Below are 42,281 nucleotides of genomic sequence, written 5' to 3'. Positions count from 1 at the left end.
TGTGCGCCGACCGCGACCTGCCCGACCTCCGGCGCCTGTGCAAGCTGGCGGCGGAGGTGCGGGACGCGGCGCGGGAGGACCTGGCGCGCGCCGAGCCGGTCCTGCGCGCCCTGGACGGGCGGCTGCCCGAGCCGCTGGCGTCCAAGCTGATCGCCGGCACCCTGCGCTGGGACGCGCCCGACGTCGGCTCCGCCCTGGACGCCCTGGCCGACCGTCCCGTCGGCGGCGTGCTGGCGGTGCGGGACGTGGCGCGGGCGCTGGTCCCCGAGCCGCGGTCCGACCGGTGGTACGTCCGGCCCGAGCCGAAGGAGCCCGAACCCGAGCAGGTGCTTCCGCATGCCCTCCGGCTCGCCGCGCGCGGCGACGTCACCGGCGGCCTGTTCGCCTGCGCACTGGCCGAGCGGCACGGGCGGCGCGCCGGCTGGCCGGAGCAGTGGCGCGACCTGCTGCGGAATCTGCGGGCCCACCCGCACCCGGACGTCACGTACGCCGCGCGCGATATCCAGACCGCGTACGAATGAGGTAGGCGAGCACGGCCAGGAACAGCAGCGTCGCGGCCGCCGCGAGCGTCCAGACGATCTCCCCGGCCGAGCGCTGGTCGTCCAGCGGGGGGACGCCCCATGGCCGTCCCAGACGGGTGAACCAGCCCGCGGCGAACGCGTCGTCGGAGCCGGCGAGGTGCAGCGCGAAGGCGGCGTGGAAGGGCAGGGACGCCGCCAGGACCGCCACCGCGCGCAGCGCCCGTCCGGGGTTCGCGACCGCGCGCAGGTAGCAGTACCCGGCCGCCAGGAACACCGCCAGGACCAGCGAGTGGATCGCGTGGTTGCGCAGCGAGGACTCGAACAGCGGCGTGAAATAGAAGCCGTAGAGGGTCGCGGCGAGCAGCGCCGTCGCCGCGACCGGATGCGTGAGCAGCCGCACGGCCCGGCTGTGCGCCGCCGCGTCGACCAGGTCCCGGGGCCGCCCCTCGGGAAGCGCGCGCAGCGCCAGGGCGACGGGTGCGCCGAGCCACAGCATGACCGGCGCCAGCAGGGTCACCGCCATGTGCTGCACCAGGTGGGCGCTGAACAGCACCATGCTGTAGCGGGCCAGCCCGCTGGAGGTGGCGGCCAGCACGATCGTCAGCCCCGCGTACCAGGCGACGACGCGCGCGAGCGGCCAGGCGCCGCCGCGGCCGCGCAACCGCACGACGGCCGCCGCGTACAGGACGCCGCCGAGCACGGCCAGCGTGCCGAGCAGCGGGTCGATCCACCAGTCCAGGGCATAGGCGGACACGCTCGGCGGGCCGGGCAGCGGGAAGCCGAGCCGCAGCTCCACCGGGTCGAGCGTGTCGCCGGCCAGTTCGGGCGGCGGCGTCCGCGACAGGCCGGTGGCCAGCGCCATGGCGGCGGCCATGACGACGATCTCGACGGCGGCGACGCGCAGGAACGTCCCGGTGCCGCGCGACCGCAGCCGCGGGATGCTCGCCCGCCGGTGCCGCCACCCGAACCCGGCCAGCGCCGCCAGCACGGCGATCTTGGCGGCGACCAGCGCGCCGTACCGGGAGCCCGGGTCGAAGCCGCCCAGCCGGATCCAGGCGCTGACCGCGCCGCTCACCGCGACCACGGCGAAGCACACCAGCGCCACGGCGCTGTAGCGGGCGACGGCCTCGGCCGCGAGCCGCCCGTCCCACCGCACCGCCATGGCGAGCGCGACCAGCCCGCCCGCCCACACGGCCGCGGCGAGGACGTGCGCGGCCAGGCTGTGGACGGCCAGGGCGTGGAACGAGGCGTCCGCCGCGTGCCCGGTGAACATCGGCGGCAGCAGCCCGGCCAGCGCCAGCAGCAGCGGGTATCCGGCGGCCTGCGGCGTGCGGGCCAGGGGCGCGGTGACCGCGACGGTGGCGGCGGCCACCGCGACGGCGACCAGGGCGCGCCCCTGCGGCAGGTCCGTCAGGAACGCGGCGAGCAGGTCGCCGGTGACGCGTCCGGCCGGGACGCCGAACAGGTCGCCGGTCGAGAACGCGGCCGCGGCGAGGGTGGCCAGCGTCCAGGCCAGCGCGCACAGCGACGCCGCCCGCAGGCACCGCTCCAGGTGGCCGGACGCGGCGGGCAGCAGCACGGCGGCGAGCAGCAGCCAGCCCGCGGTGAGCGTCCCGGCGGCGTTCATCGCCAGCTCCGACAGCGACAGGGCGCCCTTGGTGAACGCCCCCGCCTGGGTCAGCCCCGGCGCGGCCTGCTCGCTGATCGAGCCGCCGAACCGGACCGTCGCCGCCAGCACCACCAGCGCCGCCGCGACGGCGGCCAACCCGGCCTGCGCGGGCCCGGCCGGTGCGGGTCCCGGCGACGCCATCAGGACGGCCCGGCCGTTTCCATGGGAATGCGCGCTGCTCACGCCTTCCCTGTACGCAGCGCGCCCCCTGCCCCGTTCAACGGAGCGGGGCAGGGGGAGGCGCCGTCATTCGGAGAGCTCGTCGGCCACGGCGCGGGACGTCGACTCCAGCTCGTGGGCGAGCTCCTGGAGCTCGGCGCCGCCCGCCATGAGGGCGGTGAGCTCCTCTCGGGTGATCTCGTCCTTGGTGCGGTAGCCGATGCTGCGGCCGCGGTTGAGGATGAGGAAGCGGTCCCCGACCGGGTAGGCGTGGTGCGGGTTGTGGGTGATGAACACCACGCCGAGGCCGCGTTCGCGGGCCTGGACGATGTAGCGCAGCACGACCCCGGCCTGCTTGACGCCCAGCGCGGCGGTCGGCTCGTCCAGGATCAGGACCTTGGCGCCGAAGTAGACGGCGCGGGCGATGGCCACGCACTGGCGTTCACCGCCCGACAGGGTGCCGATGGGCTGGTCGACGTCGCGCAGGTCGATGCCCATGTTCAGCAGCTCTTCCTTGGTGGTGCGGCGCATGAAGTCGACGTCCAGGCGGCTGAACGGGCCGAACCCCTTGCGCTTCTCCGAGCCGAGGAAGAAGTTGCGCCACACCGGCATGAGCGGCACCACGGCCAGGTCCTGGTAGACGGTGGCGATGCCGCGGTCGAGCGCGTCGCGGGGGGAGGCGAACTCCACCGGCTCGCCCTGGACCTCGTAGGTTCCGGCGTCGTGCCGGTGCAGCCCCGCAATGATCTTGATGAGGGTGGACTTGCCCGCGCCGTTGTCGCCGAGCACGCAGGCGACCTCTCCGGCGTGCACCTCCAGGGACACCTCGCGCAGCGCGATGATGTTGCCGTAGTTCTTGCCGACCCCGTCCAGCCGCAGCAGCGGCACCCGTCCGCTCATCGCGCCCGCTCCACTCTGCGCCGCACCACCAGGTTGACCACGGTGGCCACGAGCAGCATCGCGCCGAGGAAGAACTTGAACCAGTCGGGGTTCCACTCGGCGTACACGATGCCCTTGTTGGTCATGCCGAAGATGAACGCGCCGATGGCGGCGCCGACCGCCGAGCCGTACCCGCCGGTCAGCAGGCACCCGCCGATCACCGCGCAGATGATGTAGAAGAACTCGTTGCCCACGCCCTCCCCGGACTGCACGGTGGCGAACGCGAACACCAGGTGCATACCCGACAGCCAGGAGCAGAACGCCACCCCCATGAACAGCCCGATCTTGACGCGGTCGACCGGCACGCCGACCGCGCGGGCGCTGGCCGGGGCGCCGCCCACCGCGAAGATCCAGTTGCCGATCCGGGTGCGCAGCAGGATCCAGGTGGCGACGGCGACGAGCAGCAGCCACCAGAACACGGTGATGTTGACGTTGACCCCGCCGATGTCGAGGTCGGAGGCGAACACCGCGCGCGCCGAGGAGAAGCCGTCCATGTCGCGGACCGAGTCGCTGGCCACGTTGCCGGTGACCGCCTTGGTCACGCCGAGGTTGCCCCCGGCCAGCATGAAGAACGTCGCCAGCGTGATGATGAAGCTGGGCAGCCCCGTCTTGATGTACAGCAGGCCGTTGAGGTAGCCGAGCGCGAGGGTGACGACCAGGGACAGCGCCACCCCCACCCACAGGTTCAGCGTGAGCTGGTAGCTGACCAGCGCGGCCACCAGCGCCGAGGTCGTCACCATCACCCCGGCGGACAGGTCGAACTCGCCGCCGATCATCAGCAGCGACACCCCGACGGCCATGATCCCGAACGTCGAGCCCGCGTACAGGACGGTGGAGAACGACTCGGCGCGCAGGAACGCGTCGGCGACCAGGGAGAAGAAGACGAACACCGCCACGGCGCCGAGCAGCGCCCCCAGCTCGGGGCGGGCCAGCAGGCGGCGCGCCCACGACCGCCGCGCCAGCCGCTCGTCGGCCGCGGGCGCGGACGGCTCCACGACCACCTGCCCCATCAGCGCGTCCCCCGGTCGGCGTACGCCTCGATCCGGGCGGCGTCGTCCTTGGAGACGATGGCGGGCCCGGTCAGCACGGGGCGCCCGCCGCCCAGCACGTTGCCGTTGGTGCGGTACAGCCACACCTCGTCGACGGCCTCGTACCCCTGCAGGTAGGGCTGCTGGTCGACGGCGAACTGCACCGACCCCGCCTTCATCAGCGCGACCAGGTCCTTGTTGAGGTCGAACGTGGCGACCTTGGCCGTCGAGCCGCTCTCCTTGACCGCGTCGACGGCGGTGGCGGCGACCGCGGCGTTCAGCGTCAGCACGCCGTCGATGCCGCCGTCGGCCTGCAGCTTGGCGGTGATGGACGACTTGACCTGCGGCATGTTGGTGCCCTGGACGAACAGGTCCTGCATCTGCCCGCCGAAGGTCTTGCGCGCCCCGGCGCAGCGGTCCTCCAGCCCGACGTTGCCCTGCTCGTGGATGACGCACAGGGCCCTCTTGGCGCCGATCCTGGCCAGTTCGCGCCCGGCGGCCTCGCCCGCGACCGTCTCGTCCTGCCCGAAGTGCGCGATCGCGCCGTACCGGGCGGACACGTCGGCCCCGGAGTTGATGGAGACCACGGGGATCCCCGCGGCGACGGCCCGGCCCACCACGTCCTTGAGCGCGTCCGGCTTGGCGAAGGTGACGATGATGCCGTCCACCTTCTTGTCGATCGCGGACTGGACGAGCTGGGCCTGCTTGCCGCCGTCCGGGTCGGCCGAGTAGAGGAACTTGGCGCCGTGCTTGGCGGCGGCCGCCCGCGCGCCCTTCTGCACGATGTCCCAGAACGCGTCGCCCGGACCGGAGTGGGTGATCATCGCGATGGTGAGCCGCGGCCCGCCCGCGGCGGCCTTCTCCTCGGCCTTCTTGCCGCCCGACTGGCTGCAGGCGCCCAGCGCCAGTGATGCCGCGGCGCCCAGGGCCACCAGGGCCATGGTCCGTGTGCGCTTCATCGGCGTCTCCGTTCTCCCCGAGTGGTGGGTGGGATGGGTTGCCCGAGTCGGTGTCCTCCGGACTCCGATGATCGCGAGATGTTAACGCTCCCGCCTCGCGGCCGCCGTCACATTCCCCTGCCCCCGGCGGGGACGGCGGCGCCTGCCGCCCTGCCGCTCGGCGGCGCGCCTCATCGCCGCACCTCCGCCACCTCCACGATCCGGTTCTCCCGCCGGGCCAGCTCGCACGCCTCGGCAAGGTAGAACGCCTCCAGCGCCTCCTCGGGCGGGCAGGGGTTGCCGTGCCGTCCGGCGACGAGGCCGACGAAGGCGCGCAGCTCGGCGTCGTAGGCGTCGGCGAAGCGGTCCAGGAAGCCGGTGTAGGGGCGCCGCGGGGGCGGGCCGCCGGGCAGCCCGGTGGCGGGGGTGCGCTCGTCCAGGCCGGCCACGATGCTGTCCTTGGAGCCGAACAGCTCCAGCCGCACGTCGTAGCCCGCGGCGTTGTAGCGGGTGGCGGCCAGCAGGCACAGCGTGCCGTCGTCGAGGGTCAGCAGGGCCGCGCCGGTGTCGACGTCGCCGTGGCGGCGGAACACCTCGTCGCCCCGGTTGGCGCCGACGGCGGCCACCGTGACGACCTCCCGGCCGGTGACGTACCGGATCGCGTCCAGGTCGTGGATGACGCAGTCGCGGAACAGGCCGCCGGAGCCCGGCACGTACGACGGCGGCGGCGGAGCGGGGTCGAAGCTGCAGGAGCGGACGGTGTGCAGCCAGCCGAGCCGCCCGCCGGCGACGGCCTCGCGCGCGGCGACGTACCCGGTGTCGAAGCGGCGCTGGAAGCCGACCTGCACGGGCACGCCCGCGGCGGCCGCGGACCGCACTGCTTGGAACGTTCCATCAAGATCCGGGGCGAGGGGCTTCTCGCAGAACACCGGCACCCCGGCCGCCACGCCGCGGGCGACCAGGGCCGCGTGCGCCTCGGTGGCCGCGGCGACCACCAGCCCGTCCAGGCCGGCCTCGAACAGCTCCCCCACCGAGTCCGCGGCCCGCACGCCCAGGCCGGCGGCCAGGCTCCGCGCCCGGGCCGCGTCGGCGTCGGCCACCACCAGCGAGTCGACCTCGGGCATCTCCCGCAGCGCGGCGGCGTGGCGCGCCCCGATGCGCCCCGCGCCGGCAAGTCCGATCCTCATGCGACCTCCCGGTCGGCGGTTGGGTGGGCCCCGAGTGTGCTGGAGCGTTCCATGAGCGTCAACGCCCCGGACCGCCGGCCGCGCCGTATAAAGGTGTCCGAAAAGTCGGCACCGGTGTTCTAACAAGCGCTAGGTTTTCAGTATGCGGGTCCTCGTCACCGGCGCGTCCGGGTTCGTCGGCTCCCACACCGTCGCCGCGCTGCTGGCCGCGGGCCACCGCCCGCGCGCGCTCGTGCGCGACCCGGGGCGCGCCGCCGAGGTCCTGGCGGCGCTGGACGTGCCGGCCGACCGCGTCGAGCTGGTCCCCGGCGACATGCTCGACGCCGCCTCGGTCGCCGCGGCGCTGGACGGCTGCGACGCCGCGGTCCACGCGGCCGCCGCGGTCGGCGTCGCCGGCCCGCCGTCCGACCTGGTCGAGACGAACGTGGCCGGCACCCGCAACGTCGTCGGCGGCGCCGTGGCGCGCGGCCTGGACCCGGTGGTGTACGTGTCGACCGTCGCGGTGTTCGTCCCGCCGCCCGGGCCCGTCATCACGGCCGACGGCCCGCTGGCCGCGCCCCGCACCGGCTACGGCCGCTCCAAGGTCGCCGCCGAACGCTACGTCCGCGAGCTGCAGGACGCGGGCGCGCCCGTCACCACCGTCTACCCGGGCGGGGTGTGCGGCCCGCACCAGCCCAGGCTGGACTCGCTCATGGCGGGCCTGGCCGGCGCGCTCGGCCTGCTGTGGCCGGTCCCGCCGGGCGGCGTGTCCGTGCTCGACGTGCGCGACCTGGCCGCGGCGCTGGCCCGCGCCGTCACCCCCGGCCGGGGGCCGCGCCGCTGGATGCTCGGCGGCCACTACCTCACCTGGCCGCAGCTGGCCGACCTGTGCGACGACCTCACCGGCGTGCGCTGCCGCCGCCTGCCGGTGCCGGCCGCGGCCATGCTCGGCCTCGGGTCCGCGCTGGACGCGGTCAGGCGCGTGCGCCCCGTCGGCTACCCGCTGACCAGGGACGCCGCCGAGTTCATGGTCACGCTCGTGCCGACCGACGACCGGCCCGCCCTCGACGCCCTCGGCCTCGCCCTCCGCCCGCCCCGCGAGACGGTCGCCGACGCGCTGGCCTGGCTGGCCGCCGCCGGCCACCTGCCCGCCCGCCGCGCCGGGCGGCTCGCCCCCCGAAAGGAGCAGCCGATGACCGGTCTGACCCGCCGCACCGTCCAGCGCGTCTCGGGCGCGCCCTGGTTCGCCAGGGTCGGCCCCAAGGTCGTCCCGCCGCTGGACAGGGCGCTGCACCGGCTGACCGGCGGCCGGTTCCTGCTCGGCCAGGCCGTGGTGCCCAGCCTGGTGCTGACCACCACCGGCGCGGTGAGCGGCCTCCCCCGCCGGGCGCCGCTGGCCTGCCTGCCCGAACCGGACGGCTCGTGGATCGTCGTCGGCTCCAACTTCGGCCGCGACAAGCACCCGGCCTGGAGCGGCAACCTGTTGAAGAACCCCGAGGCCGAGGTCAGCTTCCGCGGCCGCACCGTCCCCGTCACCGCGCGCCTGCTCGACGACGCCGAGCGCGCCGAGATCTGGCCCCGGCTGCTGGAGGTCTGGCCCGTCTACGACCGGTACGCCGGCCGCGTCACCCGGCAGTTGCGCGTCTTCCGGCTCACCCCGCGCGGGTAGCGCGGCGCCCGCGCCGCAAGAAGGCCGGCGCGGGCGCCCGCGGGGCCGCCGTCACGCGGCGACGGCGGCGCCGTCGGCGGCGGGCTCCAGGGCCAGCTCCAGGACCTCGCGGACGTCGCTGACGGCGAACACCGTCAGCTCCTCCAGCACCTCGGCCGGGACGTCCTCCAGGTCCGGCTCGTTGCGCTTGGGCACGATGGCGGTGGTGATGCCCTGCCGGTGGGCCGCCAGCAGCTTCTGCTTCAGCCCGCCGATGGGCAGCACCCGCCCGGTCAGCGACACCTCGCCGGTCATCGCCACGTCCGGCCGCACCGGGCGGCCCGACAGCAGCGACGCCAGGGCGGTGGTCATCGTGATGCCCGCGCTCGGCCCGTCCTTGGGGATCGCGCCGGCCGGCACGTGGATGTGCACGCCGCGGTCCTTCAGGTCGCCGACCGGCAGCTCCAGCTCGGCGCCGCGCGAGCGCAGGTAGCTCAGCGCGATCCGCGCCGACTCCTTCATCACCTCGCCCAGCTGGCCGGTCAGCGTCACGCCGGTGTCGCCGGTCTCCGGATCGGCCAGCGACGCCTCGATGTACAGCACGTCGCCGCCGGTGCCGGTGACCGCCAGCCCGGTGGCCACGCCGGGCACCGCGGTGCGCTGCTCGGAGCGGCTCAGCTCCACCTCGGGGGTGTGCCGGGGCCGTCCCAGATACCGCTTCAGGTCGTCGGCGCCCACCGCGACCGGCAGCGTCTCGCGGCCCAGCGCCGCGTTCGCGGCGATCTTGCGGAGCACCCGGGCGATCGCGCGGTCCAGCGACCGCACGCCCGCCTCCCGGGTGTACTCGGTCGCCAGCCGCCGCAGCGCCGCGTCGTCGAAGGCCACCTCGGACGCCTCCAGCCCGGCCTTGTCCAGCTGCCTGGGCAGCAGGTGGTCGCGGGCGATGACCACCTTCTCGTGCTCGGTGTAGCCGTCGAGCCGCACCAGCTCCATGCGGTCCAGCAGCGGCCCGGGGATGGCCTCCACGACGTTGGCGGTGGCCAGGAACAGCACGTCGCTCAGGTCGAGCTCGACCTCCAGGTAGTGGTCGCGGAAGGTGTGGTTCTGCTCGGGGTCCAGCACCTCCAGCAGCGCCGCGGTCGGATCGCCCCGGTAGTCGGCGCCGAGCTTGTCGACCTCGTCCAGCAGCACCACCGGGTTCATCGACCCCGCCTCGCGGACGGCGCGCACGATGCGGCCCGGCAGGGCGCCGACGTAGGTGCGCCGGTGCCCGCGGATCTCCGCCTCGTCGCGCACGCCGCCCAGCGCGACCCGCACGAACTTGCGGCCCATGGCGCGCGCGATCGACTCGCCCAGCGAGGTCTTGCCGACCCCGGGCGGGCCGGTCAGCGCCAGCACCGCGCCGCTGCGCCGCCCGCCGACGACGCCGAGTCCGCGGTCGGCGCGCCGCTTGCGCACCGCGAGGTACTCCACGATGCGGTCCTTGACGTCGTCCAGGCCCGCGTGGTCCTCGTCCAGCACGGCGCGGGCGCCCGCGATGTCGTAGGCGTCCTCGGTGCGGGTGTTCCACGGGATGTCCAGCACCGTGTCCAGCCAGGTGCGGATCCAGCCGCCCTCCGGGGAGGCGTCGGAGGTCCGCTCCAGCCGCTCGACCTCCTTCAGCGCCGCCTCCCGCACCTTCTCCGGCAGGTCGGCGGCCTCGATGCGGGCGCGGTAGTCGTCCTGCTCGCCCGCGGGCTCGCCGTTCAGCTCGGCCAGCTCCTTGCGGATGGCCTCCAGCTGCTGGCGCAGCAGGAACTCGCGCTGCGTCTTCTCCATGCCCTCCTGGACGTCCTTGCGGATCGTCTCCGCCACGTCCAGCTCGGCCAGGTGGTCGCGCGCCCAGCCGATCACCAGGGTGAGCCGCTCCACCACGTCGGTGGTCTCCAGCAGCTCGATCTTCTGCTCCTGCGTCAGGTAGGGCGCGTAGCCCGCGTTGTCGGCCAGCGCCGACGGGTCGTCGATGCGCTGCACCACGTCCACGACCTGCCAGGCGCCCCGCTTCTGCAGGATCGCGCTCACCAGGCCCTTGTACTCCTTGGCCAGCTCCTGCGCGCGCCCGGTGGCGGGCGGCTCCTCGATGCGGACGCCCTCCACCCACAGCGCCGCGCCCGGCCCGGTCGTCCCGGTGCCGATGCGCACCCGCGCCGCGCCGCGCACCACCGCACCCGGCCCGCCGCCGGGGAGCCGCCCCTCCTGCTCCACCACGCCCAGCGTCCCGACCGCCGCGTACCGCCCCTCGAGCCGGGGCACCAGCAGCACCCGCGGCTTGGGCGCGGACCGCATCCCCGGCCCCGTCGTGCGCGCCGCGGCCCGCGCCGCCTCGACCGCCGCCCGCACCTCCCCCTCCGACAGGTCGAGGGGGACGACCATGCCGGGCAGAACGGCCCCGTCGTCCAGGGGCAGCACCGGCAGCGTCAGGGTCTCGCTCATGCTCCGCTCCAAAGTCCTTTACGGCGGCGGCTCCCGCTCCCCGGGAACCGCCCTGCGGACCCAACAAGGTTGAGTCACTCCCACTCAAGAAAACGGAGCAGGATTTTGTTTCCTCGGCAACGTTCGCTCTGAGCGATCGCCTTCCGGCGCCCCGTCGCCGGGCCCGCCGGCACAGATCTTCCCGGGGCGGCGTTTACAGGGTCATGACCTGGGGGTACGTACCGCAACGAGATCGTGACAGCGAGTGAAGGTCAACCCTCCGGGCCGGTAAAGGCCCGACCCGGCGGATCGAGGAGGGGTCACATGCCGCACACGGCGAGGGTCAGCGCGCCCCTTCCGCCCGCCCCGTCGCACGACCTCGTCCGGACGGCCGAGGACCGTCCCGGCGCGTCGGCCCGCACCCGGCATCGCCCCCTTGCGCGTTCGGGTGCCCGCGGTGCCTGCGCCCGGCGGCACGCCTCGGGTTCTCGGCCGCTCCGGGCCGGAGGCGGGCCTGCCGCCGCAGGAGCGCGGTGCGGCGGCAGGCTCCCCGACGACGGGCGCCCGGCTCCCGGGCCGGGCGTCCCTCCGGGCGCCGGTGCCGTACGCCCCCGCGGCACCGGCGCCCCCGTCCGCTCCGACCGTCCCCTGGGCGCGTCGCGCGACCGAGCGTGCGGCCGTTCCCCGCACGGCCGTACGGCCGTCCCCGAAGGGAGGTGAGTGGCACAGGCAAGCGATCAGCAGGACGGTCCGGCACCCCTGTCCCGACCCCGTTCCCGGACCGTCCGCACAGATGAACCGAATACCGCTGCGGTACCAGGCCCGCGGAGATCGCCCGTCTCCGCGGGCCGTCCCGTGTCGCGGGCCGTCCGGCGCCGCGGACCGTCCGGCGCCGGAGGCCGTCCGGTGTCACAGGGCGCGGCGCCAGTACTGGCCGTGGATGCGCGTGCCGAACCGCTCGGCGGGCTCCTCCTCCAGCTCCAGCTCGAACCCGGCGCGCTCGTAGATGCGGTGGGCGGCCTTCTGCAGGGCCGTGGTCCACAGCATGATCTCGCGGTAGCCCGCGGCGGCGGCGAAGCGCAGGCACTCGTCCACCAGGGCCGTGCCGATGCCCATCCCGCGGGCGCTCGGCTCGACGTGCAGCAGCCGCAGCTGGGCCGTGCGGTCGTCGCGGCGCACGCAGAACACGCCGCCGACCGGCTCGCCGTCGCTCTCGGCGATCCAGGCGTTCTCCCGTTCGGGGTCGTGGCCGTCGACGTAGTCGGCCACGACCCTGGCGACCAGCGCCTCGTAGGTGCGGTCCCAGCCGCACTCGGCGTCGTAGAGGGCGCCGTTGCGCTGCACCACCCAGCCCAGGTCGCCGGGGCGCAGCGGGCGCAGCGTGAAGGTGCGCCCGGGGGCGACGCCGTCGAGGACGCCGCGGATGGTCCGCATGGCCGCCACGAGCCGCCGCCGCTCGCCGTCGGGCAGCCGCTCCAGCAGGTCGCGGATCTCGGCGCCGGACCGCTCGTCGAGCATGGCGAACACCTCGCGGCCCCGCTCGGTGAGCCGGACGGTCTGGCGGCGCGCGTCCTGCGCGGACCGTTCGCGCAGCACCAGGCCGTCGCTCTCGAAGCGGGCCAGCATGCGGCTCAGGTAGCCGGCGTCCAGGTCGAGGGTGCGGCGCAGCTCCAGCACCTCGGTGGCGTCCCGCTGCGCCAGCTCGAAGATCACCCTGGCCTCGGTCAGCGAGTACGGGGTGTGCACCAGCCCCTCGCCGAGCACCCCGATGACGCGGGTGTAGAAGCGGTTGAACGAGCGGACCGTCGACACGTCCTCCGCCGGAACGGCCATACACCACCTCCAAAACGTTTGACTCAGTCAAACATATCGGCGGGGTGCGGGTCCAGGCGGAGGACGGCCGCGGGCGCCGCGGCGCCGACCCGGCGATCGGACCGCGGCGCTCAGGTTCCGTTGACCGGGTTTCGGTGGTCAGGCACCGGCGGCCGGCTGCTCGGCGGTGCGCGCGACCTCCCGCGCCTGCCGGACGATCCGCCGCTCGATGAAGAAGGCCAGGAAGGGCACCAGCCCCGCGGACACCATGACCACCATCTGCTTGAGCGGCCACTGCGCCCGGCGCCACAGGTCGTAGGCCATCGCCAGGTAGACGATGTACAGGGCGCCGTGGATCGGCGAGATGATCGCCGACGGGGTGGCGTTGCCGCCGATGTAGCGGATCGGCATGCCGACGAAGACGACCATCAGCAGCATCACGCCGACGACGATCGCCAGGATGCGGTACCGGTTGATGGCCGCTTCCACGAATCACACCTCTCTAGCGGGTCCTGGTCTCCAGCGGGTTCCGGCAGCACGGCACCGCCGCGGGCGCCGCGCTCGGGCGCGCCCGCGGCGGACGGCTCCGGTGCGGGTCAGTCGGGGCGGCCCGCCTGCGCGTTCAGCCGCGCCAGGTAGCGGTTGTAGGCCGCCAGCTCCGGATCCTCTTCCTCCTGCCGGCGGATGATCTCCTGCTTCACCTCGGCCTCGACGGGATCCTCGATGACCTTCGGCGCGCGGGACGCGGGATCGCCGTTGAGCTCGTCGCGGATCATCTTGACCCACATGACGACCACGAAGCAGGCGAAGATCGGCCATTCGAAGGTGTAGGCCCAGCTGCGGTCGTTGCCCGACTGGGCGCGCTCGAACTGCCACCACCCGAAGCCGAGGAAGGCCACGAACAGCACGATCGCCAGGGCGTGCAGCCCAAGCCATCCGGGGGTGAGAAACCTTCGCACGGCACCGAGCCTACCTCCGGGTCCGCCGAGGCCGTGACCACCCCCGGGCGTCGATGTTTCCTCAGGTCGGCGGTCCGGCGTGGACGGCGCGGGGCCGCAGCGGGCCGCCCCCGCTGAGCGACGGCTTCGTGGCGGGCTGGATCAGGTGGACGCCCCCGGACAGCATGGACCCCGCCGACCCGTTCTTCCGCGCCGTGCTGCCCCGGCTGTTCGAGATGGACGCGGCGGGCCGCCTGCTCGACCCCGGCGGCCGGCGCGCCGACGGCCGCGTCAACGGACTCGTCCGCATGGCCGCCGCCGGGCAGGTCGACCGGTCGCTGCTGCTCGACGGATGCGTGCGCCGCCTCCTGCGCGGCGGCACCGCCCAGGAGCTGCGCTGGTGCGGCGTGCTGCACGGGGCGCTGGAGCCGACCGCCGCCGAGAGCACCGCACGCGTGCGCGACTACCTGCGGCTGCTGCCCGCCGCCCCCGCGCGCGTCGCCGAACTGGCGCTGGAGCGCCTCCGCCGCGTCGACGCGGCGGAGGCGCTGCCGGAGGCCGCGTTCGTCGAGGCCGCCGAGGCGCTGCTATCGCGTCCGGAGAAGAAGCTGGTCCGGGCCGCGCTGACGGTCGCGTTCGGGCAGGAGGCCCTCGACCTGCAGGAACGCGCCGCGAAGATGGCCGCCAAGCACGCGGGCAGGGCCGGGAAGGAGGCGCGCGAGACCGTCCGGCGGGAGGCCGGCGCCCTGCACGTCCAGGCCCGCGACCTGCTCGCGGAGGCCGTCGGGCCGGTGGGGCCGCCCGACCCGCAGGCGCCCGTCCCGCCGCTGGAGGGGCAGGCGCCTGCGCCGCCTGTGCCTCCGGCGGCGCGGCTCGCCGCGCGTCCTCTGGCCCCGCCGATCACGTCCCTCGCCGAGCTGGCCGACGCGGCCGAGGACGGGCTCGGCCTCGACGCGCCCATGGCCGACGGCGAGCGGTTCCTGGCGGCCGTGGTCGAGCTGGCCTGCCGCAAGCCGCAGGAGACCCGCGACGCGCCGCGCAAGGTGGTCTACGACGCGGCGCCGTGGCTGGAGTACGACCACCCCTCCGCCGCCTTCCACGCGGCGGCGTGGGTCTGCGTCGCCATCCGGCCGCTGGCGCCGCCCCGCCAGAAGGTCCCCGGCCATTCCCGGTCGGCTCGCGGCGACCTCGACCGCCACCCGGCCCCCGGCCGCGTGCTGCCGCGGCGCGCTGCCGAGTCTCCGCCGTACTGGCCGCCGCCCTGCCCGGCCTCCTCCCGCCACCGGGCCGGCGCGCGCCCGCCGGCCTGCCCGACCTGCTCGCCCTCGCCGCGGGGACCGCCGAGACGACCGGCGCGAAAGCCGGCATCCCCGGCCTGGCGGAGCCGGCCGGACGCGGCGGCGGCAGCCGCCTGGTCCGCGAGTCGGTCCGCCTCCACCGCCTCCTGACCGCGCCGTGACCCGCGTCCCGCGGGGGTGCGCGGAGGCGGGACGATGGAATGGTGGGTGGAATGGTGCCGGTGTTCGTTCACGGCGGGTTCGTCCACGGCGTGTTCGTCCACGGCGGTAGGCACCGCGGCGGGGCCGCGGCGCGCGGAGAGGAGAAGGGCCGATGACGCCGACTCTGGCGTTCGGCACGGTCGAGACCGTCCTCGGCACGCTGCTGGTCGGCGTGACCGAGGCGGGGGTCGTGCGGCTGCGGTGGCACGACTCGCCCGCCGAGCGCGCCCGTACGGCGGCCGCGGTCGGCCTGCCCGTGGTGGACGACCCCGCCCGCACCGCGCCGGTGGTGGAGCGGCTCGCCGCGTACTTCGCCGGGAAGCGCGTGCCGTTCGACCTGCCGGTCGACTGGCGGCTGACGTCGCGGCTGCAGCGGCAGGTGCTCGCCACGCTGTACGAGTCGGTGCCGTACGGCTCGGTGGTGACCTACGGCGAACTCGGCGAGCGCAGCGGCGCCGGGGTGCCGGCGCAGGCCATCGGGCAGGTGATGGGCGGCAACCCGATCCCGATCATCGTGCCGTGCCACCGCGTGGTCGCGGCGGGCGGCCTGGGCGGCTACAGCGGCGGCTCCGGCGTCGAGGTCAAGCGCTGGCTGCTCACCCTCGAGGGCGCCCTTCCGGCCACGCTGGACTGGGATCTGGAACGGGGGCCCTGACGGCCCGCCGCGCCTGCCGGCCGCGCCGCGTCGTGCGGCGCGGCGGCCGGTAGGGGCCGGTCGGCCGCGGCCGCCGCGCCGCCGGAGGCCGCCGGGGCATGCCGGTCAGCCGGGCAGGTTGGCCTCGATCGCGGCGATGATCTCGTCGGACTCGGGTTCGACCTGGGGGGCGAACCGCGCGACGACGCCGCCGTCCGGCGCGACCAGGAACTTCTCGAAGTTCCAGCGGATGTCGCCGGTGTGGCCCCCGGCGTCGGCGAAGCCGACGAGGCCCTGGTAGAGGGGGTGCCGCCCTTCGCCGTTGACCTCGACCTTCTCGGTGAGCGGGAAGGTGACGCCGTAGGTCGCCGAGCAGAACTCGGCGATCTCCTCCGGCGTGCCCGGCTCCTGGCCCATGAACTGGTTGCAGGGCACGCCGAGCACGGTGAAGCCGCGGTCGGCGTATCGCTTCTGGAGTCGCTCCAACCCGGCGTACTGGGGAGTCAGGCCGCACTTGGAGGCGACGTTGACGATGAGCACGGCCTTGCCCCGGTACTGCCGGAGGTCCGCGGAGCCTCCCCGCAGACCGCCGATCTCCACGTCGTAGACGGACATGGGCCGATCTTAGGAGACGGCCCTCCGCCCCGCCCGCGACCTGCCGGCGGTCGCGGCGGAACGGCGACATTCGGGGGCGGAGCCCTGGCGGCGCGCCGGGTTACCGCCGCGTCGAGCCCGCCCCGTGTTCGCTAACCCTGCCCGAGGTTGATGGAGGTCACGAACGCCCCCAGCTGGTTGCCGGCGTTCCCCAGCTGCGCGAGCGCGTTGTTGACGACACCTGCCGCGTCCTGCGGCGAGCTGAGCAGGTAGAAGATGACGAAGGCGATGGCCCCGTAGCGGAGGTACTTCTTCAACATCCCGATGCCGTCCCTCTAGTAGCGCAGCGACACAATGACCCGAACCAATTGTGCCCGTCTGCGTCTGCCCGCAAAGCGGGAGTTTACTGTGACGGCCCGGGAGTCGGATGATCCCCCGCGACGGAAGAATCCCGTGTCCTTCCGGCGTTCCGCGGGGCCTCGCGCCCCGCCGCAGGTCAGGGGATCGCGCTGACGAACGTCGAGAACGACTCGGCGGCGCTGCCGAGTCCGCCCAGGCTCTGGTTGACCAGGCCGGCCGCCGCCTCGGGCCGGCTGACGATGTACCAGATGACGAAGGCGAGCCCCGCCATCTTGAACCACTTCTTGTTCACGTCCCCCACCTTCTGTGTCGCTGGCTCCACGCTCAGTGATTCCCGGCGGCGGCACCGGGCGGCCCAAGGCGGCGGAAAGACCACGTCAAGCGCGGTCGGCGGGCAGGCCGTGACGCATCAGGTACTCGGTGTAGAGGGGACGCAGCGCCTCGGCCATCTCGCCCTCGCCCGCGTGGGTGAACTCCTCCACCAGCGACAGCCCGTGGAGCAGGTCGAACGCGGCGCGGTCCTGCTCGCCGAGGACGGCCGCGGCCGCCGGGATCGCGCGCAGCAGCTCCCACACGAAGCCGACGTCGCGCCGCTGCCTGGCGCGTGCGACCGCCCTGTCGTGCAGCTCCCTGGCCGGCAGTCGTTCCAGGTCGGCGGCGTCGGGCGTGGCATCGGCCATAGCCCGACTCTAATGCGCGGCGCGGCCCGGGAACGTTCCGGGCCGCGCCGCAGAACCCGCCGCCGGACCGTCGGCTCCGTCCGGCCGCGGTGACGAATCTCACGTTCCTCAGTTGGAGATGGCGTCCGAGGGGACGGGCCGGTCCTGCTTGAGGGCGTCGAACAGCTGAGCGGCCTTGGTGCGGTGCCAGGTGATGTAGGCGCCGACCCCGGCGGCCGAGCCGGAGCCGCCGATCGGCACGGTGGTGGTGACGCCGTCGCCGCCGGTGACGCCGCGCATCGCCCACATCATGCGCACCAGGTCGTGCAGGTGGTCGCCGTCGTCCACCACGAAGTTGCTGGTGGCGTTGAGGGCCAGCGGGATGCTGCGGAACGGGTTGAGCAGCACCTCCGGGCTGGCGCTCTTCTTCATCAGGGCGCCGAAGAACTGCCGCTGGCGTTCGACGCGGTCGAGGTCGGCGCGGGCGGAGGCGCGGGTGCGCACGTAGCCGAGCGCCTTGCCGCCGTCGAGCGTCTGGCAGCCCGCCTGCAGGTTCAGGCCCGCCTTGCGGTCGCGCATCGGCTCCTTGATGCACATCTCGACGCCGCCGATCGCGTCGACCACGCCCACGAAGCCGCCGAAGCCGATCTCGGCGTAGTGGTCGATGTGCACGCCGGTGGCCTGCTCGACGGTGCGCACCAGCAGCTTGGGGCCGCCGAAGGCGAACGCGGCGTTGAGCTTGTTGCGGCCGCGGCCGGGGATCTCCACGTAGGAGTCGCGCGGGAGGCTGACGAGGGTGGTGCCGCCGTCGCCGTAGTGCAGCAGCATCATCGAGTCGGTGCGGCGGCCCTGCGCGTCGCCGGTGGCGAACTGCCGCTTCTGCTCGCGCGTCAGCCCCTCCCGGCTGTCGGAGCCGACGATGAGCCAGTTGGTGCCGGGGGTGTCGGCGACACGTCCGGCGTAGTCCTCCAGCACCGACTCCCGGTTGAGCCGCGAGTCGAGGTAGAAGTAGCCGCCGACGACGGTCACCAGCAGCAGCGCCAGCAGCACGGCCAGCACGCGCGGCCAGCGCCGCCTGCGACGGCGTCCCGCGTAGGGGTCCCCTCCGTAGGGGTCCCCGCTGTAAGGATCACCGCCGTAGGGATCCCGCCCGTAGGGGTCTGCGTAGGCGTCCCCGTACGGGTCGTGCTCGTGGTCGTACGGGCGCCCCGCCTGGGAGGATGCGGGCCTGCGTGCCACGCGCGTCCCCTTCCTAATCGTGTCCGGCCCCCGTCTGCCTTCGCGTCGTACCCGTAGACCTTAGACAACCCGGCGTGTCCCGCGCGTCAATCCACCGCATGATTGTGGGCCCGCCGCCGTCACCTCACCCGCCGACATGCGGACCGGCCGGCTCAGCCCTCGGGCCCACGGCGCGCCGTACGGGGTGCGGTCTAGATGTAGGGGCCGTGGCCGCCGCGGCCGACCTCCCGCGGACCGGGAGGCAGGTCCTCGGTGCGCAGCATGCGCACCTCGGCGTCGTCCATTTTGATGCCGGGTTTGGCGTCGGCGGCGGCGGTGATGCGCTGGGCCTGCCGTGCGATGGCGGCGTCCAGGAGGTTGCGGACCATGCGGGCGTTGCCGAAGGAGGCGCCGCGCGGTTCGGCGGCCAGCCGGGCCCGCACCTGCGGCAGGACGCCGTCGGCCAGGGTGAATCCGGCCTGGTCGGCCATCAGCTCGAAGATGGCCAGCAGCTCGTCGACGCTGTAGTCGGGGAAGTGGAGCCGCTTGGGGAAGCGGGAGGCCAGGCCGGGGTTGGAGGCCAGGAACCGCTCCATCTCGGTGCCGTAGCCGGCGACGATGACGACCAGGTCGGAGCGGTGCTCCTCCATCAGCCGCAGCAGTTCGGCGACGGCCTCGTGGCCGAAGTCGCGCTGGTCGCCGCCGGTGCCGGCCAGGGTGTAGGCCTCGTCGATGAACAGCACGCCGCCCAGGGCGCGCTCGACCACGGTGCGCACGCGGTGGGCGGTCTGGCCGATGTACTCGGCGACCAGGTCGGCGCGGGTGGCCTCCACCAGGTGCCCGGACGACAGCAGGCCCAGCTGCGCGTACACCGCCGCGATGAGCCGGGCGATGGTGGTCTTGGCGGTGCCGGGGTTGCCGGTGAACACCATGTGCCGGGTCGGGAACGCGATCGGCACGCCGGCGTCGCGGCGGACCTGCTCGGCGCGCGCCTCGGCCACCAGCGCCGCCACCTCCTGCTTGACCGCCGCCAACCCCACCAGCCGGTCGATCTGGACCAGGGGGTCGTCGGACACGGCCTCGCGGCCGGGCACCAGGGAGTCGGGGACGTCGGCGAGCAGGATCTCGTCGAGCGACTCGTGCTCGTCGACGACGCCGTCCTCCAGCACGCGCCGGCCCTGCATGGCCACGGCCCGGTCGAGCAGGTGGTTCATCAGCCGGGCGTTGACGAGCCCGCGGTCGCGGGGCGCGGCCTGCACCAGCGCCCGCACCTTCTCCAGCACCCCGGCCGCCAGCGCGAACCCCGACTCGGCCGCCTTGCGCGCGAACACCTCCACCAGCTCGTCATCGGTCAGATCCGGGAACCGCACCGTCTTGGGGAAGTACGCCGCCAGCTCCTCATGCGACCGCAGCAACCCGTTCAACTCCGCCTCCGGCCCGGTGAGCACCACCACCAGATCATCCGAATGCGTCTGAACCGCGGTCAGCAGCGCACCCACGAGCTCACGCCCCCGCACCGGCTCCACCTGGGCCAGCGCGTGCGCACCCCGCACCAGCAGCACACCGCCCAGCGCCCGCTCCACGGCCCGCCGCATCTTCAACGCGCTCTCACTGGTGTACTCGCCCAGCAGGTCGGCCCGGTCCACCTCCACCAGATGCCCCGTCGACAGCGCACCCACCTCGGCGAAGATCCGCCCGAGAATCCCCGCGACCTTGCCCTTGCCGGTACCGGGACTGCCCGCGAACACCAGATGCCGGGGCCGGGACGCCACCGCCATCCCCGCCTCCCGCCGCAACCGCGCCGCCTTCGCCTCCGCGACCAGCGCGGCGACCTCCCGCTTGACGGGTTCGATGCCGGCCAGGGCGGCCAGTTCGGCGTGGGGGTCGCGTTCCGCGGCCCGGCCCGGGATGAGCCGCTGCGGCAGGTCCGCCGCGACGACCTCCAGGACGGGCCCCGGCCTGCTTCCGGCCGGGGTCCCGGCCGCGGGCGCCGGGTTCGCCGGGTCGGCGTCGGCGGCGGTGCGCCGGGGAGGCTCGGTCTGGAGGGCGGCGGCCAGGCGGGCCCGGGCGTTGGCGGTGGCCTGGTTGGCCAGGTGTTCGACCAGGCGGGCGCCGCGCAGGTTGAGCAGGGGCGGGGTGGCGGCCAGCAGGGCGCCGGCCCGGGCGGCGACCTCGCGGGCGACCACGGCGGCGCGGCGGGCGGCGGCGCGGCGGGACAGCTCGGTGTAGTCGTCCTCGCGGAAGTCGCGGGTGCGGGCGACCTCGAAGGCGCGGACGAGGGCGGGGTTGGCGTCGAACAGGCGGCGGTCGCCGCCGGGGCGGCACAGCGCGACGACGTCCAGCGCCGGCGACCGGGCCATGAGCCGCCGCAGCTCCTCCGCGGCGGCGGGCCCGCACCGCTCGTAGGAGGCCAGCCGCTCCAGGTCGTCGACGACCAGCAGCAGCCGCGCCTCCAGGCACTCGCGGACGCGGGCCTGCAGCCACAGCACCGCGTCGCTGACGCTCAGCGCGGCGAACACCTGGTCGGAGATCCAGGCGGCCTCGCGGATGGCGCCGCGCTCGGCCAGCACGCGCTCCAGCAGTTCGGCGGCGGTGCCCTTGCCGGTGCCCTCGGGGCCGGCCACCAGCAGGCGGATCGGGCGCTCCCCCGCCGCCCGCGCGGCCAGCGCCTCGCGCAGCGCGCGGGTCAGCTCGGGCTGCCCGACCAGAGCCTCCGTGAGCTCGACGGCCTCGGGGGCGGCGGTCCGGGTTCCTTCGGCGAGGCCGGCGGGGTCCCGCCGGCCGGCCGCGGCGGCGCCGGGCGGGGCCAGGCGGTCCACCAGGTGGTTGGTGACGCGGCGGGACGCGAACAGGCGCCGCAGGTCCACCTGGAAGGCGCGCACCGGGACGCGGCAGCGCGGCATGGTGGCCGTCTCGGGCAGGCCCTGCACGGCGCCGGTGAGGCGGACCGCCATGTCGAGCCAGGCGCGGCACGCGTCGGCCTCGCCGGCGACGAGCCCGCGGGAAAGCCAGGCGCGCAGGGTCAGCTGCCAGGACTCGACGTCGAACTCGCCGCGGAGGGCGCGCAGCCGGTCCTGCAGGCGCTCGTAGCGCGCCGTGCCGACCGCCACGGCCATCTCGGCGGGCACGGTGGTCAGCTCCGCGGCCAGCAGCAGGTTCGCGACGGCGACGTCGGCGGGCTCGGTGTCGCCGAGCTGGGCGGCCAGGCGGCCGTGCGCGGCGTCCAGGCCCGCGCACACCCAGCTCAGGTAGCCGACGGGCCCGGACAGCTCCGGCAGCACGGCCAGGGTCTCGTCGGGCAGGCCGTCCGCCCACGCGGCCTCCAGGCGGTCCTGGGGGACGGTGAGGTCCCGCTCGCGCAGCACCGGGTCGGCCGCGCGCCTGTCGAACAGCTCCACCAGCGCCCGGCGGCGCGGCTCCAGGGGCTCCAGGCCGGCGAACACGTCCAGGCCGTCGCGCGCCAGCCGGTACATGACGGCGCGGCGCTCGGGGTCGTCGCCCGCGGGCTCGGGCAGCCACAGGCCGGGCGGGCGCCACCGGCCGCCCTGGGTGAACCACGCCAGCGGGTCGCGGACCGCGGGCTCGGGGGCGGCCAGGAAGTCCGACAGCAGCTCGTACTCCACGTCGCCCCGCGAGCCGCCCCGTACCGCCGAGGCCCCCAGCAGGAACGTCAGCAGCGACCACTGCTCGGCCCCGGCCACCGAGGTGCGCGGCCCGTAGAAGTCGCTGAGCGGCCGCGCGAGCAGCGCCGCGCGTTCGTCGGCGTTGAAGGCGACGGCGCGTTCCCGCATCTCCTCGTACAGGCCGTCCGGCACCCGCCAGGGACCGTGGGCGTACACGTCCAGGACGGGTTCGTCGGTCAGCAGCAGTTCGAGATGGTCGGGCAACCGGGGCGCGCTCACCTGGGACGCTCCTCCTTTGATCCCACCGCGGCCACGGGGGACGTCTCTGATGAGAACGTCCCCCGTGAGAACACTGATCGGTCACGTCTGGCAAGCACCCTACGCCCGTGGGAAAGGCGGGGCGGCCGCCGTTTGCGCCCTTGACGATGGCGCATAGTGTGGGAATGGCCCCCCTGCCCGCGGGCCCCGCCGTTACGGACGGTGTCGGAGCGCCCTAGGGGACGTCGCCTTATTGGCAGGCGTCGTGCCCTCCGGGATAGTTGACGGATGAGCCGATCTCGCCGCCGGGTCCGGCGGAGGCGCGTCCACCGTGTCCATCGTGCCCATCGAGACGGGGGACCCCGTGCAGCCGCTTGAAGTGACCTCCCGCCCGCACGGCGGGTGCACCGTGGTGCGGCTGCGCGGCGAGCTGGACATCGCCACCGCCGAGGAGCTGCGCCTGCGGGTGCGCCGGGCGCGGCGCGAGCACGGCGACCGGGTCGTGCTGGACCTGGCCGAGCTGGAGTTCGTGGACTCGCACGGCCTCTCGGCGATCCTCGGCTGCTACCGGTCGGCCGCCGAGGCCGGGGGCTGCCTGGTGCTGGTCGCTCCCCGGCCCATCGTGTGGCGGGCCCTGGAGATCACCGGGCTGCACCGCCGACTGGCCATCGCGGACACCGTCGAGGAGGCGGTCGCCGCCGCGGCGGCACCGTCCGGCGACACGGGCGGGTCCCCCGAAGGCGCAGCGGGCGAGAGCGAGGCTCCGGAAGGCGAGGGCACCGGCCCCGCCGGGCGGCCCGCCGCCGCGACGGGCACCTGACCGGCCGTCCCGGCCGGGTCCCGCCGCACGCGGCGGGCGGGGGCTCACAGCGGCAGCGGAGTCGGCCGCTTGGGCGCGCGGCCGTCGCCGCTGGACCGGCCGGTGGCGCGGCGCCCGATCCACGGCAGCAGGTGGGTGCGGGCCCAGCGCAGGTCCTCGCGGTACATGGTGAGGCGGCCCACGGGCGGGACGTCGTCGGGCCACGGCTCGCGCCAGTCCCCCTCCACCGGGACGCCGATCACCTCGGCGACGCGCAGCGCCATGCGCCGGTGCCCCTCGGGGGACAGGTGCAGGCGGTCCTCGTGCCAGGCCCGGGCGTCGCCGAAGACCGGCATGAGCGACCACAGGTCCACCACGGCGCAGCCGCGCCGGTCGGCGATGGCGCGCAGGTGCATGTTGTAGGTGGCGGCCTTGCCGCGCAGCCGGCGGGAGCCGACGCGGTGGTCGCGCGGGTCGAACCCGGTGAAGACGACGACGTCGGCGCCGCAGCCGCGCAGCCGCCGCACGGCGTCGTCGAACTCCACGGCCAGCGCGTCGGGATCGGTGCCGGGCCGGATGATGTCGTTGCCGCCGGCGCAGAACGTCACCAGGTCCGGCCGCATCTCCACGGCCGCCGGCACCTGGTCGGCGACGATCTGCCGCAGCAGCTTGCCGCGCACCGCCAGGTTGGCGTAGCGCAGCCCCGGATTGTGCGCGGCCAGGTGCTCGGCGAGCCGGTCCGCCCAGCCGCGGAAGCGGTCGGGGTCGTCCGGGTACGGGTCCTGGAGCCCCTCGGTGAAGCTGTCGCCGACCGCGACGTACGTCCCGATCCGCCGGGCGGACACCACGTCCTTCGACTGGTCCAAAGCAACCCCCTGATACGGCGCAATCCAACCGATTACGACGACATATCATGCAGGGTGCATATAACCCTACGCGACCGTAGGCCGGCGGGTCCGGCGCCGTACGGCACCGGACCCGCGAACGCAAGGACGCGCCGGTCAGGTCCAGCTGGGCGAGGTGCCCACCGCGCCGCCGCTCGGCGGCACCGGCGGCGTGGACGGCGCCGACGGCGGCATCGGACCGACCGATGCCGAGTGCACCGCCATCGCGTGCTGCACCAGCGTGATCAGCACCTGCTTGGTGGACTGCCGGCTGCGCGCGTCGCACTTGACGATCGGCACGTGCTTGCTGATCGACAGCGCCTCCCGGATGTCCTCCACCGCGTACGGGAACTCCCCGTGGAAGCCGTTGACGCCGACCACGAACGGCAGTCCCAGCTCCTCGAAGTAGTCCACGGCCGCGAAGCAGTCCTCCAGGCGGCGGGTGTCCACCAGCACCACCGCGCCGATCGCACCGCGCACCAGGTCGTCCCACATGAACCAGAACCTGTGCTGGCCGGGCGTGCCGAACAGGTACAGGATCAGCTCGCTGTCCAGGGAGACCCGGCCGAAGTCCATGGCGACCGTGGTCGTGGTCTTGTCGGGCACCGCCGACAGGTCGTCCACCTCGGCGCTGGCCGCCGTCATCACCGCCTCGGTGGTGAGCGGCATGATCTCCGAGACGGACCCGACGAAGGTGGTCTTGCCGACGCCGAAGCCGCCGCCGACGACGATCTTGACGGACGTCAGCTCGCCGTCCGCGCCGGGCGGCGCGGTATCAGAGCTTGCGAAGGCCACTGAGCACCCTTTCGAGTAGGCGGAGGTCCGGCTGGGCGTTGGCGGGGCGCGACTGGTGCAGCCGCAGCAGTCCCTCCAGGGCCATGTCGGCGACGAGCACGCGGGCGACGCCGAGCGGGATGCGCAGCAGCGCCGACACCTCGGCGACCGAGCGCGCCGACCGGCACAAATCCATGATCGCCCGGTATTCGGGCGTCAGGCTGGAGATGTCGCGGGGCGGGTAGGGCGCCGCCGTGACCAGGGCCTCGATGGCCAGGTCGTACCGCGGCTTGGTACGTCCCCCGGTCACGGCGTAGGGGCGCACCAGTGAACTGGCCTCGCCCTCCGCCTGGGCCTCCGGCGCTGGGCGTCCCTGGGCCGGATCGCCCGACCACCGGGGCGGGCCGCCCGGGCCGGGCCCGTAGGGCCTGCCTCGATCCATCTCGCCGACCTCCGTCCGAGTCAGTCGCTGCCACTACGGGGGGACGCCGCCCCCGCACCCCCGGGCTCATTGCTGGTCAATAGCGGGCCGGACCCGCGCCCATCTCCGACACCGACGGCCCGCCGTACGGCGGCTGCTGCTGCCCGTCGCCCGCGGACCGCAGCGCCGGCGTCAGCACCCGGCCCACGCGCTCCACCAGCAACGTCATCTCGTACGCCACCAGGCCCAGGTCGCAGTCGGGCGCCGCCAGCACGGCGAACACCGAGCCGTTGGCGATGGCCATCACGAACAGCAGCCCGCGGTCCATCTCCACGACGGTCTGGTTCACCCCGCCGGCGTCGAAGATCTTCGCCGCGCCCTGAGTGAGGCTCATCAAGCCCGACGCGATGGCCGACAGCTGGTCGGCCCGCTCCGGTGGAAAGCCCGACGAGTACGCCATCGGCAGCCCGTCGGAGGAGACCACGACGGCGTGGGCGACCTTCGGGACGCGATCCGCGAAGTTCGTCACCAACCAGTTGAGATCCTGCCCGCTCACGGGGTGCCTCCTGTCTCTCCGCCATCCTGTGACGGACCCTCACCATGCGTGCCGGCGGATCCGGCCGCGCCGCGAGCCTCATCGCGTCCGCGGCGCACTCCGCGCTGCAGGCTCGCGAAACGATTCCGTACGACATCAGCGGACTGGCTCTGCGCCTGCTCGCGCCGCGCCGCGGCGTTCTGCGGCGTGACCGCGCCGGGCACCCGGTTGCGACCGGGGACCCGCTTGGGCAGCCCCGCCGCGGTGCGGCTGCCCGCGACCGGCTTGCGGGTGGCGGCCTCCGCCACCCGGAAGCCCTCGTCGGCCGGGGACACCCAGCCCTTGGCCGGGTCCCCCGACGCGCTCTCTGTCCGGCGCTGGAACCACTCCGACTGCATCGCATCGAAGATAGGGGAGCGCTCGGAGGGACGCATACCGCCCTGTGGGGCGGACGAGCCCCGCGTAGGCGTCCGGGACGCCGGGGGCGTCGGCGCCGGGGGCGGGGTGGCCTGCCCGAACGGCTCCTCCGGGTAGGAGCCGTCCGGGGCGGAGGATTCGTCCATGGATGCCGGTTCGGGCGACGGCGCGTCCTCCCAGCGGCCGCCGCCGGCGGGCCCGCCCGGGGCGCCGGGCTGCCGCCGGGCCGGCCTGCCCGGCCCGGCGGGTCGCACGGGCGGCATCGGGCCGGTCTCCCACGACACCTGCCGGGGCTGGCCCTGCTCGGGCACGGCCGGCTGCGCCTCCGGCACGACCGGTTCCGAGTTGTGCAGATGCGCGCCGGGCTTGCGGACGGGCAGATCGCCGCCGTAGCCGGGCCGGTCGTCGCCGGCGCGGCCCGGGGGCTCCTCGGCGCCGTAGCCGGGCCGGTCCTCGTCGGCGCCGTACGGGGCGCGGTCGGTGCCGTAGGGGGCGCGGGAGCCCGCCCCGTAGGGGTCGCGGGCGTCGACGCCGTAGGTGTCCTTCGGCTCGTACTCGCCGCCCACCGGCAGCGGGCCGGTGCTGCCGAACGCCTGCTGCGGCTCGGCCGGGCCGGACAGCGGCGGCTGCGGGCCGGTCCCGTCGTTCACGGGGAGCGGTCCGGTGGTGTCGGGCGCGCCGTGCGGGCCGGTTCCGGCCATGGGCTGCGGGCCGGTGCCGCCGACCGTCGGCAGCGGGCCCGTGCCACGCAGCATCGGCTGCCCGCCGGTGCCGCCGTACGGGTCGTCGGCCTCGCCGCGCTGGAACATCCCGCCGCCGGAGCCGCCGGGCCCGGCCATCGCCGACGGCGCCGACACCCCGGCCAGCTGCGGCGACCGCCCCGCCGGGTCGGCGTCGCGGGAGCCGAAGCCGCGGGTGCCCACGCCGCCGCTCTCGCCGGCGCTGATCACCGCGTCCGGCAGCATCACGAACGCGGTGATGCCGCCGCCCTGCGCGGCGCGCAGCTCGACCCGGATGCCGTGCCGGACCGCCAGGCGGCCGACCACGAACAGGCCCATGCGGCGGGCCGCGGAGAAGTCGATGACCGGCGGGTTGGCCAGCCGCCAGTTGGCCTGCTCCAGCTCCTCGGCCGACATGCCCACGCCGTTGTCGTTGATCTGCAGCATGGCGCCGCCGCCGCTGAGCAGCTGCCCCGACACCGTCACCTTGGTGTGCTCGGCGGAGAACGTGGTGGCGTTCTCCACCAGCTCGGCCAGCAGGTGCACCAGGTCGTTGACGACCGGACCGGAGACGGTCATGTCGCCCTGCACGCGCACCGCGACCCGCTCGTACTGCTCGACCTCCGACAGCGAGGCGCGCACCACGTCGATCAGCGGCACCGGGCGGTTCCACCGGCGCACCTGCTCCTGGCCGCCGAGGACCAGCAGGTTCTCGCAGTTGCGGCGCATGCGGGTGGCCAGGTGGTCCAGGCGGAACAGGTTGGCCAGCTGCTCCTCGTCGCGCTCGCTCTGCTCCAGCTCCTCGATCAGCCGCAGCTGGCGTTCGATCAGGGTCTGGCTGCGCCGCGACAGGTTGACGAACATCGCGTTGATGTTGCCGCGCAGCACCGCCTCGTCGGCGGCCAGCCGGACCGCCTCGCGGTGGACCTCGTCGAACGCCCGCGCCACCTGGCCGATCTCGTCCTTGGAGTCGACGTCGATGGGCTCGACCTCGATGCCCTCGGCGGCGGCCTGCGGGTCGCGCAGCCGGTCCACCAGGCCGGGCAGCCGGGTGCCGGCGACCTCCAGCGCGCCCTCCTGCAGGCGGCGCAGCGGCCGCACCATCGACCGGGCCACCACGACGACCACGAGCAGGACGACGGCCAGCAGCAGGGCCAGCAGCACCGCGTCGCGGACGGTGGCGAACTCGGCGTCGGAGCGCAGCTCGTCGACGCGCTTGCTCACGTCGGCGCGCAGCCGCATCTCCACCTGCTGCATCCGGTCGATCCGGACGGTGGAGTCGTTCACCCATTCCTTCGCCTGGCGGGGCCCCAGCGGCTGGATGCTCAGCGACGTGGAGCGGGCCGCCAGGGTCAGCGCCTGGGCCCGGGTGTACTCCGCCTGGTCCAGCTCGGGACCGGTGACGGTGTCATCGAACAGCCGCTGCTCGGCCAGGTTGGCCGAGGCCCGGAAGTCCGCCATGCTCCGGGTCAGGTCCGCACGGGCGTCCTGCACTCCCTGCAGGGTGCCGGCGTCGAACCGGCGGTCCCACAGGGCCGCGGCGATGAGGGCGCGCTCGCGGGAGGCGGCGTCCTTCGCGCGCGCCAGCGACACCAGTGTCAGCATGCTGCGGGCGGTGTCGGGGTCGGACGCGTCGTAGGCGGCGACGACCAGGTGGGACAGGATGTCGTCGTTGAATTCGCTGTACTTGTCGACGACCGGGCCGGGGGCCAGCCGTCCGGCCAGCGACCGCAGCGCGCTCAGCGACTGCACCCGGTTGTCGATGTTGGCAAGGCCGAGACGCAGCTGCGTTCCGGTGATGTTCGCGTCGGCGACGGCCTGGCGGTACTGACGCGCCGCCGCGTCGACCGCCGATTGGCGCTGCCGCAGGGTGTCATCGTCCACGGCCCGCGCACCGCCCGCGGCGCGCTCGGCCATGGCATCGCGCTCGTTCTCCAATGCCTGGGACAGAACGCTCAGACGACTACCGATAGTAGCCAGATCACTGCTGCGCCGATACTCCCCCGCGTTCTCCACGGAGGAGAGGACACGGCCACCGGCCAGCACCGCCGCAACGACCGTCGGGATCGCGATGACGGCGATCAGACGCGTGGTCACGCGCCAGTTGCGCAGTCGCAGCCACCCGCCGGAACCCTTCTTGCGCTGGGGTTCCTTGCCGGTAGTGGGCGCTGCCCGGGGGGACTGCGGGGCGACCTCGGCCCCTTCCGCTGTGCGCACTGCCCTCCGCTACCTCTCAATGGACGACCGCTCGCGGCCCACACGCTCCGAACGCGTTTCAGGGTTTCCGCGCCCCAAGAGCCTCTGCGGGCGAGCGCGGAACATTGCAACACAGAGCTACCACCACAGCCAACCCGAATGATCACACAGGTCATGACTTGTGATGAATGAGCCGTGGATGTCACAGATTGTTTGCAGCTGTTCACATTTGTACGTGTAAAGCGGCATCTTACGACCATGCCCCTCGACGGTGCGCTACGCTCCCCGACCGTTGAAAGATCACATTGATCACCCTCCCCCGCAATCACGGAGCGTTGCCAAATGCATGCACTCCATCGCCGCACCCTGCTGGCCGGCGCCCTCGCCCTGACCGTGGCCGCCTCGGCGGCCGCGTGCGGAGACTCCGAGGAGAAGTCGGCCAACGGCCTGGAGCAGTCCGAGATCACCGTCGGCACCATGCTGGTCGGTGACACCGCCCCGCTGCAGCTGGCCATCAGCCGCGGCCTGTTCAAGGCCGAGGGCCTGACGGTCAAGACCCAGGTGATCAACGGTGGCGCGGAGGCCATCCCGCGCCTCAAGAGCGGCCAGCTCGACATCTCCTTCGGCAACTACGTCTCGTTCTTCAACGCCGCCGCCACCGGGGCGCTGAAAGTCAAGGTCGTCGCCGAGGCGTCGCAGACCGCTCCCAAGACGCACACCCTGCTGGTCGCCAAGGACTCCCCGATCCGCAGCATCGCCGACCTGAAGGGCAAGAAGATCGGCGTCAACACCAAGCGGAACGTGGGTACGCTGCTGGTGCGCTCGGCCGCCAAGCCCGCGGGCGTCGAACTCGACGAGGACAAGAACTTCGTCGAGGTGCCGCCGCCCAACATGGAGGCCGCGCTGAAGTCCGGCAGCGTCGACGCCGTCCAGGCGATCGAGCCGTTCGGCACCCAGATCCAGCAGAAGCTCGGCGCCCGGCTGCTGGCCGACCTGTCCTCCGGGGCCACCGCGGACTTCCCGCTCGCCGGTTACGCCACCACCGAGGAGTTCGCCAACAAGAACCCCAAGACGGTCGCCGCCTTCCAGCGCGCGATCGTCAAGGCGCAGGGCATGGCCGCCGACCGCAAGGTGGTGCAGGACATCCTGCCCAAGTACGCGCGCGGCATCGACGCCAACGTCGCCGCCACGATGGTGTACACCGCCTACCCGACGTCGCTGAACGCGACCCGGCTGCAGCGGGTGGCCGACGTCATGCAGCAGTTCGGGATCGCCAGCCAGCGCATCGACGTCAAGCCGCTGCTGATCTCGGGGGCGACGTCCGGATGATCGCTCCCCGGCGCTTGCTCCTGGGCGCCGCCGGCGTGGTCGGGGCGATCCTCGTCGTCGAGGCGGTCAACCGGCTCGGCCTCGTCGACGGGGACGCCCTGCCCGCCGCTTCGACGATCCTGTCGGAGGCGGGACGGCTGGCCGTCGACGGCGACTTCCTGGTCGACGTCGGCGACACGGTGCGCGCCTGGGCCGGCGGGCTGGCGCTGGCGGTGGCCGTCGCCGTCCCCCTCGGCGTCCTGCTCGGCTCGGTGCCGCTGCTGGGCACCGCCTCCCGCTTCCTGGTGGAGATGTGCCGCCCCATCCCGTCGGTGGCGCTGATACCGCTGGTGCTCATCCTGTTCTCATCGGTCACCCAGCAGAAGATGGCGCTGATCTTCTACGCGTCGCTGTGGCCGATATTGATCAATACGCTGTACGCGCTGCGCGACGTGGACCCGGTCGCCAAGGAGAGCCTGCGCGCGTTCGGTTTCGGCGAGGGATCGGTGCTGTGGCGGGTGTCGCTGCCCAGCGCCGGCCCGTTCATCGCCACCGGCGTGCGCATCGCCGCGTCCGTCGGGCTCGTCGTCGTCATCAGCGCCGAGCTGCTGGCGGGCGGCGGCGAGGGCATCGGCGTGTTCCTGATGGAGAGCCAGTCCGGCGGCGGCAACACCGACGTCATGCTGGCCGGCGCGTGCTGGGCGGGTGTCCTCGGGCTGGCCGCCAACGCGGGCCTGGTCGGCCTGGAGCGGCTCGCCTTCCGCTGGAACACCGCCCGCGTGGAGGGGGTGTCATGACGCGGTTGCTGCGCGGGGCCGCCGAGCGGCTGTGGCTGGTCGTGCTCGCGGTGGTCGCCTGGGAGATCGGCACCCGGGCGGCGCAGGAGGAGTACTTCCCGCCGCCGTCGAAGATCGTCTCGGCGCTGCACGAGATGTGGTTCTCCGGGCCGGCGTCCCGGCTGTTCCTCACCGACAAGGCGGTGGACGACTTCTCCACCAGCCTGGGCCACCTGTTCGCCGGCTGGCTGCTGTCCTGCGTCGTCGGCGTCGCGCTGGGCGTGGCGATCGGCCGCTCCCGCACGCTGAACGACCTGCTGGACCCGCTGCTGCAGTTCCTGCGGGCGGTGCCGCCGCCCACGCTGCTGCCGTTCTTCATCATGGTGTTCCAGCTGGGCGCCACCATGCAGATCATCACGATCGCGTTCAGCGTGGTGTGGCCGGTGCTGCTCAACAGCGCCGACGGCGTGCGCACCGTGGACTCCCTGCAGCTGGAGACCGCGCGGGTGTTCGGGCTGTCGCGGTACCGGCGCCTGGTGACGGTGATCCTGCCGGCCGCCGCGCCGAAGATCTTCGCGGGGCTGCGGGTCAGCCTGGCCTTCGCGCTGATCCTCATGGTGCTGTCGGAGCTGGTGGGCAGCACCGCGGGCATCGGCGCGCAGCTGATCGGCGCGCAGCGCGACTTCGACCTGCCCGCGATGTGGGCGGGCATCGTCATCCTCGGCGTGCTGGGACTGCTGTTCAACGGGGCGTTCGTGCTGCTGGAACGGCGGCTGCTCGCCTGGCACAGCGGTGCCCGCAGGCTGGCCAACTGAAACGACCAGGGGGCGCGGGGGCCGCCCCCGCGAGCACAAGCCTCGCTACCACCAACAGAAGGGTTGTCGTCGTGCTGGAGATAGCCGCCCTCAGCCACACCTATCCCGACGGGCACGTCGCCATCCGCGGCATGGACCTCACCGTGCCCGACGGCGAACTGGTGAGCATCGTCGGCCCGTCCGGCTGCGGCAAGTCCACGCTGCTGCGCTGCATCGCCGGGCTGATCCGCCCCACCGGCGGGAAGGTCGTCCTCAACAACGAGCCGGTCGAGGGCGTCCCCGACGGGCTGGCCGTGGTGTTCCAGGACTACAGCCGTTCGCTGTTCCCCTGGCTGACGGTGCGCGACAACGTGGCGCTGCCGCTGCGCCGCCGCGGCATGTCCAAGGCCGAGCGGCGGGACGCGGCGATGCGGGCGCTGGAGTCGGTGGGGCTCGCCGGCGCGGCCCGCAAGTACCCCTGGCAGCTGTCGGGCGGCATGCAGCAGCGGGTGTCGATCGCCCGCGCGCTGGCCTACCAGCCGTCGCTGCTGCTGATGGACGAGCCGTTCGGCTCGGTCGACGCCCAGACCCGGGAGGACCTGGAGGACCTGGTGCTGCGCGTGCACCGGGCCGAGCGGATGACGATCCTGCTGGTCACCCATGACATCGACGAGAGCGTCTACGTCGGTGACCGGGTGGTCGTACTGGGGCCGTCCCCCACCGGGGTGGTCGCCGACGTGCCGGTGCCGCTGCCGGCCGAGCGCGACCAGATCGAGACGCGGGCGCTGCCGGAGTTCATCAGCACGCGCGCCGCCGTGGGCCGGCTGGTGCGCGGCGACCGCGGCGCGCTCGGGGAGACCGATGTCACTGCGGCCGATTCCGCGAAGGCCGCACCGGGCGCCGTCGGCAGGACAAGGATGGACACCACAAGACGGGCATAGCCGACATCTCGGCGGGGCGCAGGGACGGCTGGGGCGGCTGCGGGGGACCTGACCCTCCGCCGGTCGAGGTCGGACGTCCATCAACGCGAGGACGGAAAGGCGATTCATGGACGCACTTGTCGTCGGAGCGGGCATCGGTGGCCTCACCGCGGCGCTCAGCCTGCACGAGGCCGGAATCCGCACCCGGGTCATCGAGGCGGCGACGGAGCTGCGCCCGGTGAGCGTCGGCATCAACCTGCTGCCGCACGCCGTGCGCGAGCTGACCGAGCTGGGGCTGGGCGAGCGGCTGGACGCCGCCGGCTGCAAGCCCGCCTCGATGGCGCACTTCGACCGGCACGGCGGCCGCATCTGGGCCGAGCCGCGCGGCACCGCCCAGGGGTACCGCTGGCCGCAGTACTCCATCCACCGCGGCGAGCTGCAGATGATCCTGCTCGACGCCGTCCGGGACCGGCTCGGCGCGGACGCCGTGCGCACCGGGACGGTGTTCGAGTCGTTCGAGCAGGACGACGAGGGCGTGCGGGCCCGGCTGCGCGACCGCGCCACCGGCGAGGTCGAGACCGTCCGCTACGACGTGCTGATCGGCGCGGACGGGAACCGCTCGACGGTGCGGGCGCAGCTGCACCCGGACGAGCCCGGGATGCTGTGGAACGGCGTGCGGGTATGGCGCGGCATGACCGAGACCGAGCCGATCCTGGACGGCCGCACCATCGCGGTGGCGGGCAGCAACTCCCGCGCCAAGCTGGTGGTCTACCCGATCTCCGGGCCGCTCCAGCGGCAGGGGCGGGCGCTGCTCAACTGGGTCGCCGAGGTCAAGATCTCCCACGACGGGATCACCGAGGCGCCCGACGTGGAGACCCGGGAGGGCAGCCTGGAGGAGTTCCTGCACGTCTACGCCGACTGGAAGTTCGACTGGCTGGACGTGCCGGCGCTGCTGTCGTCGACGGACCGGATCGTGTCGCACCTGATGATCGACCGGGATCCGCTGCCGTTCTGGAGCCGGGGCCGGGTCACCCTGCTCGGCGACGCCGCCCACCCGATGTACCCGATCGGGTCCAACGGCGGCTCGCAGGCGATCCTGGACGCCCGGGTGCTGGCCTACGAGCTGGCGCAGCGCCCCGGCGACCCGGTCGACGGGCTGGCCGCCTACGACAAGGTGCGCCGCGAGCCGGTGAACGCGATCGTGCTGGCCTGCCGCGACATGCCCGCCGACCGCGTGCTGCACACGGTGAGCGAGCGCGCCCCAGACGGCTTCGAGCGCATCGAGGACGTGCTGAGCGCCGAGGAGCTCGCCGCGATCAGCAACGCCTACCGGCAGACGTCGTTCTCCGACGCGGAGGAGCTGAACAACCGCGAGTCGTTCAGCGTGCGCCGCTGACGTCCCCGGCCGGCCCCCTCCGGCCTCACTCGGCGTCGGCGTAGCAGCCGACGACCGCGATCTCCATGGGGAAGACGACCGGGGTGCGGCCGAACAGCAGGCGCCCGGCCTCCTCGGCGGACGCCCGCACGGCCGCCCCCACCTCCCCGGCCAGCTCCCGGGGCGAGTGCACGATCACCTCGTCGTGCTGGAAGAACACCAGGCGGGGCGGGCCCAGCGCGGCCAGGCGGCGGCGCAGCGTGGCCAGCAGCACCAGCGCCCAGTCGGCGGCGGTGGCCTGGACGACGAAGTTGCGGGTGAAGCGGCCCCGGCTGCGCACCGCCGCGGCCGCGCGCCCGGTGCCCTCGGCGGTCAGGGCGCGCCACTCGGCCGACGGCGGCGGGCAGGTGCGCCCCAGCCGCGACCGGACGAGGTGACCGCGCTCGCCCTCGCGGGCGGCCGCCTCCACGAATGCGAACGCCTCGGGGAACCGGCCCTTCAGCACCGCGAGCAGCTGCCCGGCCTCACCGCCGCCGCCCCCGTACATCGCCGACAGCAGAGCGATCTTGGCCTTGTCGCGGGCGCCGCCGAAGGCGTCGGCGAGGGCGCTGTAGAGGTCGCCCTGGGCGGCGGCGCGGGCGAACGCGCGGTCGCCCGCCAGCGCCGCCAGCACCCGCGGCTCCAGCTGGGCGGCGTCGGCGACCACCAGGACCCAGCCGGGGTCGGCGACCACCGCGCGGCGCAGCACCCGCGGGATCTGCAGGGCGCCGCCGCCCTTGGTGGCCCAGCGGCCCGACACCACGCCGCCGACCACGTACTCGGGCCGGAACCGCCCGCCCGACACCCAGGTGTCCAGCCACGTCCAGCCGTGCGCGGTGTGCAGCCGGGCCAGCTCCTTGTACTCCAGCAGCAGCGGCACCGCCGGATGGTCGACGCCCTTGAGCACGTGCGCGCGGGTGGAGGGGACGGGCAGCCCGGCCGCGGCGAACGCCTTGACCACCTGCGCCGGGGAGTCGGGGTTGACGTGCCGTCCGAACGCCTCGCCGATGCGGTCGGCCAGCTCCTGCAGGCGGCGGGGGCGCATCCCGCCGGACGGGCGGGGCCCGAGCAGCTCGGTGAGCAGGGCGTCGTGCCGCTCGGCCGACCAGGGCAGCCCGTCGTGGCCCATCTCGGCGGCGGCCAGCGCGCCGGCCGACTCGGCCGCCGCCAGCAGCGCGAACCCCTCCAGTCCGGCGATGCGGCGGCGCTGCGCGGCGTGCACCGCCACGATCTGGTCGATGTCGTCGCGGCGGGCGGCCGCACCGGGTGCGCCGCCGGCGCCGGCGTCGTCGAACAGCGGCGGCTGGAGGGCGGTGTCGGGCGGCGCGGGGCCGGCGGGGACGGGCGCGCCGTTCAGCCTGGCCCAGGCCGCCCGCACCGAGCGCGGCTCGCCGTGGCGGCCGTCGTGGCCGAGCAGCAGCGTCTCGACCAGTTCGAGGTCGTGGCAGCGCGCCACCCGCACGCCCGCGCGCAGCAGCCGCGGATACACCCGGGCGGTGGACGGCCACACCCAGCGGGGGGCGGCGGTGCGCTCGCGGTCGGCGATCGCGGCGGCCAGGTCGGCGACGTGCTCGGCCGGCCCGGCGGGCGCGCCGTCGTCGCCGACCGGCCGCAGCGTGCCCCCGCCGTCCTCTCCGCAGGCCACCGCGATCCTCACACCGCCCCAGTGTCGCGGACGGCACCGACAGAACCGGCGCGGGGCCGGCCCGGCGTCAGGCCGGCGAGGCGGCGGGCCGCAGGGGGATCGTCACGTCGTCCTCCACGGGCGGCCGGTCCTCCTGGTCGCCGCAGCCCGTGGCGGCGAAGCAGCGGATCCGCAGCCGCTCCTCGGTGACGTCGATGCGCAGGAAGCTCTTGAAGAAGGGCGGGCTGTCCCAGTCGACCATCTCGGAGCGGAACCGCTGCGGCACCCGGCGCACCGGAAGCCGCGCGAGGCCCGGCCTGCGCCGCTCCCCCTTCGGCACGCCCAGCAGCGCGGCGACGATGCGCGCGCGCCGCGACGGGGCGGCCCCGGGGGACGTCCCCACGCTGTTGTAGGCGCGGGCCGGTTCGATGCCCAGGCGGTAGCGGACGGCCTCGGTGGCCTCCTGCGGGGTGAGCTCGAACAGCTTCGGCATCCGCAGCCACCTGCCGTACAGCTTGCTGTAGCGCGACAGCGAGTCGCCCCGCAGCGGGTAGCAGCGGAAGTCGTCCTCGTCCACCAGGCGGGTGCGGGGGATGGTGTGGGTGGCGTGCATGAACGCGCCGCTGCCGCCCGCCACCACGTACTGGATCGTGCGGTCGCCCACGCGCACCGGGTAGCGCTGGTAGTTGTGGACGTCGCCGCCGATCGCGGCGACGTAGTTGTTGGCCGGGTCGCGGACGATGGCGTCGACCGTCCCGCCGCCTTCGATCCGGCCGGGGGCGCGGCGGTCGTCCACGTACAGGGGCTTGCCGGTGATGAGCAGCTTGGGCTTGGGGCCGGCGGAGATCTCCCGCAGCCACGCCCCCTGGTCGCGGTCGAGGCCGCCGGCGATGCCGGTGTCGATGGCCACGATCCGCAGGGCGGGGGTGTCGATGGCCCAGTACGGGCCGGGCTGCCGTGCGCGCTGCCTGGGGGAGCCCCGGTAGCGGTCCCGGGCCTCGGCCAGCGCCTTGTCGTCCACCGCGCTCGGCTTCCGCCACAGCAGGCGCGGCACCAGCGCCAGGGGGCCGCGCCAGGGTTCGGGCGTGCAGTCGATCGTCAGGTCGCAGAACACCCGGAGGAACCCCTGCAGGCCGTCGTACCAGTCGTGGTTGCCGGGGACGGCGTAGATGGGCCCCGGGTAGCCCTGGTAGGGCCGGAAGAACTTGTCGGGGTAGTCGGCCGCGTCGCCCGCCGGATAGATGACGTCGCTGGCGATGACCATGAAGTCGGTGTCCTCCCCCACGCGCAGCGCGGGCGGCACCACGGCGTACTGGGAGCGGTCGCCCTCACCGGTGTCCCCCAGGAGCAGGAAGGAGAACTCCGCGGCCGAGCGGTGCATGGTGAACGCCGCCCTCGTGCCGCGCGCGGTCAGCGCGGCGACGCAGCGCCGCCGGATGCCGTCGGACGGGTCGCCGAAGAGCTTGGCGATGACGTCGTTGCGCGAGCGCCACAGGACCGTGGGGCGGCGCCAGGAGAACGGCTTGACCCGCTCGGGCAGCAGCTCGTGGTAGCTGCCCGGCTTCCCGCACCGCCACCCCGCGCCTGCCTCGGACGTACGGGAGTTCTCTGGGGTCTGCTCCGCGGCCGCGTCCTCGGCGCGCACACTACACCTCCGGGGGGATGAGGGGACAGCGCAACCCTTTCCGGAGATGATCTGCCCCGTCAAGCGGTTCGGCGGGGCTCACCCGGGGGCTCTTCCTCCCTGGCCGGACGGTGAGCGTTGTGACACGGGGATCAGCGTGGAGCCGGCGTTGTGAACGCGGGCTGCGGTCGAGGCCGCCGAACGGATGCGGTGATCGTCACGCACCTCGGGGCGCGCCGTCGAGCGCGGAGAACGCGGTCGGCGCCGACGCCACCCCCGTGGACGTCGGCGCCTCCACGCCCAGAGCGGCCGCGCCGGTCATGAGTCCCCCCAGAACGGCGAGCTGTCGCCATCTCATGACCGGTCCCGCAGTCGCCCTTAGGTCCCTTATCGGGACGTACTGAACGCTATACGGACGTCCGTAATGAGGGCTTAAACTGACCAGAACTTGCTGCCCAAATCTGGCTGCCCAAATCCGGTGCGGGGCGCCGGCCCGCGGGCTCAGGGGGCCAGGACGCGCAGCGCCCCGGGCAGGACGGTGGCGGTCACCGGGAGCACCCCGGGCAGCTCGCCGTCCGCCCCGTACGGCAGCGTCCGGCCCGGCGTGGTCAGCTCGATCCGCACTTGGCGGCCGCGCAGCACCTCCACCTGCGGGCGGCGCACGTGCAGGCCGTTCTCCAGCTCCCGCATCACGGCGAAGAACAGGGGTTTCGGCGCGCGCTTGATGACGACCACGTCGAGCAGGCCGTCGTCCACGCGGGCGTCGGGGGCGATGTGGCGGCCGAAGCCGTACCAGCCGGAGTTGGCGGCGACCACGGTGTAGCCGGTGCGAAGGTGCTCTCGGCCGTCCACGGTGATCCGGTAGTCGGCCGGCCGCCAGGTGAGGACGGCCCGCAGCGCGCCGACGTAGTACGCGGCCGACCCGCGCAGCACCCGGGTCCTGTTGGCGTTGCGGTTGGCGACGGCGTCCACCCCCGCGTAGACGCTGCCCAGGACGGGGGTGCCGTTGGCGTCGACGGCGTCCACGGCGCGCGGCTCCCCCTCCAGCAGCAGGCGGGCCAGGGCGTCGGGCCGGGAGGGGATGCCGAGCTGGCGGGCGAAGTCGTTGCCGCGCCCGGCGGGGACGATTCCCAGCACCGCCCCCGTCGCGGCCAGGGCGCCGCCCACGCAGCCGACCATGCCGTCCCCGCCCACGCCCAGCACGACGCGGCCGGCGTCGGCGGCGGCGCGCGCGAGCTCGGCCGCGTGCGGCAGCCCGCGGCTGTACTCGACGACGACGTCGGCGCCGGCCTCGCGCAGGAGCCGCGCCACGGGGACGAGCGTGGCCGCGGAGGCGGAGGCGCCCGCGGCGGGGTTGACGATCGCGGTGAACGCGCGGCGGCCTTCCGGAGACGGCATCGCGGCTACTCCTGGGCCGCGGGCGGGAGGAGGACGCCGGGGTTGAGGATCCCCTCCGGGTCGAGCCTGCGTTTGACGGCGCGCAGCACGTCGACGCCCAGCGGCCCGATCTCGCGCTCGTACCAGGCGCGGTGGTCGGTGCCGACGCCGTGGTGGTGGGTGATCGTGCCGCCCGCGGCCAGGATGGCGTCGCAGGCGGCGTGCTTGGCCTTCTCCCAGTGCGCCACCGCGTCGGCGCCCTGCGCGGACACCACCGTGAAGTACAGCGACGCCCCTGACGGGTACACGTGCGAGATGTGGCACATCACCAGCGGCGGTGTGCCCAGGGCGGTCAGGGTGGTGGTGAGCGCGTCCCTGACGGCCGTGTACAGCTGCGGCAGGCCGGACCAGAACGCGGCCGTCTCCAGCGTCTCGGCGAAGGCGCCCGCGTCCAGCAGCGCGTCGCGCAGGTAGGGGGCGCCGAACCGGCCGTGCTCCCATGCTCGGCCGGGCCCGGGGCCCAGGGGTTCGCCGCCCTCGCCCTCCAGCACGGCGCTCACCCGGGCGCGGCGGTCGGCGACCTCCTTCGGCGCGCCTTCGAAGCCGACCACGGCCAGGCATCCGGACGCCTCCGCCAGGCCCTGGCCGATGGCGTCCGGGTCGGCCAGGCCCACCATGGTCTCGGCCTCGTCGGACAGCCGCAGGACGGTCGGCCGCGGGCCGTCCTGGGCGATCCGCCGCAGCGCCGCGCTCCCCTGGGCGAAGGAGGCGAACCGCCAGCCCTCGTAGGCGTGCGCCTCGGGGGCGGGCCGGATCCGCACCGTCACCGAGGTGATCACGCCGAACGCGCCCTCGGAGCCGAGGACGAGCTGGCGCAGGTCCGGGCCGGCCGCGGAGCGGGGTGCCCGCCCCAGCCGCAGCGTGCCCTCGGGCGTGGCCACCGTCAGCGCGACCACCATGTCGTCGAACCGCCCGTACCCGGCCGACGCCTGCCCGCTGGAGCGGGCGGCCGCGAACCCACCGATCGACGCCCATTCATACGACTGCGGGAAGTGGCCCAGGGTGAAGCCGTGCCGGCGCAGCAGCTCCTCGGCCTGGGGCGCGCGCAGGCCCGGTTGCAGCACCGCGGTGCGCGACACCGGGTCGAGGTCGGCGAGGGCGTTCATGCGGCGCAGGTCCAGGGCGACGACGGCGTCGAAGGGGCCGTGCGGGGCCAGGCCGCCCACGACCGAGGTGCCCCCGCCGAACGGCACCACCGCCGTGCGCCGCCGCGCGCACTCCCGCAGGACGGCCAGGACCTCCTCGTGCGAGCCCGGGTACACGACCGCGTCCGGTGCGTCGGAGGTGTCGCCGACCCGGATGCGCAGCAGGTCGGGGGTGGACTTGCCGCGCGTGTGCCTGACGCGCGTCTCCGCGTCGGCGCGGACGTGCTCGGCGCCCCCGACCGCCTCGGCCAGGGCGGCGAGCGCCTCCTCGCCGAGGCGCGGCGCGGGGACCGCGACGTCCTGCAGGCGCGGCGGCGCGCCCTCGGCGGGGCGCACGCCGAGCAGGTCGCGCAGCAGGCGCACGGCGCCGTCCGGCAGGCGCCTCGCTTTCGCCGGGTCTCCCCACCCGCTCCACCGCATGTCCGGGGCGTCCACCGCACCTCCCTGCACCCTCGTCGTGCTTACACTGTGACACATGCCGTCTAATCGTCACAAGCCAACCGACGACGCGGTGCTGGACGCGGCCCGCGACTGCGTGCTGGCGGTCGGGGTGCGCCGCACCACGCTGACCGACATCGCCCGCCGCGCCGGGGTGTCGCGGATGACGATCTACCGGCGCTGGCCGGACGTGCGCACGATCGTCGGCGACCTGATGACCCGCGAGTGGATCGGCGTGGCGGCGGCCGCGCAGCCGCCCGAGGACGGCCGCCCGGCCCGCGAACGGCTCGTCGACGCCCTGGTGGAGGGGGTGCGCGCGTTCCGGGCCCACCCGCTGCTGCGCAAGATCGTGGAGGTCGATCCCGAGCTGCTGCTGCCGTACGTGCTCGACCGGCGCGGCGCCAGCCAGGAGGCCTTCCTGGAGTTCTTCGAGACGGCCCTGCGCGCCGGGCACGCCGACGGCACCATCCGGCGCGCCCATCCGGCCCGGCAGGCGCGCGCGCTGCTGCTGGTCGTCCAGTCGTTCGCGCTGTCGGCGCCGACCATGACCGACGACACCGACCCCGAACTGTCCCTGGACGCGCTGGACGCCGAGCTGCGCCGCATCCTGGACAGGACCCTGGCGCCGTGAACACGTCCCCGTCTGCGCACACATCGCCTGCGAGCACATCGCCTGCGAGCACGTCGCTGTCCGCCGCGCGCAGGGCCCGGGAGCTGGACGAGCTGCCCGGCAGGGTCGTGGACGTGCTGGTGGTGGGGCTGGGCGTGACCGGGGCGGGCGTGGCCCTGGACGCGGCCTCGCGCGGCCTGTCCGTGGCGGCGATCGACGCGCACGACCTGGCGTTCGGCACGTCCCGGTGGAGCTCCAAGCTGGTGCACGGGGGGCTGCGCTATCTGGCCTCCGGGCACGTGGACGTCGCCTACGAGAGCGCCGTCGAACGCGGCATTCTCATGGAGCGCACCGCCCCGCATCTGGTGCGCGCCATGCCGTTCGTGCTGCCGCTGACACCGATGGTGGGGCGGGCCCAGGCCGCCGTGTCCCGCGCCGGGCTGCACGCGGGGGACGCCCTGCGCCTGGCCGCCGGCACCCCGCGCGCCGCCCTGCCCCGCCCCCGCCGCCTGTCGGCCGCCGAGACGTCGCACCTGGCCCCTCCGCTGCGTCCGCACGGGCTGCGCGGAGGGCTGCTGTCGTGGGACGGGCGCCTCGCCGACGACGCGCGCCTGGTCACCGCCATCGCCCGCACGGCGGCGGGGCTGGGCGCGTCCATCCTCACCCGCTGCCGGGCCCTGGCCCTGGGCGGGGACGGGGCGCAGGTGCGCGACGAGCTGTCGGGCCGGGAGTTCACCGTGCGCGCGCGGGCCGTGGTCAACGCCACCGGCGTGTGGGCGGGCGGGCTGGTGGACGGGGTGCGGCTGCGTCCGTCCAGGGGCACGCACCTGGTGCTGCGGGCGGAGGCGCTGCCCGGCCTGACGGCGGGGCTGCACCTGCCCGTGCCCGGGGAGCGCAACCGGTTCGTGCTGGTGGTCCCCCAGGAGGACGGGCGCGTCTACGTGGGCCTGACCGACGAACCCGTCGACGGCCCCGTACCGGACGTGCCCGAGCCCACCGAGGCCGACATCGGGTTCCTGCTCGACATCCTCGGCTCGGCCCTCGACGTCCCCCTGGCGCGCGGCCAGGTGGCGGGGGCGTTCGCCGGGTTGCGCCCGCTGCTGGACGACGGCCGGGGCAGCACCGCCGACATCTCGCGGCGGCATGCCGTGCTGACCTCCCGCGACGGCGTGGTCACCGTCGTGGGCGGCAAGCTGACCACCTACCGGCGGATGGCCGAGGACGCCGTGGACGCGGCCGTCGCGTCCGCTCCCCGCCTGGCCGCCGGCCCGAGCCGCACCGCGCGCCTGCCGCTCGTCGGCGCCGCCCCGCCCGCCCGGCTGGCCGAGCAGG

The 42,281-nt window shown here is 74.5% G+C and carries 37 protein-coding genes; 12 read left to right on the top strand and 25 right to left on the bottom strand.

Going from position 1 to position 42,281, the window contains the following annotated elements:
* Window positions 1–521: hypothetical protein (locus tag ABD879_RS17955; protein WP_345022595.1), on the top strand; the 521-nt coding region annotated here is incomplete at its 5' end.
* Here ABD879_RS17955 and ABD879_RS17950 read toward each other — a convergent pair.
* The 5 genes from ABD879_RS17950 to ABD879_RS17930 form a co-directional block, all read right to left on the bottom strand.
* The gene (locus ABD879_RS17950) at window positions 481–2,373 is read right to left on the bottom strand and encodes a bifunctional copper resistance protein CopD/cytochrome c oxidase assembly protein (protein ID WP_345022594.1); all 1,893 of its coding nucleotides are present in this window, start codon (window positions 2,371–2,373) and stop codon (window positions 481–483) included. The two genes, ABD879_RS17955 and ABD879_RS17950, sit on opposite strands and share 41 nt — an antisense overlap.
* A gap of 63 nt (window positions 2,374–2,436) precedes the next feature.
* Window positions 2,437–3,249 carry an ATP-binding cassette domain-containing protein gene (locus tag ABD879_RS17945; RefSeq protein ID WP_345022593.1) on the bottom strand — a complete coding sequence of 271 codons (813 nt, stop codon included), beginning with the start codon at window positions 3,247–3,249 and terminating at the stop codon, window positions 2,437–2,439.
* On the bottom strand, window positions 3,246–4,298 hold the full coding sequence (locus tag ABD879_RS17940; RefSeq protein ID WP_345022592.1) for an ABC transporter permease: 1,053 nt from the start codon (window positions 4,296–4,298) through the stop codon (window positions 3,246–3,248). The genes ABD879_RS17945 and ABD879_RS17940 overlap by 4 nt, the downstream gene beginning before the upstream one ends.
* Window positions 4,298–5,275 (bottom strand): substrate-binding domain-containing protein, encoded by a 978-nt coding sequence (locus ABD879_RS17935; protein ID WP_345022591.1) that lies wholly within the window; start codon window positions 5,273–5,275, stop codon window positions 4,298–4,300. The genes ABD879_RS17940 and ABD879_RS17935 overlap by 1 nt, the downstream gene beginning before the upstream one ends.
* Window positions 5,276–5,445: 170 nt before the next feature.
* Entirely contained in the window at window positions 5,446–6,441 is a 996-nt protein-coding gene (locus tag ABD879_RS17930) for a Gfo/Idh/MocA family protein (protein WP_345022590.1), read from the bottom strand.
* A 142-nt stretch (window positions 6,442–6,583) separates the two neighbouring features.
* Here ABD879_RS17930 and ABD879_RS17925 point away from each other — a divergent pair, with 142 nt between their 5' ends.
* The gene (locus ABD879_RS17925; RefSeq protein WP_345022589.1) at window positions 6,584–8,089 is read left to right on the top strand and encodes a nitroreductase family deazaflavin-dependent oxidoreductase; all 1,506 of its coding nucleotides are present in this window, start codon (window positions 6,584–6,586) and stop codon (window positions 8,087–8,089) included.
* A gap of 51 nt (window positions 8,090–8,140) precedes the next feature.
* Here ABD879_RS17925 and lon read toward each other — a convergent pair whose 3' ends face one another.
* The 4 genes from lon to ABD879_RS17905 all read right to left on the bottom strand — a co-directional run bounded on the left by lon (window position 8,141) and on the right by ABD879_RS17905 (window position 13,290).
* A complete protein-coding gene (gene lon / locus ABD879_RS17920; RefSeq protein WP_345022588.1) occupies window positions 8,141–10,540 on the bottom strand; it encodes an endopeptidase La in 2,400 nt (799 codons plus the stop codon).
* Between the two features lie 888 nt (window positions 10,541–11,428).
* Window positions 11,429–12,352 carry a bifunctional helix-turn-helix transcriptional regulator/GNAT family N-acetyltransferase gene (locus ABD879_RS17915; protein WP_345022587.1) on the bottom strand — a complete coding sequence of 308 codons (924 nt, stop codon included), beginning with the start codon at window positions 12,350–12,352 and terminating at the stop codon, window positions 11,429–11,431.
* A 138-nt stretch (window positions 12,353–12,490) separates the two neighbouring features.
* A complete protein-coding gene (locus ABD879_RS17910; RefSeq protein ID WP_345022586.1) occupies window positions 12,491–12,820 on the bottom strand; it encodes a DUF3817 domain-containing protein in 330 nt (109 codons plus the stop codon).
* 107 nt (window positions 12,821–12,927) lie between these two features.
* Window positions 12,928–13,290, bottom strand: a complete 363-nt coding sequence (locus ABD879_RS17905) for a hypothetical protein (protein ID WP_345022585.1) — start codon at window positions 13,288–13,290, stop codon at window positions 12,928–12,930.
* 53 nt (window positions 13,291–13,343) lie between these two features.
* On the opposite strand from ABD879_RS17905, the gene ABD879_RS17900 reads away from it, so the two are divergent.
* Both ABD879_RS17900 and ABD879_RS17895 read left to right on the top strand, forming a co-directional pair.
* On the top strand, window positions 13,344–14,717 hold the full coding sequence (locus ABD879_RS17900) for a hypothetical protein (RefSeq protein ID WP_345022583.1): 1,374 nt from the start codon (window positions 13,344–13,346) through the stop codon (window positions 14,715–14,717).
* A 163-nt stretch (window positions 14,718–14,880) separates the two neighbouring features.
* Complete coding sequence (locus ABD879_RS17895; RefSeq protein ID WP_345022582.1) at window positions 14,881–15,423, top strand: methylated-DNA--[protein]-cysteine S-methyltransferase; 543 nt, start codon at window positions 14,881–14,883, stop codon at window positions 15,421–15,423.
* Between the two features lie 105 nt (window positions 15,424–15,528).
* On the opposite strand, the gene ABD879_RS17890 is transcribed toward ABD879_RS17895, so the two are convergent.
* The 6 genes from ABD879_RS17890 to ABD879_RS17865 all read right to left on the bottom strand — a co-directional run bounded on the left by ABD879_RS17890 (window position 15,529) and on the right by ABD879_RS17865 (window position 22,135).
* Complete coding sequence (locus ABD879_RS17890) at window positions 15,529–16,017, bottom strand: glutathione peroxidase (RefSeq protein WP_345022581.1); 489 nt, start codon at window positions 16,015–16,017, stop codon at window positions 15,529–15,531.
* A gap of 131 nt (window positions 16,018–16,148) precedes the next feature.
* The gene (locus ABD879_RS17885; RefSeq protein ID WP_345022580.1) at window positions 16,149–16,316 is read right to left on the bottom strand and encodes a hypothetical protein; all 168 of its coding nucleotides are present in this window, start codon (window positions 16,314–16,316) and stop codon (window positions 16,149–16,151) included.
* A 176-nt stretch (window positions 16,317–16,492) separates the two neighbouring features.
* On the bottom strand, window positions 16,493–16,648 hold the full coding sequence (locus tag ABD879_RS17880; RefSeq protein WP_344956384.1) for a hypothetical protein: 156 nt from the start codon (window positions 16,646–16,648) through the stop codon (window positions 16,493–16,495).
* A gap of 85 nt (window positions 16,649–16,733) precedes the next feature.
* Entirely contained in the window at window positions 16,734–17,036 is a 303-nt protein-coding gene (locus ABD879_RS17875) for a hypothetical protein (RefSeq protein ID WP_345022579.1), read from the bottom strand.
* Window positions 17,037–17,144: 108 nt separating this feature from the next.
* Entirely contained in the window at window positions 17,145–18,254 is a 1,110-nt protein-coding gene (locus tag ABD879_RS17870; RefSeq protein ID WP_345022578.1) for an LCP family protein, read from the bottom strand.
* Window positions 18,255–18,445: 191 nt separating this feature from the next.
* Window positions 18,446–22,135 carry an AAA family ATPase gene (locus ABD879_RS17865; protein WP_345022577.1) on the bottom strand — a complete coding sequence of 1,230 codons (3,690 nt, stop codon included), beginning with the start codon at window positions 22,133–22,135 and terminating at the stop codon, window positions 18,446–18,448.
* A 319-nt stretch (window positions 22,136–22,454) separates the two neighbouring features.
* On the opposite strand from ABD879_RS17865, the gene ABD879_RS17860 reads away from it, so the two are divergent.
* Window positions 22,455–22,934 (top strand): STAS domain-containing protein, encoded by a 480-nt coding sequence (locus ABD879_RS17860; protein WP_345022576.1) that lies wholly within the window; start codon window positions 22,455–22,457, stop codon window positions 22,932–22,934.
* Window positions 22,935–22,978: 44 nt separating this feature from the next.
* Here the strand turns inward: ABD879_RS17860 and ABD879_RS17855 are convergent, their stop codons facing one another.
* The 5 genes from ABD879_RS17855 to ABD879_RS17835 all read right to left on the bottom strand — a co-directional run bounded on the left by ABD879_RS17855 (window position 22,979) and on the right by ABD879_RS17835 (window position 28,760).
* Complete coding sequence (locus ABD879_RS17855) at window positions 22,979–23,779, bottom strand: SGNH/GDSL hydrolase family protein (protein WP_345022574.1); 801 nt, start codon at window positions 23,777–23,779, stop codon at window positions 22,979–22,981.
* A gap of 135 nt (window positions 23,780–23,914) precedes the next feature.
* Entirely contained in the window at window positions 23,915–24,544 is a 630-nt protein-coding gene (locus ABD879_RS17850) for a GTP-binding protein (RefSeq protein WP_345022597.1), read from the bottom strand.
* A gap of 28 nt (window positions 24,545–24,572) precedes the next feature.
* The gene (locus ABD879_RS17845; protein ID WP_345022573.1) at window positions 24,573–25,013 is read right to left on the bottom strand and encodes a DUF742 domain-containing protein; all 441 of its coding nucleotides are present in this window, start codon (window positions 25,011–25,013) and stop codon (window positions 24,573–24,575) included.
* A 76-nt stretch (window positions 25,014–25,089) separates the two neighbouring features.
* Window positions 25,090–25,548 (bottom strand): roadblock/LC7 domain-containing protein, encoded by a 459-nt coding sequence (locus tag ABD879_RS17840; RefSeq protein ID WP_285494419.1) that lies wholly within the window; start codon window positions 25,546–25,548, stop codon window positions 25,090–25,092.
* Window positions 25,545–28,760, bottom strand: coding sequence for a sensor histidine kinase (locus tag ABD879_RS17835; protein WP_345022572.1), 3,216 nt, complete (start codon window positions 28,758–28,760; stop codon window positions 25,545–25,547). The genes ABD879_RS17840 and ABD879_RS17835 overlap by 4 nt, the downstream gene beginning before the upstream one ends.
* A 441-nt stretch (window positions 28,761–29,201) precedes the next feature.
* Between ABD879_RS17835 and ABD879_RS17830 the strand changes: the two genes are divergently transcribed.
* The 5 genes from ABD879_RS17830 to ABD879_RS17810 all read left to right on the top strand — a co-directional run bounded on the left by ABD879_RS17830 (window position 29,202) and on the right by ABD879_RS17810 (window position 34,053).
* Window positions 29,202–30,188 (top strand): ABC transporter substrate-binding protein, encoded by a 987-nt coding sequence (locus ABD879_RS17830; RefSeq protein ID WP_345022571.1) that lies wholly within the window; start codon window positions 29,202–29,204, stop codon window positions 30,186–30,188.
* Between the two features lie 14 nt (window positions 30,189–30,202).
* Window positions 30,203–30,964: an ABC transporter permease gene (locus ABD879_RS17825; protein WP_345022570.1), complete on the top strand. Its 762-nt coding sequence runs from the start codon at window positions 30,203–30,205 to the stop codon at window positions 30,962–30,964.
* On the top strand, window positions 30,961–31,758 hold the full coding sequence (locus tag ABD879_RS17820; RefSeq protein WP_345022569.1) for an ABC transporter permease: 798 nt from the start codon (window positions 30,961–30,963) through the stop codon (window positions 31,756–31,758). The genes ABD879_RS17825 and ABD879_RS17820 overlap by 4 nt, the downstream gene beginning before the upstream one ends.
* A gap of 71 nt (window positions 31,759–31,829) precedes the next feature.
* Window positions 31,830–32,678: an ABC transporter ATP-binding protein gene (locus ABD879_RS17815; RefSeq protein WP_345022568.1), complete on the top strand. Its 849-nt coding sequence runs from the start codon at window positions 31,830–31,832 to the stop codon at window positions 32,676–32,678.
* A 106-nt stretch (window positions 32,679–32,784) separates the two neighbouring features.
* The gene (locus tag ABD879_RS17810; RefSeq protein WP_345022567.1) at window positions 32,785–34,053 is read left to right on the top strand and encodes a flavin-dependent oxidoreductase; all 1,269 of its coding nucleotides are present in this window, start codon (window positions 32,785–32,787) and stop codon (window positions 34,051–34,053) included.
* A gap of 25 nt (window positions 34,054–34,078) precedes the next feature.
* Here ABD879_RS17810 and ABD879_RS17805 read toward each other — a convergent pair whose 3' ends face one another.
* The 5 genes from ABD879_RS17805 to ABD879_RS17785 all read right to left on the bottom strand — a co-directional run bounded on the left by ABD879_RS17805 (window position 34,079) and on the right by ABD879_RS17785 (window position 40,321).
* Window positions 34,079–35,728: a bifunctional 3'-5' exonuclease/DNA polymerase gene (locus tag ABD879_RS17805; protein ID WP_345022566.1), complete on the bottom strand. Its 1,650-nt coding sequence runs from the start codon at window positions 35,726–35,728 to the stop codon at window positions 34,079–34,081.
* Between the two features lie 55 nt (window positions 35,729–35,783).
* On the bottom strand, window positions 35,784–37,340 hold the full coding sequence (locus ABD879_RS17800; protein WP_345022565.1) for a metallophosphoesterase family protein: 1,557 nt from the start codon (window positions 37,338–37,340) through the stop codon (window positions 35,784–35,786).
* 196 nt (window positions 37,341–37,536) lie between these two features.
* On the bottom strand, window positions 37,537–37,677 hold the full coding sequence (locus ABD879_RS17795; RefSeq protein ID WP_345022564.1) for a hypothetical protein: 141 nt from the start codon (window positions 37,675–37,677) through the stop codon (window positions 37,537–37,539).
* A gap of 143 nt (window positions 37,678–37,820) precedes the next feature.
* A complete protein-coding gene (locus ABD879_RS17790; protein ID WP_345022563.1) occupies window positions 37,821–38,717 on the bottom strand; it encodes a diacylglycerol/lipid kinase family protein in 897 nt (298 codons plus the stop codon).
* 5 nt (window positions 38,718–38,722) lie between these two features.
* Window positions 38,723–40,321, bottom strand: coding sequence for an FAD-binding oxidoreductase (locus tag ABD879_RS17785; RefSeq protein WP_345022596.1), 1,599 nt, complete (start codon window positions 40,319–40,321; stop codon window positions 38,723–38,725).
* Between the two features lie 55 nt (window positions 40,322–40,376).
* Between ABD879_RS17785 and ABD879_RS17780 the strand changes: the two genes are divergently transcribed.
* Both ABD879_RS17780 and ABD879_RS17775 read left to right on the top strand, forming a co-directional pair.
* Complete coding sequence (locus tag ABD879_RS17780) at window positions 40,377–40,970, top strand: TetR/AcrR family transcriptional regulator (protein ID WP_345022562.1); 594 nt, start codon at window positions 40,377–40,379, stop codon at window positions 40,968–40,970.
* Window positions 40,967–42,281 (top strand): glycerol-3-phosphate dehydrogenase/oxidase (locus ABD879_RS17775; protein ID WP_345022561.1); only part of this gene is annotated, 1,315 nt, incomplete at its 3' end. The genes ABD879_RS17780 and ABD879_RS17775, both read left to right, overlap by 4 nt.

It is taken from the genome of Actinomadura keratinilytica (assembly GCF_039539665.1).
Classification (GTDB): Bacteria; Actinomycetota; Actinomycetes; order Streptosporangiales; family Streptosporangiaceae; genus Spirillospora; species Spirillospora keratinilytica.
Note: the sequence above shows the minus strand (reverse complement) of the source record. Positions and strands in the feature narration are given on the sequence as shown.

What these genes read in the sequence shown, in the direction of transcription:
- ABD879_RS17945 (WP_345022593.1), bottom strand. Translation starts at nt 3,249, where the DNA reads ATGAGCGGACGGGTGCCGCTGCTGCGGCTGGACGGGGTCGGCAAGAAC.
- ABD879_RS17940 (WP_345022592.1), bottom strand. Translation starts at nt 4,298, where the DNA reads ATGGGGCAGGTGGTCGTGGAGCCGTCCGCGCCCGCGGCCGACGAGCGG.
- ABD879_RS17935 (WP_345022591.1), bottom strand. Translation starts at nt 5,275, where the DNA reads ATGAAGCGCACACGGACCATGGCCCTGGTGGCCCTGGGCGCCGCGGCA.
- ABD879_RS17930 (WP_345022590.1), bottom strand. Translation starts at nt 6,441, where the DNA reads ATGAGGATCGGACTTGCCGGCGCGGGGCGCATCGGGGCGCGCCACGCC.
- ABD879_RS17925 (WP_345022589.1), top strand. Translation starts at nt 6,584, where the DNA reads ATGCGGGTCCTCGTCACCGGCGCGTCCGGGTTCGTCGGCTCCCACACC.
- lon (WP_345022588.1), bottom strand. Translation starts at nt 10,540, where the DNA reads ATGAGCGAGACCCTGACGCTGCCGGTGCTGCCCCTGGACGACGGGGCC.
- ABD879_RS17915 (WP_345022587.1), bottom strand. Translation starts at nt 12,352, where the DNA reads ATGGCCGTTCCGGCGGAGGACGTGTCGACGGTCCGCTCGTTCAACCGC.
- ABD879_RS17900 (WP_345022583.1), top strand. Translation starts at nt 13,344, where the DNA reads ATGTTTCCTCAGGTCGGCGGTCCGGCGTGGACGGCGCGGGGCCGCAGC.
- ABD879_RS17895 (WP_345022582.1), top strand. Translation starts at nt 14,881, where the DNA reads ATGACGCCGACTCTGGCGTTCGGCACGGTCGAGACCGTCCTCGGCACG.
- ABD879_RS17890 (WP_345022581.1), bottom strand. Translation starts at nt 16,017, where the DNA reads ATGTCCGTCTACGACGTGGAGATCGGCGGTCTGCGGGGAGGCTCCGCG.
- ABD879_RS17885 (WP_345022580.1), bottom strand. Translation starts at nt 16,316, where the DNA reads ATGTTGAAGAAGTACCTCCGCTACGGGGCCATCGCCTTCGTCATCTTC.
- ABD879_RS17875 (WP_345022579.1), bottom strand. Translation starts at nt 17,036, where the DNA reads ATGGCCGATGCCACGCCCGACGCCGCCGACCTGGAACGACTGCCGGCC.
- ABD879_RS17845 (WP_345022573.1), bottom strand. Translation starts at nt 25,013, where the DNA reads ATGGATCGAGGCAGGCCCTACGGGCCCGGCCCGGGCGGCCCGCCCCGG.
- ABD879_RS17830 (WP_345022571.1), top strand. Translation starts at nt 29,202, where the DNA reads ATGCATGCACTCCATCGCCGCACCCTGCTGGCCGGCGCCCTCGCCCTG.
- ABD879_RS17820 (WP_345022569.1), top strand. Translation starts at nt 30,961, where the DNA reads ATGACGCGGTTGCTGCGCGGGGCCGCCGAGCGGCTGTGGCTGGTCGTG.
- ABD879_RS17810 (WP_345022567.1), top strand. Translation starts at nt 32,785, where the DNA reads ATGGACGCACTTGTCGTCGGAGCGGGCATCGGTGGCCTCACCGCGGCG.
- ABD879_RS17795 (WP_345022564.1), bottom strand. Translation starts at nt 37,677, where the DNA reads ATGAGATGGCGACAGCTCGCCGTTCTGGGGGGACTCATGACCGGCGCG.
- ABD879_RS17790 (WP_345022563.1), bottom strand. Translation starts at nt 38,717, where the DNA reads ATGCCGTCTCCGGAAGGCCGCCGCGCGTTCACCGCGATCGTCAACCCC.
- ABD879_RS17785 (WP_345022596.1), bottom strand. Translation starts at nt 40,321, where the DNA reads ATGCGGTGGAGCGGGTGGGGAGACCCGGCGAAAGCGAGGCGCCTGCCG.
- ABD879_RS17780 (WP_345022562.1), top strand. Translation starts at nt 40,377, where the DNA reads ATGCCGTCTAATCGTCACAAGCCAACCGACGACGCGGTGCTGGACGCG.